Origin of the sequence: Microbacterium sp. STN6 (assembly GCF_026410545.1) — a bacterium.
In the GTDB taxonomy this organism is placed as follows: Bacteria; Actinomycetota; Actinomycetes; order Actinomycetales; family Microbacteriaceae; genus Root112D2.
This window is the reverse complement of record NZ_JAPMIT010000003.1, coordinates 400,071-457,741: the sequence shown is the minus strand read 5'-3', so window position 1 is coordinate 457,741 and position 57,671 is coordinate 400,071. Positions and strand designations below refer to the sequence as shown.

Genomic DNA, 57,671 nt, shown 5'->3' with positions numbered 1-57,671 from the left:
CGCTGCGCGTATCGGCCTTGTCGCCGATGCGGACCGTTGGTCAAAGCTCGCAGCTCGCACCCGCGCGGCTTTCAACGACCATTATGTTGAGGAAGGCCTCGTGAAGTCCGACTGTGCGACCGTGTACGCACTGGCGATCGCGTTCGACCTGCTCGACGAGAACGATCGCGTCGCCGCCGGAGAACGCCTCGCCGAAATCGTCCGGGAGTCAGGATTCCGGGTGACGACCGGCTTTGCCGGAACCCCCTTCGTCACGTGGGCATTGTCCGACACCGGGCACGTCAACGAAGCCTATGCGCTGCTCCTCGAGAAGGAGTGCCCGTCGTGGCTCTACCCCGTCACGATTGGTGCGACCACAGTCTGGGAGCGCTGGGACTCCATGCTCCAAGACGGGAGCATCAATCCGGGAGAGATGACAAGCTTCAACCACTACGCCCTCGGCGCGGTCGCCGACTGGATCTACCAGGTCATCGGCGGCGTCCGCCCGGCCGAACCCGGATACACGCGCGTGCGGATTCAACCAGTACCTGGCCCCGGCCTCGCCTGGGCGGAGACGACGTACGACAGCGGAGCAGGGCGGATCGACGTAGCGTGGCGTCTCGATGAGAACAGGTTCACACTCCGCACCTCGCTTCCGGAGTCGACGCCGGCAGAGATCGCCCTTCCCAACGGCGAGATCATCGAGGTTCTGGGTGGCACGCACGAGTTCACGGTGACTCTGTAAAGGCCGTACCAGCGGCGGCTCGCCCACGGTAAGCGACTCGCGGCCGACATTTGCGCCTCCGAGCTCGCGCGAATCCCGACGATGGGAAAGACCCAAGGCCGTCGGCTCGAGACGTAAGTCCTAGTTATCCCTTGATGGCGCCCGCCGTCATGCCCTCGACAATCTTTCGATTGAAGAAGACGTACATCAGCAGCGGTGGAATCGTGATGAGCAGGATGTTCGTGAACAGGAGGTTCCACGAGGTCTGGAACTGGCTCTGGAAGTTGAACAGCGTGAGCTGCACCGTTGCGTTCTCGGCGCCGGGAAGGAAGTAGAGCGGATTAGCGAAATCGTTGAACACCGCCACCGCTTGGACGACGATCGCGGTCACTATGACACTGCGAAGAAGCGGGAACCCGATTCGGAAGAACAGTCGGATCGGCCCAGCTCCGTCGATGGCAGCGGCCTCGTCGAGTTCTTTGGGGATAGTCGACACGAACGCGCGAAACAGCAGCACGCAGAAGGCCATCCCGTACGCCACTTCGACGAGGGCAAGACCGATGATCGTATTGAAGATGCCGAGGCTCTGCATGACCCACGCCGTGGGAACGATCGCTGGTGGAACGATCAAGCCGGCGAGGATGAGGAAGCTGATCCACGGATTCCAACGCGAAGGCCGACGGGCCAGCACCCAACCGATCATCGCGGCCACGACAACCATGATGCTCACCGAGACCACTGTGAGCACCGCACTGTTCCAGAAGGCGAGGATCAGCATGTAGTCGTTGGCTTGGAAAACTTGCGCGATGTTCTGGAAAAGGACGATGTTCGTCGGCCAGGCGAAATCCAAGCCCGCCGCCTCTGGGGAGGTCTTTAGAGCTTGCACGGCGATGAAGGCGAACGGTACGAGGAAGACAAGAGCGGACGCGATGACAGCGACGATGCCGACGACATGCCGCGATATTGGGCGGAAGTTCACAGGTCGACCTGCTTTCGGTTGAGCCACGAGAACAGCGGGATGATCACGGCGGCGACGAGCACGAACAGCACGACGTTCCCGGCCGTAGACAGGCCGTAGAAGCCAGCAGCGTATTGCTTGTAGATGACGGAGGCGAGTACGTCACTCGAGAACCCGGGCCCGCCGCCCGTCATCGCCCAGATAATTTCGAAGGACCTCAAACCACCGATGAGGGAGAGTATGATTACGGTCGTCGTTGCCGGACTGACCAGCGGCAACGTGATGTATCGGAAGTTCTTCCATCCACTCGCGCCGTCCACGGTTGCGGCCTCGTAGTATTCGCTGGGAATCGAGACCAGGCCGGCCATATAGATGAGGGTGGCGAGTCCGACGCCCTTCCAGATGTCCACCGCAATGATTGAGTACAGGGCGAGGTTCGGGTCAGTCAACCAGCCGGGCCCGGATATCCCAAAGAACGCAAGAACGTGATTGATGGCCCCGTGAGACGGGTTCATCAGCGCCTGAAAAGTGATTCCAACGCCGACGGTGCTGACGAGCACGGGAAAGAAGACGACTGCCCGTAGATAGCTTCGGGCAAGGATATTGGACGTGAGGAGAACCCCCAAGGCAAGCCCGAGAACGACCTTGAAGCCCGACGTCAGGACCCCATAGATCAGCGTGTTGACGAACGCCTTACTGAGTTGCGGGTCGGTGAAAAAGGTCACGAAGTTGTCGAAGCCGATGAATTCGACATTGAAGAAGGACCACCGCGTGAACGCGAAGTAGAACGATGCGAAGGTCGGCGCGATGAACAGAACCGCGTATATCGCCGCGCCCGGCAGTAGGAACCAACGCGGGTACATGCGTTGATTGAAGCCACCGCGTTGGCGATGGCCACCTTCCGGGGCGAGTTCAGTCTGCGGCATAGCAGGGCTGATAGTTGTTGACATTCTGGAATTCTTCCTGGTGAGTCCGAGGGGTCACGAGCCAGAGCCCGTGACCCCTCGGGGGAGGCGGGTGAACTGACGGTTACCAGCCAGGCAGACCCAGTTGCTGCGCCTGCTTCTTCGAGTCGTCGTCGTACGCCTTCGCACCGGCCTCGCCAGATCGGATGCCTGAACCGACCTCCACTGTGATGCTCGCCAGGTTCGGACCCTTCACTGGCGACAGGAACTCAAGCGCGGGCGCAATCTTTCCGGAGTCGAAGTACGGCAACATGTCCGCCACAATCTTCGGCGCATCGCTCGGAAGCGTGCACCCCTTGACGACATATGCACCTGTCACACCGAGAGTCTTCGTGATCGTGTCGCAACCCGCCTTGCTTGCGACGAACGCCATGAAATTCTTCACCTCAGCTGGGTGCTTGGTGTTCTTCGGGGCGTACAGTGCCGAAGGCTCCCATACGGTCATCCCCGCAGAGTTCGCAGAGTCACCGGGGATGCCGAAGAACCCGACGTCCTTCGCGTGCTCAGGGAAGTTCGCCACGATTGTGGCCTCGGCAAAACCGAGCATCGGGTAATTCGCGGCAGTCCCGGTGGCGATCGCCTTCAGCCCGTCATCTAACTTGGCAGAGGCGAAGTCCTTGTTCAGGAACCCCCCATCCTTCAGATCTTGAAGCTTGGTGAAGCTCTGAAGCGCCACCGGATCGTCAGCGAAGTTGACCTTGTTCTCCGTCCACTTCTTCGCCCAGTCAGAGTCGCTGGCGTTGATGTTGTAGAAATCTGCGAGCGTGAGGACCTGCGAGGTCCACGCGTCGCCATAGGTCTGTTCCACCGCGTCATAGCCGGCATCCTTGATCTTCTTAGCGTTGGCAAGGAACTCATCCCATGTCTTCGGGATGTCAAGACCGAGCTTCTTGTAGATCGGGATGTTGTAGAAAATCCCGCCGCCGCCAGCCGACTGCACCGGTACCCCGTACACGCCATCTTTGGACGAGACGGCAGTGACGAAGGTGGGATCAAGATTCTTGACGAAGTCCTCGTCCTTGACGTTCAGCATCGTCTGATCAGGGTTGAGCGCCGCGAGTAGCGAACCGCTGTTATACCAGAACATGTCCGGCATCGCCCCGGTCGCCAGCTTCGTCTTGATGACGTTGTCGATATCAGGCGATCCGCTCGGGCCGGAGGCATCCACCTTGATTGTGACGTTCGGGTTCTTCTCGTGATAAGCCGCAGCGAGGGCCTTCATTGTGTCGGTATTGGCAGCAACGCCCGCGCCAGAGAACCACGTGAGCGTCACCGGACCGGAAGAGTCGTCGCCCCCTCCGCCACCCCCTGCCGAACAGCCGGTGAGTGCAGTTGCGGCGATCATCAACCCGACCACTACGGCCGACCGATATCGACGAGTCGACTTGTACATCCTTACCTCCTTGTAGGGCATAACTCCTGATGCATCCCAAACGAAAACGAGTCAACGATTGGCTTTCAGCAATAGTAGATCCACTGCAGCTGACGGTCAACGATGTCGTGATCCGCGTCATGCAATCGTTATGTGAGCAATGGAGGTCAGAAGGCGCATCTCGCCGCCCTTGGGTGAACGCGCAGTAGCCAGGCCTTGCCGAAGGAAAACCAGTATTCGACGGGCACGGGCTCACTCCGTGACTCTGGACTACATCAGTTCCACCGCACCTTTGCGTTCGAGTGGGCCTACGCCCAGGTAGTCTCAGACGACGCCCCAGCCACCTACCAGGCTTTGGTCCATAGCTACACTCACCACAGACCCCACACCAGCATCGGAGCGGAGGCAAGTCACCCATCCCACGTCTTCACAACGTCAATGGGAAGAACTACTAGCCGCACCGCTTCACGTCGCGGCTGGCCCGTCGCGCTGGCAGCAGAATAGAGGGCATGACAGCGGATGCCGCGGCGAGCACCCCGATCGCGTTGGGCGCCCTGCGGTGAACTCGACCCCCGACGCCGTGCGCGACGTTATCTCGGCCGTCGACCTCGCCGGAGTGCTCACCAACGCGGTGCTCGGCGGCATCGCGGCGCGGGCGGCGCGACTCGACATCGTGGGCTTCGTGATCCTCGCGATCCTCTCGGGGCTCGGTGGCGGCATGATCCGCGACGCGCTGCTGCAGCACGGCGCGGTCGTGGCGCTGACCGACCCCTACTATCTGGTGGTCGCGATCATTGGCGCCGTGATCGCCTTCTTCATTCCGTTCAAGGGAACCTGGCCCAACCGCGCTCTCGTGCTGCTCGACGCGCTCGCGCTCGGCTGCTGGGCGTCGGTCGGCGTGCAGAAGGGCCTCGAGGCGGGGCTCGGCTGGCTGCCGGCAGTGCTGCTCGGCATGGTCACGGCGGTCGGCGGCGGCATGGTGCGCGACGTGCTGCTGCGCAAGATCCCCACGGTGTTCGGCGGCAACACGCTGTACGCCACGAGCGCGTTCGTCGCCTGCATCGTGATGCTGGCGCTGAGTGAACTCGGATTGCCGGCGTTCGGCTCCATCTTCGCCACCCTCGCCGGCGCCGCCCTCTCGCTGCTCGCTCGCCGGTTCGGCTGGGTGCTGCCCACCGAGGTGAAGCTGCCGAAGCCGCGACCGGTCAGCGCCTGGTTCAGCGGCTGGTGGGGCGGCAGGCGGCGGCGCGAGCGGACGCCGCGGCGGTGAGCCGGCTCGATCACAGGGCGTAGATGCGGGCCTCCCACGGGGCCAGCACACCGGCATCCGTGCCCTGTTGCGTGTTGGTCATGAGCACCTCGCCGCCCGACACCCACGGTTCGAGCTCGTCGGCGTCTGCCGTCTGCAACGACCACAGCGTGAGCGGGTCGTTGGAAACGTTGGCGACGACGAGAAGCCGCTGGTCGCCGCGCATGCGGGTGAAGGCATATAACTGCGGATGCTCGGGCTCGAGCAACTCGAAGTGGCCGAGCGCGACGACCTGATTCTCGTGCCGCAGGCGAATCAGCCCCTGGTAGTAGCGGAACACGGACTGGTCGGCCGCGCGGTCGGCGGCGACGTTGAGGTGGCGATAGTTCGGGTTCACCTCGATCCAGGGCTCGCCTGTGGTGAAGCCCGCATGGGCCGAATCGTCCCATTGCACGGGCGTTCGCGCGTTGTCACGGCTGAAGTGGCGCAGGCCCTTCAGCACCTCGTCGCGCGACTTTCCCTGCTTCGTCGCTGCGTTGTAGTAGTTGATGCTCTCGATATCGCGGAAGTCGTCGAGACTGTCGAATGGCATGTTCGTCATGCCGATCTCCTCGCCCTGGTACACGTAGGGCGTGCCCCGGTGCAGGTGCAGCACGGTCGCCCACAGCGTGGCGGACTCGTAGCGATACTCGTCGTCGTTGCCGAAACGCGAGACGAGGCGCGGCTGGTCGTGGTTGTCCAGGTAGAGGCTGTTCCAGCCGACGTCGGCGAGCGCATCCTGCCACCGGGCGAGCGAGCGCTTGAGCTTCGGCAGGTCGAGCGGCAGCACGTCGAACTTGCCGTTGGGACCGTGGTCAAGCGCTACATGCTCGAATTGGAATACCATATCGAGCTCGTGCCGGGCGGGGTCCGTGAACTTGCGCGCCGCCTCCGGGGTGACGCCCGGCATCTCCCCCACCGTGAGCAGCTCGGCGCCGCCGCGGCCGGCGAACACCTGCTCGTTCATCTCGTGGATGAACTCGTGAATGCGCGGCCCGTCGACGTAGTACGCGTGGCCGTCGGGGTGCACGACCCCCGGCTCTGCCGGGGCATCCGGCAAGTCAGTGTGTTTCGAGATGAAGTTGATGACGTCCATGCGAAAGCCGTCGATGCCGCGGTCGAGCCACCAGATCATCATGTCGTAGACGGCCCGGCGCACGTCCGGGTTCTCCCAGTTGAGGTCGGGCTGCTGCCGCGCGAAGAGGTGCAGGTAGTACTCGCCCGTCTCCTCGTCGTACTGCCACGACGACTCGCTGAAGTTCGATGACCAGTTCGTCGGCTCGGCGCCCGGCTCGCCACCGGTCATGCCCTGGCGCGGCGGCCGCCACCAGTACCAGTCGCGCTTGGGATTGTCTTTCGACGAGCGCGACTCGACGAACCACGGATGCGCCGACGACGTGTGGTTGACGACGAGATCCATGACGATACGGATGCCGCGCTCATGCGCCTCGCCGAGCAACTCGTCGAACTCCTCCAGGGTGCCGAAGACCGGGTCGATGCGGCGGTAGTCACTGATGTCGTAGCCGTTGTCGTGCTGGGGCGACATGTACATGGGCGAGATCCAGAGCACGTCGATGCCCAGCTCGGCCAGGTAATCGAGCCTGCGGCGAATGCCGCCGATGTCGCCCATGCCGTCGCCGTCGGAATCCTGGAAGCTGCGCGGGTAGATCTGGTAGACGACTGCGCTGGTCCACCAGGGGGCGGTGCTGTCGTTGTTCGTGCGGTCGGTTTCACTCTCCACGATGCTCCTCTCGAGTGACGTTCTCCACTCTAGGAAGCGGCTCCCATGGGCGCTCGCCTTGTCGCGTCGAGCCGAATCGCGGGTGAATCACACGCGCACCCGCAAACTGCCCCGACTCGTCGGCCCCTCACCCCTTGACGCGTGCCGTTTCGGGGTCATCGTGGAAGCAGACGCCGAGCGAGGAGCCATGACGAGATCGAGCAAAATGAGACACGAGCGCAGCAGCCCCGGGATGCTGGGCGCCGTCGCCCTGGTTGCGGCAGGGCTGGGGGCCGCGGCATCCGCTCTGCTGATGCGCGGCCGACAGCGTCGGGCCGAGCAGGCGCTCAGCATGCAGGCAGTCGCGGAACGCACTCCGCCGCGACCCGTGACCGTCGTGTCGAGCCCGCACCGGCCGGGCGACGGGTAGCCGTTGCGCCGAAGCGGCCACGCACGGGGGCGCTACAGGGCGAAGACCTGCCCCGTGGCATCCAGTCGCTCATGCAGACGCTCCATGCTCACGGCCTGCACCGGCACGGATGCCGCGACGGCCTGCGCCGCCGCGATACCCGCAGCGTGCCCGAGCATCTGGTACTGCGGCTCCATGCGCACCGACGAGAACGCGACGTGCGACGCCGAGAGGCAGACGGGTACGAGCAGGTTGTCGCATTGCTCGGCGCGCGGCGTGAGCGAGCGGTACGGGACGCCGTAGAGAGGCACCTGCACCGAGAGGTAGCCCTCGGTGAAGACCATGCCGATAGGGCGGGGGTGCTCGTAGACCCACCGCCAGGCCCGCTGCACCTCGCGGATATCGAGGTGGTACGAGCCGAGGGCGACGGAATCGCGGGGGTGGCGGCCCTCGATGAGGTCGTGCTCGGTGAGCACGTAGGCGCCCTGCATGCGCCGGCCCTCGCGCACGTAGAGCTGGTGAGGCAGGTGGCCGGTGTCGGCGAACTCGTCGCGCGGCAGGCCGAAGCGCTGCATGGTCTCGCGAATGCGCCGCGGCACGGCGGCGTCGGTGGCGAGAAAGTAGAGAAAGCCGGCCGTATGGCTCAGATGGTGCAGTCGGATTCGCTCGCGTTCGGCCGCGTCCGCGTCGGGGTAGCGCCAGGCCGAGCCGTCGAGCACGCTGAGCGAGAGGGGCCCGAGCGAGTTGCCGTCGCTCTTGCCGCCGGGCAGGTTGGGCTCGAGCCCGAGCATGCGACCGGCCGTGTAGGCGATCTCGTCGTCGCCGTACTGAGCGAGCAGGCGGCGGCCGAGCTCCCAGTAGCCGTCGTCGTAGTCGGCGGGCCGCTCGAACGCGATGCGATCGGGCGCCGTCGTGAGGCACACGCGGTAGCCGTACGACATCACTCCCCCGTCGCCCGCGCCCACCGGCACCATCGGCTCGGGCTTGATCTGCGCGAGCAGCGGCCCCTCGCTCTCGCCGCTCGGGTCGCTGGCGAACGGCGAGATCCAGGCCGGCATCGTGTGGCGGCCCGGCACGAGCTCCTGCCTGCCCGCGAATCGCTCGCCGTGCAGCGCGGTGCTCTCACGCCCCACGGAGTATTCGACGCCCGCCAGCGGCAGCAGGTCCCCCTCGTAGCTCGCGTCGATGAAGACCCCGGCGCTGACACGGAGCCCGGATTCAAAGCCCAGAGAGCGGATGCCGCCTCCGCTCCCCTGCGCCGCGGCCACCCCGGCGCGCTCGCCCAGCCGCACCTCGACCCCGGCCTCCTCGAGCCAGCGCACGAAGATCGCCTCGGCGACGTGGGGCTCCGGCCCGGCGAAGTGCCCCTCGGCGACGCCGTAGTGCTCGGCTACGGCGTGCCGCAGGCGACGGGCGGGCCCGCCGAGGGCGCGCTCGTCGCCGACATCCGTGTACCCAAGTCCGCCGCTCGTCATGCCGCCCACGTGGCGTTCGGGGCCGATGAGCAGAACCTGGGCGCCCTCGCCCGCTGCGGCGACCGCGGCGCACACACCGGCCGAGGTTGCGCCGTAGACGACGACCTCGTAGCGCGCCGTCTCGGTGTGCATGGCGCTCGTCTCGGTGGCTACGGTCGCCATCTCGCTGGGCGCGGCTGTCATGGCGCAATTCTCGCGGAAATGTGGGAACGATTCCAGTCGCGAAATGCGTCACGCCCGCCAAATTCCCCACCAGCTCTGGCTGAGAGGCCAAAAACTGCCCCTAAACCGCTCGATAAGGGCGATTTTTGGCCTCTCACGTCGAGTGGGAGTCGAGACAGCAGGGCGGCAGATCGCGCAGGCGCACGGGGGCGGCGGGCGCAGACCGCTCAGGCGCCGGCGCGAGGGGCGGCGGTCGAGCCGCGGGGCAGCACCTGCGCCTCGAGCACGAGCGTCTGCGGCGGCGCGTCCGGCTCGGCCACGCGTGCCAGCAGACGGTCGATCGCCGCCTCGCCGAGCGCGATCGCGTCCTGCGCGACGGCCGTGATGCCCGGGCTGACCATGCTCATCCACTGAGAATCGTCGAACGACACGATGCTCACGTCGTCGGGAATGCGCAGGCCCAGATCACTCGCCGCGCGCCACACGCCCTCGGCAAGCAGGTTGTTCGCAGCGAAAATGGCGGTCGGATGCTCGCGGCGCGCCAGCACGTCAATGGCGGCCCGTCGGGCCTCCGCCGCCTCCCACCCAGCCGAGATGACGAGCGACGGGTTCGGCTCGATGCCGGCGTCTTTGAGGGCGCGGCGGAAGCCCTCGACGCGGTCGCTTCCCGTCGTCCAGTTCGTCTCGTCGATGAACAGCGCGATGCGCTGGTGGCCCAGCGAAATGAGGTGGTCGGTCATGCGCCTGGCCACGTCGATGTTGTCGACAAGCACCGCGTCGCAACGCCCCGCCGAGAACTGCCGGTCGACCTCGACCACGGGAATGCGCTGGCCGATCAGGTAGTCGGTCACGCTCGCTGACAGAGGCGTCACGATCACGCCCGCCACCCGCGTGGCGACGAACGCGCGGGCGGCGCTGAGCTCGGCCTCGGTCGAGCCCTGGTCGTCGACGAGCATCATGGTGTAGCGGTTGGCGCGGGCGCGCCCGGCGATGCCGGCGGCGAGGTCGGCGTAGAACGTGTTGCGCAGGTCCGAGACGAGAACGCCGATCGAGCGGCTGTCCTGCGTGCGAAGGCTGCGTGCCATGGCGTGCGGCACATAACGCAGTTCCTCGGATGCGGCGAGCACGCGAGCGCGCACGCCGGCCGCAACGTAACCCTCGCCACTGAGCGCCCTCGACGTGGTGGACTGCGAGACGCCGGCCAGCCGCGCGACGTCTTTGAGCGTGGCGCGTCGTTGCCGCTCCGCCCGTGGCGCCCCTTCGTTCACGCTTCTTCCTTCTCCTACGCTGCCTCGTCGACGGCGGCCGAGCGGTCGCCCTCGGCCGACCGACAGTGCGAGTCAACCCTAGTGGCTGACTGCGATCGCGACGGTTTCGTCTCGCTAACGAATGAGGCAGAGCCTTGCAACTACTCCCAGAGTAGGCTTATAGTCACCGGTATGTGGTAACGATGCCACACTGTGACCTTCTGGTCTTTTCTCGAGAGGGGCGGCAATGACGACGACCGATTCACTCGGCACTGCAGCCGAAAGGTGCCGAACATGAGCGTGGCGACCGGGGCCCCACCCGCAACGGGGGCGGCAGACGGCGGCGAACGCAAGATTCGCAAGGCCAAGAAGTACAACCGGCGCGAGGCCATCGCGGGCTATCTCTTCATCAGCCCCTGGATCCTCGGCTTCCTCATCTTCACCGCGGGCGCCATGATCTACAGCCTCGTGATCTCGTTCAGCTATTACAACCTCGCCACCAACAGCGCGGTTCCGGCGGGAATGGACAACTACCAGCGGCTGTTCAGCGACCCGAAGGTCGCCATGTCGCTCGGCAACACCCTTTTCTATGCGGTTCTCGCGGTTCCGCTCGAGATCATCTTCGCGCTGTTCCTCGCGATGGTTCTCTCCAAGCTCGGGCGTGGGGCGGGCATCTTCCGCACCATCTACTATCTGCCGAAGATGACGCCGTCGGTGGCCACAGCATCCATCTTCCTTCTGCTGTTGAACGGCAACACCGGCGCGATCAACGCGTTCCTGAAGCTGTTCGGTATCGAGGGGCCCCAGTGGCTGGTCGACCCGAACTGGGTCAAGCCGTCGATCGTGCTCATGACCCTGTGGGGCGTGAGCGGCACCATGGTCATCTTCCTGGCGGCGCTGAAGAACGTGCCGCGCGACCTCTACGAGGTGTCGTCGATCGACGGGGCGGGGCCCATCCGCCAGTTCTTCAAGATCACGGTGCCCATGATCTCGGGCGCCATCTTCTTCAACGTGATCGTGCTGACGATCGCCGCGCTGCAGGTGTTCGACCAGGCGTACCTGCTCTTCTGGCGAGATCAAACGAACGCGTCACCTGACTCGTCGCTGTTCTACGGCGTGTACCTGTTCCAGCAGGCGTTCCGGCAGTTCGACTTCGGATTCGCCGCGGCGATGGCCTGGCTGCTGTTCGTGATCATTCTCATCATCACGATGATCCAGGTGAAGTTCAGCAACCGCTTCGTCTACTACGAGGGAGACAACTGATGACCGCGACACAGTCTCCGGCCATGACAGCGGTGGCCTCGGGCGATCTCGGAGGCGTCGACACGAAGCGCTCGGCGCGCAACGGTCGCGGCCGCTGGTACCGGCCCCGCTCCGTCATCGGCAAGGTCGTGCAGTGGATCATTCTGCTCGCCTTCACCTGCATGTTCCTCTACCCGTTCGTGTGGCTGCTCGCAGCGAGCCTGAAGCCGCGCGGGCAGGTGTTCGACAACTCTCTGTGGCCGAAGACGTTCCAGCCGCAGAACTATGTCGCGGTGTGGGACCAGCTGCCCCTGCTGCACTGGATCTTCAACAGCATCATCATCGCGGTGCTCGCGGCCGGCCTCGTGGCAATCTCGAGTTCGGTGGTGGCGTTCGGGTTCTCGTACTTCAAGTTCCCGGGGCGCGGGCTGCTGTTCGGCATCGTGCTGGCGACCATGATGCTGCCCGGCGCGGTGACCATGGTGCCGCAGTACCTCATCTGGAAGCAGACGGGGCTGCTCGGCACCTGGGCTCCCCTGTTCGGTATGAACCTGTTCGGCTCAGCGTTCTACATCTTCCTGCAACGGCAGTTCTTCCTCGGGCTGCCGCGTGAACTGTTCGAGGCCGCGCGCCTCGACGGCGCCAACTACTGGCGGCTCTTCACGAAGATCGCGATGCCGCTGTCGATCCCCTCGTTCGTCATCGTGTTCATCTTCGAGTTCCAAGCCAGCTGGAACAACTTCCAGGGCGCCCTGATCTACCTGAACGGCGGCCACCTCGACACCTTCACCGTGCCCCTCGGTATCTCGTACGCCATGACAGCGTTCAGCCCGACCAACGGCGGCCACGGCGACTACCAGTACGTGATGGTGGCGGCACTGATCGTGACGCTCCCCATGCTCATACTGTTCGCCTTCGGGCAGCGGTACTTCATCGAGGGAGTCGCGACCCAGGGGCGCAAGGGGTAGGGCGCCGCGGGGGCGCATGGCGTGGCCTCGGCGGGCGTCGCGGGGGCGCATGGCGTCGCTTCGGCTGGCGCTCCTTCGGCTGGCATCGCTTCGGCTGGCGACCCCGTTTCTGGCTGGCCCCGCCCGCAGCTCGGTTGAGCGGCTCGGACTTCATCAACCCTCGTCCGGGCCGCTTTTCCGTGCGTGCTGGCCGCCTTTCCGTGCGTGCTGGCCGCCTTTCCGTGCGATTCGCGCATCACGAGCGGATGCGCATCCGCTTCTCGTGCGCACCTGCATCTCTCCTGCGGCCAGCGCGGCCTCGCGCGCGACGGGTGGCCGTAAATGTCACGCCCTGACGAGGAGGCTCCTGCTCTGCGACGTCCGACAGCGCAAAGACCGTCGCCAGGGCTCGACTCCCCCGACGTTTACTGGCATCTCGGAATCGGGCCTCGTGCCGACACCGCAGAAGCCGTCGGATGTGCGACGCCGGCGCTCACTTCTGGCATATGGGGCAGGTCACCCGCCGCTCGAAGCAACCCCGCGCTTATAGCACTCCGCCCTCGAGGTGGGGCGAATCGCGACTGTTGGCCTGGGACAGCCGCAATATGGCCCGACCCTCGAGGATGTGCGAACGCACGCGGCGAGGAACCGCTCACGTGACGGGGCACATCGCGGGTTGAGCGCCGACAAACCCGCAATTTGGCCCGACCCTCCCACACACCCACACACCCACACACACACACACGCACACACCCACACACACGCGCGCGCACACACCCACACGCGCACACACCCACACACAGGCGCTCGCCCACAAGCGCTCACGCACCGGCGCCCACAGGCGCTCGCGCACCGGCGCCCACAGGCGCTCGCGCACCGGCGCTCGCGCACCGGCGCCCACACACGCCCGCCGCACACGACGAAGGGCGGCCTCCCGAAGGAGGCCGCCCCGTGCGGTCGGACCGCTCTGTTACTTGCCGCGCGACGCCTGCTGGTAGGCGCGCATCGCGGATGACTGGGCATCCTTGAGCGCGGCCTCAGGCGACTTGGAGCCGAGCATCACCGAGGTGATGGCGTTGGTCAGCTCCGTCTGGATCTGCTGGCCGGCCGGCGAGGTGCCGATCGACTTTCCGTGCGAGACAACGTCGTAGTACGTCGCGATGACCTTGTCGAACCCGGCGTTACCCGTGGACTTGACGTACGTGTCGCGAATGAACTTGTCTGCCTCGGGCGAGCCTGTGAAGAGGCCGGTGTTGATGCCGCCCTTCGACGCCAGCGTGTCGGCACGGGCCTTGCCCGCGGCCTTCCACGCGCCCAAGTTCGTCAGGTTGATGGCCCAGGCGCACGCGGCGTCCTTGTTCTTGGCACCGACCGGGATGACGAACGAGGTTCCGCTCGAGACCGTGAACGGCTGGCCCTCGGAGTTGTAGAACGGCATGCCCGAGATGTCGAGCTTGTCGGCGTTGGCACCGCTCATCAGTACGTTCGGGTACCACTGGGCGTTCACCTGCGCGCCGACCTGATTCTTCACGTACTGATTGTTGTCTCCGAACGTGTCGAACGCGTCGGTGAAGCTCTTGTCCTTCGCGTAGCCACCCTGAGCGTCGTAGATCTTCTTCAGAACTTCGAGGCCCTTCTGGTTCTTCGGGTCATCAAGGGTGGGCTTGCCATCCTTGCTGATGATCTGGCCGCCGTAGCCGAGGATCCACAGGCCCGGCTGCCCGGTCGACACCGGGTCGAAGCCCATCGTCGTCGGCGTGCCGCCGCTCTCCTTGTACATCTTCTTGACGGCCTCGACGAGCTGGTCGGGCTTGGACGTGTTGAGGTCCTCATCCTTCACCCCTGCCGCCTTCATGACGGTCTCGTTGAGAATGATCGCAGGCGGCTGGAAGAACTGCGGTACCCCGTACATGTGGCCGTCGTACGTCATGTCGTCGACCACCGACTGGTAGTACGCCGATGATGGCTTGACGTTGTGCACCGAGAAGCACTGGTCGAGCGGCATGATGAGCCCCTGCGCCGCGTACGTCGCGACGAAGTTCGCGCTCATCTGCACGACGTCTGGCGTGTTGCCGCTGGCGACGCGCGTCGTGAACTTCTGCGCGTCGAACGGAGTCTGGTCACCCTTGATGGTGACGCCCTTCAGCTGCTTGGCCGCGTAGTCAAGGCGCGACGTGCCGACGTCGTCGGCGTTGTCGAAGCCCCAGTAGTTGAGAGTGCCGGACGCCTTCTTGGTGAACTGGTTCTTCGAGTTCGAGTCACCGTTGCCGCCGCCGCCTGAGCTGCAGCCGGCGAGGAGTGCCACGGATGCCGTCAGCGCAAGCGCCGCGAGCACCGTCTGCCTCTTCTTCATCTGTTATCCCTTCATTGGAATCGCGTAGGAGCGCCGTCGCCACCCACGTCGAGATTCGGATGCCGTGCCGCAAAACATGGAATCCTTCCCACATCGAAAAGTAGCCTAGGCGCCGCTCCTCCACAAGGGGAGATTGGCGGAACGTAGGCAATTCGTTATCTTCCCCTCCCCCGCCCTCGGCTTTGACCCCGCGACTCGGCTAAGGTTTGTGTGGCAACGATGCCATAAACCGAAAGGCGTTCTGTGTCCAGCATCCGCCGAATCCTGCTTCTCGGCCACACCCACCACGACGTCGGCTACACGAACAGCCCGCGAATCATCGACCCGATGCACGCTGCGATCGTCGGCCACGTGCTCGATCTGTGCGACCGGCACGCGAGCGACGGGCCAGACGACTTTCGCTGGACCTTCGAGGTCGCACGCCCCGTTCTGCGCTTCATGCGCGAGGCAGCGCAGCGCCCAGACGGCGAGCGCGACATCGAGCGCATGCGGCGACGCGTGGCCGAGGGCCGCATCAGCGTGACCGGCGGCTACCTCAACATGACGCAGCTGCCGTCACAGGGGGAGTTCGACGCCGCACGAGAGCAACTCGACGAATTGCGGATGCGCGGCATCCGCGTGCGTACGGAACAACACGGCGACGTCAACGGCATTGCCTGGGGCGAGGTCGACGGCATGCTGCGCGGCGGCATCGACCGGCTCGTCATGGCGCTGAACCCGGACCACGGGCGCGCGCCACTCGAGCAGCCGAGCGCGTTCTGGTGGGAAGGCCCCGCGGGCGGCCGCGTGTTCACGCTGCTGTCGACGCACTACGGGTACGGCGAGGAGTGGGGGATCGTCGACGGCGACGTGGAGCTGGCGGAGCGGCGCATCGGCGAGTTCATCGCGCGGCTCGGCGAGCGCGAAGACTGGCCGTTCGACACGGCGATCGTGCACGCGGGCAACGACAACCGGTGGCCGACGGCGCTGTTCACCGAGGTGGTGCGGCACTGGAATGCGCGGCACCCCGAGGTGCAGATGCGCACGGCAACGATCGACGACGCGCTCGATGTGCTGCAGGCGCAGGTGGGCAACCAGCCGCCGGATGATCCGCAGCTGCCCGTGCTGCGCGGCGAGTGGAGCGACTGGTGGGCGCACGGGCACGGCTCGACCGCCTTCGAGGTCGGCGTGTACCGGCAGGCGCGATCGTTCGCGCGGGCGGCGCAGTCGACGCTGGCGCTCGCGCTGTTGGCGGGCGGCGGTGCGGATGGCGGCGAGACCACCGTGCCGCTCGCCACCGTGCCGCTCGCCACCGTGCTCGGCTACCGACGCGGGCCCGTGCGCCTGCGCGGCGAGCAAGAGATCGTGCGCGACCTCGACGCGGTCGACGAGCAGTTGCTGCTCTTCGGCGAGCACACGTGGGGATCATGGGAGACGTACTCGAAGCCGCACTCGGTGTTCAGTCACTCGCACCGCAACGCGAAGATGGGGTTCGCGTATGCGGCGTATGACCTGGCGCGGGATCTGGCGATAGAAGGGGTGTTTCGGGTTGGGGGGTTTCGAGACGCGCTTCGCGCTCCTCAACCCGCAGCAGACGCGCAAACCGCTACTCGAGCGGCCGCAGCAGACGCGCAAACCGCTACTCGAGCGGCCGCAGCAGACGCGGTCGTGCTCGTCAACACGAGCGAGCGCGAGCGCACCGAACCCGTCGAGTTCGAGGTGGGCGGCGTGCGCCGGGCGAGCGTGGTCGCGACCGTACCGGCCTTCTCGGTGGTGAGCGTGCCGGTGCCGGGGCCATCCGCTGGGCCGAAGCCGGGGCGCGTGATCGAGACCGAGACCTATCGCGCCGAGGTCGACCCGGCCGCCGGGGGAGTCGTCTCGCTCGTCGACAAGCGCACCGGTCGCGAGCTCATCGACGGCGCAGCGGGCCACGGGCTCGGCGCGCTGGTGGCCGAGAGCGTTCCGCCGGGCAGCGACCACGCCATGCTGCACAACCCGAAGAACTTCAACCCGCAGCATCCGGGGCCGGAATTCGTGCGCGAGACGGCTCGCGGAGCCGACGAACCGCAGGTCACCGCCACGGATGCCGGGCTGCGCGTCACCTGGTCGTCGGCAGTGGGCCGCGCCTCCGCCACGACCACGCTGAGCCTGTACGACGGAAGCGACCTCATCGACCTGGTCGTGCGGCTGGTGAAGCCGGCGACCTTCGAGCCGGAGAGCCTGTTCGTGGCGTTCCCGTTCGCGGTGGAGCAGCCGCGGTTTCTGCTCGAGACCGCGGGGGCGGTATACGAAGCGGATGCGGAGCAGCTGCCCGACACGAGCAAAGACTGGTACTCGATTCAGCATGCGGTCGGGGTGAACGGGGGAACGCGCGCGGCGGAACACGGGGTTGCGAGACGTGCCTTCGGCACTCCTCAACCCACATCAGGGGGAATTCTGTGGGGTGCCATCGAGGCGCCGCTTGTGCAGCTCGGTGGGTTCCACACGGGCCAGTGGGCGGAGCGGCTCGAGGTGCGCGGCGGGCATGTGAACAGCTGGGTGATGAACAACCTGCACTTCACGAACTTCCAGGCGTCGCAGGGTGGAACCGGGCTGTACCACTACCGGTTCAGGCCGACCGCGGGGCCGGTGCGCCGCCAGGATGTGCGCGTCTTCGGGCGCGACCTGCTCGAGCCGGTGCTGGCGCGCGTGATGGAGGGGCGTGTTGCAGACGAGCGCAGAGCGGATGCTGCGGGCGCACCGAACGGAAGTGGCGAGCCCGGCGGGCTGCGCGAGCAGGCAGACGAGCTGCGCGAGCTGGCAGCCGGGGTGCGCGAGCCGGGGGCCGGGCTTCACGAGCCGGCGGCCGGGCTTCGCGAGCCGGCGGCCGGGCTGCTGAGTGTCGAACCGACCGGGTCGGTGCTCGCCGAATTGCGCCCTGGCCCCGACGGGGCAGTGCGCGTTCGCCTGCGCAACATCACCGGAGAGCAGGTGGATGCGGTGGTGAATTGGCAGCATCGGGCCCAATCGGTCTCACTCCCACCATATGGAGTCGGCGATGCGACACTGACGGCGCAGGCGGCGCGGAAGCGCTGAGCGGCGGAGCCTTGGCCGGAAGCGCTGAGTCGACGCGTGAGCGGAGCGCGTTCAGCGGAGTGCGCTGAACGTGAGAGAACTCAGCGAGAGTGGGTGTTCGCGACGAACGAGGGTGTCAGAACAGGCGATCTCGTCGCGAATGCCCACTCTCGGCGCGGCGGGCACAGCGCGGCGGGTTTCGAGACGTGCCTGCGGCACTCCTCAACCAGCAAGACGGCGGGTTTCGAGACGTGCCTGCGGCACTCCTCAACCAGCAAGGCGGCGGGTTTCGAGACGTGCCTGCGGCACTCCTCAACCAGCAAGGCGGCGGGTTTCGAGACGTGCCTGCGGCACTCCTCAACCCACGTTGCGGGCGAGAGTCTGCTCGCAGGCGAGCAGGAGGACGCCGACGCTCCAGGCGTGCGAGAGGGTGAGCAGCATCCCCTTCGGCTGAAAGCATTCGGTCTGGTAGAAGCGCTCCGAGACCATACCGCGGTAGGCGTTGAAGTCGCCGTCGTCGCGGGCGATGAACTGGCGGAAGCACTCCAGAGTCTCGTTGGCGCGCTCGGCATAGTGCGGGTCGCCGGTGGCGCGAGCCAACTCGTGCAGCTCGTCGGTGCACACCAGGCCGTACGCGTGCAGGTGTTGGTTCGACGGCGACGCCTGGTCGGCTCCCCGCGACCGGAAGTCGTACGTGCCGAGCAGCGTCGTCGGCTCGAAGCTCACGTTGTACGTGTAGCGGAACGTCAGCATCCAGTCGGCGGCGCGGCGCGCGAGGTCGAGCCAGGCGGCGTCGCCCGTGGCCCGGTGCAGCGCCATGTACGCCATGATCGCCGCGTAGCCGTCTTCCGAGGTGGGCGCGAGGTCAACGTCTTCCGGCGCGCCGTGAATGAACTCCTGCTCGACGAAGCGCACGTAGTAGCGGCCCGCGGCAAGCGCGGCGGGCAGGTAGCGCTCGTCACGGTCGCCCGCCTCGACCAGCGCCGGGATCCACATGAGCCCGGCCGCACCCTGCCACGAGAGCACCTCGCCGGTCTCCGCATGGTGGATCGAACCGAGATTGCCGTCGGCGCGCTGGCGGGCGACCACGGTATCGAGATTCGAGCGGATGGCGCGCTCCCACGCAGCATCCGCTCTGGCAGGCGCCTGTGACGCCTCGAGCGCCGCCGCCCGCACCAGGAACAGCGTCGCCTCGCCGAGGGTGCGCGAGTGCAGGCCGCGCTTGATCTCGGTCCAGCTCTGGCTCCAGCCGGAGTCGCGGTACCAGACGCCCCAGAACGTGCCGGAGGGGGAGAGGGTGGCGGTGATGAAGTCGATGACGCGGCGGGCGGCGGTGACCTCCGCATCCGCGCCGACACGCAGGCCGTGCTGCAGCAGCGCGTACGCCCAGGGGATGCCGCTGACCCAGCCGACGTGCATGGCCTGGCGGTCGACGTTCTTGCCGTCGCGGCCGCTGACGCCGCGGTCGAAGCCGACAGTCTCGAGCAGCACGCCGGGGTCGGGGTCGTAGTGCCAGCGCAGCAGGCCCTCGGCGGCGAGGTCGGCGGCGTGCGGCACGTCGACCCACGGGTTGAGCGGGGCGCTGGCGGCCGACTCGGCGTGCAGCGTGCGCAGGATCGGCGCGTAGGCGTGGCGGTCGGGGGCCAGGTCGAAGACGCGCAGGGTGAGCTCAACGGCGTCGCCGGGGGAGAAGAGGTGGGTGGCGACATCCGCTTGGCGGGCTCGCTCGTCGCCGTAGTAGGTGACGGGCGCCTCGCGGTACGGAAACGTGAGGTGGGCGGTGGCTGTGCCGTCGGCGGGCGCGGTCTCGGTGGCGGGCGCGGTCTCGGCGGCGGGCGCGCGGGCGCTCTCGTGCGCGAGGCCGACGCCCGTGATGCCGAGCGGGCTGCTCTCGGCGGCGGCGAGCGCGAGGCCGCCGCGACCGGGGCCCGCCCAAACGAACACGGCCGGCGTGGCGGCGCGATCGGCGCGGAACTCCCACGACGAACTCACGAGCGCCGCGGCCGCCTCGGCACCGAAGGCCCCGATCTCGAACCGCGGGAACCGTCGCGTGTTCGCCGCCGGACGATTCTCGCCGTAGAACAGCCCGGGGATCAGCCACCACGGGTCATCAGAGGCGAGCGACGCAGATACGCGGATGCCGGCCGCCAGCGGCCGGGCGCCCACGTACCGCACGCGCACGACGACGCGCGTGCCCGGCTCGGCCGGCGTCGACGACAGCTCGATGCGGAAGTCGGGGTGGTCGGCGTGCGGCGTGCCGTTCGCGTCAATGACCGCGACGGCGAGGGCGGGCTCGGGCGGGAGGGCGCCTGCAGCGTTCGCGCCTGCAGCGTTCGCGCCTGCCGCACCCGCCTCGGCCCCGCCCGCCCCGCTCACTTCTCGCCCAGCACCCACTCGATCAGGTCCACCTCGACGACGGGCAGCGCCGGGTCCTTCGGCACCCGGAACGTGCGGATCTGGCTGGGCCCGAACGACTCCTCGAGCACGCGGTCCACCACGGGAAGCTCGATGCGGGTGGAGGCGGCCTCGCCCCGGGTCTCCACCGCACGCACGATCAGGTCGGCCGAGCCGGTGCCCGCGGCATCCGTGGGGTCTTCGCTGCCCTTGAGGGCCGTGATCATGACCGCGTCGCCGCCGTCTGAGGCGAACGAGTGGGATGGGGGCAGGGTGCCGGGGTGCGAGGGTTCCTGCATCGCGCGCACGGGCGAGCCGAGCAGTGCGGCGCGGCGCGTGGGGTCGGCGGTGCGCCAGTCGCCGGCGTGCGGCACCAGTTCGTAGCTGAAGCGCTGGATGCCCTGGTCCTGGTAGCTGTAGACGCCGTCGGCGTCGAGCAGGCGCGGGTCGTGCCACGAGTAGACGGGGCTGCGCACGGCGGTGACGCCGACGCTGGGCTGCGCGGCGCTGCCCTCGCTGGCGCCGCCCGGCGAACTCGGCGACACGTCGTACGCGTGCTTGTTCGTCGTCACGACCGTGAGTCCGGCGGGCGCGCCGTCGACCGTTCCCGTGAGGTCGACCCACGACTGCGCCGGCTCCTCGGCGCCATCGACCGGCCGCGCCAGATGCCCGAACGGCACCTCGTACGTGGCGCTCGGCGTCTCGAGCACCGTCGGGAACCGCAGCTTCAGCAGGTGTGCGTGCTCGCGCCAGTCGAGCGTCACGTTCACGCGCAGCACCCGGCTGTCGTGGTCGAGCACGAACTCCTCCGTCAGAGCGGATGCGCCCCACGCCCGCTCTACACGCACCCGCGCGCGAAGGGGCCCCGTCTCGCGCACCACGATCCTGCCGAGCGTCATGCTCGCGCCGGGCCACGCGTACGACACCACACGGTGGCCCCACGTGTCGGTCGGGTCGTCGCAGACCTGCGTGTGGCTCGCGCCGTCGACGCAGGCCATCACGTCGACGCCGGTCTGCTTGTCGAGGTACGAGCTGATCCAGCCGGTGGCGGCATCGAGCTCGATGCGAACGAGGTCGTTCTCGAGCACATGCGCGGCGTCGCCCGTCGAGGCGGCGCGCACCTGCAGCGCGGTCGGCTCGGGCAACGGCATCGCGCCGGGCTTGATGCGGAACAGGCGGTACCCGAGCGCGGGCACGTCGGCGCGGAAGACGACCGCGCCCCGACTCTGGTCGTCGGTGGTCGCGGTCGACTGGGTGCGCTGGTAGACGACCATCCGCCCCTCGTCGTCGACGACGTGCACGCCCGCGCGCTGGCCGCCGTACTGCATCTCGACGTCGGTCGAGACAGGCCAGGGATGCGGGTTGAAGACGACGACGGGCTGGGTGCCCTCGTCGAACGGCACGTCGATCTGCCGGGCGAGCACGTTGTGCGCGCGCACGATGATGCGCTTGGCGATGGAGATCGCCTCGCCGAGCTGGTCGCGCGCGTCGTCATACGACGGCTCGATGGCCGAACCGGGCAGCACGTCGTGGAACTGGTTGAACAGCACCTGCTTCCAGGCGGTCGCGAGCTCGTCGCGCGGGTAGGCGATGTCGTCGTGCACCGCCGTGATCGCGGCCCAGCGCTCGGCGGAGAGAACCGCGTGCTGCGCGCGCTTCTGCCACGCCTTGATGCCCGAGTGCGCGGAGTAGCAGCCCGCGGCATGATGCTGCAGGTCGTCGGTGCGCACGGGCAGGCTCGCGAGCGCGGCGTCACCGCGAGCGAGCACCTCGTCGAAGTAGGTGCGGGGAGAGGACATCGTCATCCTTCCGAAGGATCCCATGCGGTCGTAGCGGTGGATCGACTCGATGTTGGCCTTGGTCGGGCCGCCGCCGTGGTTGCCCACGCCGTAGAAGACCATCACGTCGCCGAGGCCGCGGTCGAGCGCGGCGAGCGACTTCTCGGTCTGGCCCTCGACCGAACCGGCCGGGCTGCCGTACTCGAACGGGATGCGATAGGCGAGCACGCGGCTGCCGTCGGGCGCCTGCCACCAGAAGAGGCTCGAGCCGAAGTCGCTCTCGTGCGGGCCGGGGCGCAGGAACATGTAGCTGTCGAGACCCTGCCCGCGCAGGATCTGCGGCAGCATCACGTTGTGGCCGAACGGGTCGACGTTCATGCCGACGGTGGCGGGCGCGCCGAAGCGCGACGCGAGGTAGCGCTGCCCGTACAGGCCCTGGCGCACGAAGCTCTCGCCCATGGGCATGTTGCAGTCGGGCTCAACCCACCAGCCGCCCGCGTTGACCCAGCGACCCTCGGCGACGCGGCGCTTGATGCGTTCGAACAGTGCGGGGTCGCTCTCTTCGACCCAGCTGAGCAGCACCATCTGGTCGCACGTGAAGATGAAGTCGTCGTACTCGTCCATGCGGTCGCACGCCGAGGCGAAGGTGGCGCGGGCCTCCTGGTAGCCCTCCTGCCACGGCCAGAGCCACACCGGGTCGATGTGCGCGTTGCCGATCATGTGGATCGTGCGGTCGGGCGTGGCCTGCGGGCGCCGCGTGTGGTCGAGGCCGGCGGGCTGTGGGCCCGCGGGGGCGTTGGCGATCGGGGCGTTGGCAGGTGCGGGGCGGGGCTCGGCGCGGTCGCGCGCCGCATCCGCTCTCTTCGTGCCGGCGCGGTCGTCGTCGGCGGCGCTCATACGTACTCCTTGTCGTCGGCGGCCCACGCGTCAACGTACTCCGAGATGAGGTGCAGCATGAGCGTGTGCACCTCCTGAATACGGGGGGTGACGCTCGACGGCGAAAGCAGCACGTGGTCGGCGAACGGGAGCGCCGCACCGCCGTCGCCCCCACCGAACAGCACGGTGGTCGCGCCGTTCTCGCGCGCCCGGCGCAGCGCCGAGACCACGTTGGCGGAGTTGCCGCTCGTCGTGAACGCGGCGACCACGTCGCCGGGCCTCGCGAGCGCCTCGACCTGACGGCTGAAGACGTCGTCGTACGAGTAGTCATTGGCGATGCACGTCATGGTGGTGGGGTCGGTGCTGAGGGTCACGGCGGGCAGTGGCCGCCGGTCGCGCTTGTAGTGGCCGATGATCTCGCCCGTGAAGTGCTGGGCGTCGGCCGCGCTGCCCCCGTTGCCGAAGGTGTAGAGAATGTGGCCGGCGGCGAAGGCCTCGCACAGCCTCTCGGCCACCGAGCGGATGCCGGGCAGCAGCGCCTCGGCGCTCCTGCCCGCGTTCACGTGCGCGTCGAGTTGGTCGTGCATCCAGTCGGTCATGAGGAGGCCTCCGTGTCTGCTCAGGGTTCGGGTGGTGCGCGGTGCTGCCGGGCAGCTCTCAGGCGTGCGTGGGTTTCAGACGTGCATTGGTTTCAGGCGTGCGTGGGTTCTCGGCTTGCCGCGCCGGCGAGGACCTTCAGGTGGTCGAATGCGACTGCTCCCGCGCCGACGACGCAGACCTCGTCGCCCAGGGCGGCCAGTTCGATGTGGGCAGCATGCGCGGCGGGAGGCATCGCATCCGCTGCCACTCGGGCGCGAATCGGGTCGATGAGGGCCGCGCCCGAGCGCGTGACGCCGCCGCCGAGCACCACAACATTGGGCTCGAAGACGTTCACGAGGTCGGTGATGGCGACGGCGAGCACGTCGACGGTTTCGTCCCAGAGCTCGCGGGCGAGGGCGTCGCCGGCGAGCGCGGCGGCCACGACATCCTCGGCACGCACCTCGGGCAGCGCCGACAGAGCGGATGCCGCCCCGCGCTCGGCCACGGCCTCGCGCGCGCGGTCCGCGATGGAGCTTCCCGACGCGTACCCCTCGAGGCACCCGCGCCGTCCGCACAGGCAGACGCGCCCGCCCGTGCGCACCATGACGTGGCCGAACTCGCCGCCATTGCCCGCCGCGCCGCGGTGCAGCCGGCCGTCGACGACAGCGCCGCCGCCGATACCGGTGGAGATGGTGAGGTAGACGAGCGTGCCAGCGCCGCGGCCGGCGCCGTAGCGGAACTCGCCGAGCGCGCCCGCTGTGGCATCGTTCTCAAGCGCGGCCGGAACTCCGAACTCGTCGCGGGCAAGCTGCACGATCGGCACATCCACCCAGCCGGGCAGGTGCAGTGGCCCGGTGAGCACACCGTTGGCGGCGTCGAGGGGGCCGCCGCATGAGATGCCGACGGCCGAGACGTCGGCGTATCCGCTCGCCGCAATCGCACGATGGCCCATGTCGAAAAGGCGCGAAATGACGGCGTTTGGGCCCTCCAGCTTGCGCGTGGGCTCGACGATGAGCCCATGGGTGCGCCCGTCTTCCGTCACGACGGCAACGGCGAGCTTGGTGCCGCCGATGTCAAGCGAGAGCACGGGTCTGAGACCGTCTGCCATCTGTTCTTCTCCGGATGTCGGGCCCGAGGTCCGCGTGTGTGGAATCGTTCCCACACATACTACGGCCGGGTGCGAGGCGGTGCAAGCGGGCCACCCGCGGCGGCCGGTGCACGATACAGTGCCCCACCTGCGCCTTTGCAGGAACTATTGGGCGACACGCCGCCCGCACCGCCGCCCCTGGCGGCGTGTCGGCCGAAAGTTCCTGTGCAATGACAGCGGTCGAGGGGCGGGTGGCCGTTGGGTGGCGGAAAGCGTCGGACGGGCGGGCGGCGCGGTCAGAGGGCGTGGGCGACGGCGCGGTCAGAAGGCGCCGCGCGGTCAGAAGGAGCGGGCGACGGCGCGGTCGGAAGGCGGGCCGCGCGTCAGAGCACGTCGGCGACGGCGTCGGCCTGCTGGCCGAAGCGGTGGCCGGCGACGGTGATGTCCGCGGCCAGGCGCTGGCGCTTGGCGCGGATGGCCGGGAGGGTCACGTCGAACGCGGCCCGCGCCGACGCGCCGGCGGGGATGCGGAGGCGGAGCTCGCGGTCGACAACGCCCCAGCCGGCTGGCAGCACGAGAGAGACCTGCGCATCCGCTTCGAGGGGGAACGGGTTCATCACGACGACCTCGTAGCGCACCGTCTCGCCTGCCGAGAAACGCGAGTAGAAGGGTTCGATCAGCGCCAGGTTGCCGTCGGCCGGCGGCTCGAAGCCGTCGAGCGCGCCATCGGCCGCAACGCCATCGGCCGAATCCACCGCGCCGGCACCGCTCCACCCCGCGGCGCCATCAACCGGCCCTCCACTCGGCAGCAGCGCCTCGTGCAGCGCGGCGTTCTCGTCGCCCTCCTCGGCAAGCATGTGCAGGTACGCGTCGTCGACCCAACGCCCGCCCCAGTGGCCCGTCACCATGAGGCCAGGCGCGATGCGCGTGTACAGCTCGGCACTCTCCTGGAAGTCCCCGCGCCGGTACCGGTTTCGATACTGGTAGTTCAGAATTTCACGACGGATGCCCGGCTCGCCCACGCCCGCCTGCTGGTCCCCGGTCGCCAGCACCCTGATGCCGTCCACCTCGAACTCGAAGCCCACCGCATACAGCGTGTGGCCCGGCAGGTCGTGCGTGGTGATCTCGTAGCCACGCCAATCCACCGTGCCGCCGAGCGGCAGCACGCGGTCGGCCGCGATCGCATCGAACCACTGGCACGGCAGGTCGGTGCGCATGGGGTCGGCCATGATGGGCGCCACGTTCTCGGGCAGCCACACCTCGGTGCCCTCCACCTCGCGCAGCAGGTTCATGCCGGCCACGTGATCGTCGTGGTAGTGGGTGCCGAGCACGACGTCAACGGCGGTGACCCCGAAATCGCGCTTCAGCGCGGGCAGCGAGGCCAGCCACGGACGCCGGCCGGCACGATCGGTGCCGGCGGGCCATCCGGTGGTCATGTCGTAGCCGTAGTCGATGAACAGCGCGTGCCCGTCGCCCGACAGCAGCACGTAGCTGCAGGCGTTGGCCGAGCGGTTGAGCAGCAGGTGCTCGGTGATGCGCACGAAGGGCTTCTGCAGGCGGTCCCAGAGATCCCAGGGTTCGGTGCGGCGCGAGTCGACGTACTGCTGCATGTTCTCGGCCAGCTGCGTGAGCGCGCTCTCGGGCCGCCTCATGGGCTCGCCGTGCGAGGGCAGCAGCACGTCGGGCCGTTCGGCGCGCAGCAGGTAGGCGCTCAGCACGACCATGGCCGGGCCCTCGTTCTCGGTGTACGACCACTGCGTGGCCGCGAGCGAGACCACCTTGCCCGGCGCGTAGATGAGGTCGCCACTGAAGGCGAGGCGGCCGTCGGCGCGGTCGACGAGGTACGTGACCGAGCCCATGGTGTGGCCCGGCGTGGGAATGGTCGCCACCCGGATGTCGCCGAACGCGTGCGTGCGATACTCCGGCGCGAGGCCCGAAACCGGCACCGGCTCGAGCAGCGAGAAGCGATCCTGGCGCAGGTTGTAGTCGTTGTAGAGGGTGCGCGCGTGCCACATCTCGTCGACCCGGGCGAAGAGATCCTGCTCGACGGGCGGCACGATGATGGGGATGCCGGCGGCCACCGCGCGGGCGAGCCCCTGCCCCTGGTCGCGGTGGTGGTGGGTCATCAGCACCGCGTCGAGGCCGTCGAGCCCGAGCTCGTCGAGGTGGTCGAGCACGGCGCCGGAGCCGAAGTCGATGGCGATGCCGCGACGGCCGGCGAGGTCGGTGCCGGCGTCGGCGTCGGTGTCGGCGCCGCCTTCGCCCGCGATCACGTACACATTGCACGTGTCGCGCACGCGCCAGACGCCCGCCGCCACCTCGTCGATCGTGCTCACGGCCGTGTCAGTCGCCCTTCGGTGTCACAGCGCCCGCGGCAGCGAGGCCGGCGCGGTAGTCGCGCCATCCGGCTGCGATCGACGCGAGGTCGTCGTCGGTGATGCTCTCACCACTGTTGTCGATCGAGTCGACGTAGTAAAGGGCCGGCACGCCGAGCGCCGTCTGCGCCTTGGCGTACGCGAGCCACTGGTCGCGGTCGGGCATGGGCCACTGGTCTGTGTCGATCGGATGCTCGGGCATCGCCGCCGCCGCCACCGCGTGCCGGAAGCGCAACTGCTCGACCACCGAGACCCGCGCGCCGGTGGCGTCGAACTCGAGCACGTCGTTCAGGCGGATCATGTCGGCGACACCGCCGAACGACGGGTGCACCGTGTGGGTCACGACGACCGAGTCGGGCTTCGCCGCCGTGGCAGCCTCGTGGATGGCGGCCACCAGCGCATACAGCCCCGCGAGGCCCCACACGCCGTTCGATTCCGCGTGGCCGTCACCGTGGGCGAGAAGAGACGCGCCCGAGGGCGCGCGCTGCGTGAAGTCGAGCTTGAAACCGTCGGCGTCGAGGCCGTGAGGCGAGAGCATGAAGGCCACCTGGTCGCGCAGCGCGCTGAGGTAGCCGGGGTTGCTCGGGTCGACCGAGACGGGAGTACCGGCCGCGTCGCGCACGCACAGCTCGGGCGGAAGCCCGGCGGGATCCCACGCCTTGAACCAGAGCAGCACCTTCTGGCCGGCCGCGTGCTTCTGGGCGATCCAGCCCTTCAGGTCGGGCCACTTCTCGGTGTCGACGGTGTTCGTGCCGTACTCGGCCTGCCAGCGGTCGTCGATCACGATGGTGCCGGGGCGCAGCTCGTGCGCGTCGAGCCGGGCGAGCCAGCGGTCGTAGAGCTCCTGCCGGGCGAGGTCCGGCGCGCCGCCCGCGCCTGCGGGCATGACGAACCCGTGCTCCGCCTCCTCGGCGTCGACGGCGTGGCCCGTGCGCGTGAGCATGGCGGCGTGCGCGCATTGCGCGCCCCAACCGCAGAAGAGAGGCTCGTGCGCCCAGGGGGCAACCGGCTTGGGTTGGGGCACCCATCCGCTGGCCTGAAGGTCGTTACGGTAGTGCTCGATCGCCTCGAGGGGCGAGCCGGCCGGCTTCAGCACCACCTCGGGCGAGCGCCAGGCGCCGGTCACCTCGGTGTGGCCCTCGTAGGCGAGGCGTAGCAGGAACCCGCCGTCGAGGGCGTCGTAGCGCGCGGTCGTGAAGCCGAGCTGCTGCACGGGGCCGACGATGCCGGCGCCGAGCCATTCGCCGGCAGGCATGCTCGTGGGGTCGGCGACCGCGTGCCTGCCGAACGCGAAGCACAGTGGCGGGGGCGAGAAGATGCCGTGCAGGCGGCCGGGCTCCGCGTCGCCGACCACGCCGATCTGCGCGGGCACGGCCGAGGGCCGCACGACACTCACCGGGTTGGTGGGGGTCGGCACGAAGAGCGAGGCGAAGCCGATGCCCGAGCGGAACTGCCCGGCCGCGCCCGAGGGCAGCACGGCCCGACCGCCGAGCAGGGTGACGTCGCCGATGCGGCCGCGGCCCGTGACGACGACCGAGGCGCGAACCTCGTGCCGGGTGCACACGAGCGTGACGGTGCGCGACTGCCAGGCGCTCGAGGCCGAGCTGAAGACGACCTGCACGTGGTCGCTCTTCTCGAACACCTCGACGGCCTGCGGCGCGGTTGACTCATCTGGCGCGTCGATGCGGTCGACGTTCGCCACAAGGCTCAGCTCTGACCACATGTAGCCGTCGGGAGTGAACAGAAGCGCCCGCGGTCGGTCGCGCTGCACGACCAGGGTGTAGTCGATGGCGCCGATGACGAATTCGGCCTCGTCGCTCGTGACGACGGGGGGAGGAATGGTGACTCTCATAGATCCTCAAGGTCGGTGGGGGAGCCGATGACCCGAACGGTGTCGCCGTCGCGCAGCTCGATGCGGAATTCGGGTGTGTCGCCGAACGAGGCCTCGAGGCGTGCGAGGGCGTCGGCCGCCGACCACGTGAACTCGATGCGGCCCGCAGCCAGCACACGGTACCGGAATTCGCCGTCGAATGCCGCGTGGCGCGCGCGAATGCCGATCAGGCCGAGCAGCGCACGAGCCGCGGGCGCCTGGAGGGCGGCCTTCGCCTCGTCGCTCGAGTACACGTGCCGGTTGACGTCGCGGCCCATTCCCGTGCGGGCGAACAGCTCGGTGTCGTCGAGACCGGCGAGCAGCCCCACGTAGTAGATCTGCGGATGGCCGGGCAGCCACAGCTGCACGGCTCTCAGCAGCAGGTATGCGGTCGTCTCGCCGCCGAGCACGCTGAAGAACGTGGCGTTGATCTGGTGCGGCATGGCGGCCCACGCGGGCACGACGGAGGCGAGCGCGGAGTGCCCGGCGGTGGCGGCTGCCGCGCGGTCGAAGATCGCCGCCATCTGCTCACTCGTGAGCAGCCCGGGCTTCTCGCCCGAGGGCCCGGCGTCGATCACGCCGATGCCGTCGTGCGTGTCGAGCACTGTGACGGCGTTCGCGGGCCGGATCTCGAGCCAGCGCTCCAGCGGCGCCGTGTCGCCGGTGTAGAGCGCGTGCAGCAGCAGGGGCGGCAGCGCGAAGTCGTAGACGAGGTCGACGAGCGGGGCGATCGCGAGCTGCTGGCTGTAGTGGGCGTGCACCTCGACGAGCACGCGCAGGCCCTCGTCGTGCGCCATCGCCGCGATCTCGCGCACGAAGGCCAGGGTCGCCTCGGTCATGAAGCTGTCGCTGCCCGCCGTCTTGACGGCGTAACCGATGGCATCGAGCCGCACCGTCGTCACGCCCCCGTCGGCGAGAGTGCGCAGGATGCGCCGCAAGTACGCCTGCGCAGCGGGATCCGCCACGTCGAGGTCGACCTGGCTCGGCATGAACGTGGTCCAGACGAGGTGCCGGGAGCCGTCGGCGGCCTGGTAGGCCGTGAACGGCAGGCCCGGACGCGGGCGATAGAACGCCGTGATCTGCGCCTCGGATGCGCCATCGGGGAACACCGTGTCGAACGTGAGGAACATGCCGTCGAACGCGGAGTCATCGCCGCGCGCCAGCCAGTCGACGAACTCGGCGCTCGACGCCGAGACGTGGTTGACGATGAGGTCGGCCGTCACCTCGCGGTCTGCGGCGAGCGCCCGCACGTCACCCCAGTCGCCGAGGCGGGGGTCGACCGTGCCGTGGTCGACGGGGTCGAAGCCCGCGTCGGCGCCGTCGAACGGTACGAAGAACGGCAGAATGTGCACGCCGTCGAACAGCCGAAGCGGACCGTCCAGCAGATCGCGCAGGGCCGCCAAGTCGCCGCCGAGGCGATTGGCGTAGGTGAGGAGCTCGACGCCGCGCGTGCTCACGACCCTGCCTCGCTGCCGGATGCGGCCTCGCCGACGGATGTCGCGTGCGCGACCTCGAGCAAGGCCCGCATGCCGCCCGCTGGCGACGTGAGCACGGGAACGCCGAGGTCGGCGTCGCCGACGGCGCGCGCCATGGAGGCCTGGGCGAGCACGATGACGTCGGCGTTCGCAGCCGCGTCGGTGACCGCCTCGCGGATGAGCCGGTCGTGCTCCTCGGGCCGGCCGGCGTCGCGGGCGGCGATGGCGCCGGCGACCACGTGCGCGTCGACGCTCACGTCGGCACCGGCCGCGGCGACCTCGGCGGCGATGAGCCGGCCGGTCGGGCCGAGCGTCGCGTCGAGCGTGGCAAGCACCACGATCGAAGCCGCTTGAGGAGCGTTTACGGGTTGAGGAGAACGCGAAGCGTTCGTCTCGAAACCCCCGCGCACTGCGGGTTGAGGAGAACGCGAAGCGTTCGTCTCGAAACCCCGTACCTCGGCTGGGTTTCGAGACGCGGCCTGCGGCCGCTCCTCAACCCGCGACTGGGCAAGGCGCACGGCCTCGCGCGCCATCGGGCGGTCGACGCGCAGCACCGGCACCGGGATTGCGGCAGCGGCCTCGTCCACAGCGTCGCCGATCGAGGAGCACGTGACGAGAATGGCGCGGCAGCCGGCATCCGCGAGAAGGCGCAGGTCCCGCGTGACCTGGGCGCGCACCGCGTCGGTCACGCCGGTCTCGATCGCGGTCTCGAGCAGCCACGCGTCGGCGAGGTGCACCGGTTCGAGGTTCGGGTCGAGCGTGGCGAGGTCGGCGTGGAACACGCCCGCGAGGGACGGCACGGTGTGCAGCAGGCCGACGCGGATGCGCGCGCTCATGCGTCGCCCCACGGTCGCGCCTCGCGGTCGACGACCTCGGCAAGCCGCTGCAGGCGCGGAACCGAGATCTCGGCCAGGCGGCTGCGCACATCCTCGCTGCCGACCACGTCGCTCCAGAGCGCGCGTCCCGCCAGGAACCCGCTCGCGCCGGCCCGGCACGCGGCCTCGACGGCGGGCAGGAAGGCGTTGCGATCGACGCCCTGCGACAGCACGACCCACGGCCCGGTGATGGCCTTGTTCAGCTCAAGGCTCGCGGCGTACTGCTGCCCCGGCGTGCCGGTGCCCGAGAGCGGCACCTGCGTCTTGTACAGGCTCGCGCCCAGCGGCGACAGCTCGCGGGCCGCCTCGCGCACGGCCGCATCCTGATTCCAGCTGCCGTCGGCGAGTTCACGCTCGGTCGCGCGCACGACGGGCTCGAGCACGCTCAGAACGCCGCGCTGGCGCGCGAGGTCGATGAACGCCTTGGTGAGTTCCACGCGCTGCTGGCGCTTCTCGTCGCGGCGCCAGATGACGAGCAGCTTGATGGCGGCGACACCGGCGAGGTCGAACCCCTCGGCGGCAACGACCTCGTCGAGGTCGGTCTCCTCGACCGGCCCCCCGTCGGCCTGCGTGAGCGCGTCGGCGGCGAGAATGAGGCCCGTCGACGGCGGCGTGAGGCCCGCGTCGCGCACGCGCTCGAAGCCGTAGTGCCGGTCGATGAGGAAGCCCGAGGCGAGCGGGCCGAGCAGCTCGGCGACGTCGAGCTTGAAGCGCGTGAGCACCTCGTCGGCGGGCCTGCCGGCGCCCGCGGCGTCGTACATGGCCCGAAGGCTCTCGCGCTGGTCCATTGCGACCATGGCCAGGGCGCCGGACTCGCGGGCGATCGCGTCGAGGGTGGGTGTTTCGGGTGTCATTTCTCTCCTTGTGTCTGCGCCTGTCGGCTGCGCTCGGTCTGCGCCGTCGCGGCGGCGACGAAGTCGGTGTACGCGTTGTCATACGCGGGGTTCGTGTACTGCTGCTGGCGGATGAGCGGCAGCTGCGCCGCCGCCTCGCACAGCCCCGCGCGCACGGCGGCGAGCAGAGCGGCCCCCGACGCGACCGGCTCGCTCACGGTCACGCGGGCAAGCGCGGCGGGCAGCAGCGCGGTCTTGGCCTTCCACCAGGCGGCGTTCGTGCCGCCTGGGCCGCCGAGGCTCACGATGTGCTCGCCGCGCTCGGCACTGGCGACGGCGCTCTGCGCGGCATCCATCCAGCGCAGCTGCAGCGCGAGCGCCTCGACGGTCAGGCGCACGAATTCACCCGCATCCTCTGGCTCGGGTGCCTCAGCGCCGTCGCGGCCGACGACGGCGAAGCGCGCCTCGGGGTCGGGCCGGGGCGACTGCCGGCCCCGCGGGTAAGGCAGCACGAGCCGTTCGCCGGGCTCCGACGGCAGGCGGTCGGCCGAGCGCAGCGCGTCGTCGCGGCTCACCCCCGGCATCCGCGTCTCGAACAGCCAGTCGACGAGCGCACCCGCCATGGGATTGCCCGCGAGCAGCGTCTCGTGCTCGCCGTCGACGGCGCGGGCGAGACTCATGCCGGCCGCGCGTGCCTCGCCGCGGTGTGCAGGCTGCCCCAGCACGCGGATGAGCGCCTCCGCCGTTCCCACCGAGTTCGCCACGCCGCCCGGCACGCGCACCCCCGCCGCCCAGGCGCCGACCGCGTGGTCGTGCCCGGCGATCGTCACGGGAACGCCCGCCGGCAGCCCAGTCGCGGCGGCGGCCCCCGCGGTGACGACGCCCAGCGGCTCGCCCGGCGCGAGAATCTCGGGAAGCTGCTCGTGGCTCACGCCGACGGCCGCGAGCAGGTCGACGTCGAAACCCGAGGCGAGCGGATGCCCCCCGCCGGGCAGCCGGTAGGCCATCGTGCGGGCGGCCAGCGTGTGATCCGTGGCGAGCCGCCCGGTCAGCACGAGCCCGACGAGGTCGCACATGCCGGCCCAGCGCGCACGCGCATGCCACCGGGCGTCGCCGCTTGCGGCGAGCCCGCGCCACATGGCCAGAGGTGCCTTCTGCACGACCGGCACCCCGGTCGCCTCGTAGAGCGCCTCGGCGCCGAGCTCGCGGGCGAGCGCCTGCGCACCCTTCGCGCCGCCGACCCGGTTCCAGCGCAGCAGCGGGCCGACCGGCGTGCCGTCGGGCTCTAGTAGGGCGCCCGTCTCGGCCATGGAGGCGATGCCCACGGCGGCCACGGGCGAGGCGGCGCGGGATGCGGCCGCGGAGACGAGGGTCATGACGACCGAGACCAGCTCACCGGCATCCGCTGGTGTGGGCAGGGCGTGCGTGGAGCGCTCGCGCACGGGGAGGCGCGACGCGGGGTCGTCGTCGAGCTCGAGCACCGTCACCTTGGTGTTCGAGGTTCCGATGTCGATGCCGAGGGCCGAGATCACCCCTCTAGTTTGTTCGCTTCTGAACATTCAAGTCAAGATTGTGCGTTTCTTGACAAACGTTCGGCGCAGGAGATTGGATTGACACGTGCGTTACACGGAGGCACCCGCCCGCCGAGACGAGCTTCTACGCCGTCTGGGCGCCGAGGGCTACGTGTCGTCCGCGGGCCTGGCCGCCGAGTTCGAGGTCTCCGAGATGACGATCCGCCGCGATCTGCGTCAGCTCGCCACCGAGGGGCTCGCCAGGCGCGTGCCTGGCGGCGCCAGCCTTCCGGGCGCCGATGGCGTGGGCGTTCCGTTCGAGGAGCGCGATCGGTCGGGCGGCGTCGAGAAGCGCCTCATTGCCGCCGCCTGCCTGCCGCTGCTCGACGGCGCCGTCACGGTGGGCCTCGACGCCGGCACGACCGTGGCGCCGCTCGCCCGCCTGCTCGCGCCCGGCACGCGCGTCGTCACGCACTCGGCCCCCGTCATCTCCGCGTGCACTCAGCGCGACGACGTCGACCTGGTGGCCGTCGGCGGCGAATACCAGCCCACGACGCGCAGCTTCGCCGGCAGCCTCGCCCGGCACAGCCTCGAGGCGCTCTCGCTCGACATCGCCGTGCTCTCGGCGACCGCCCTCGACCGCTCTGGCCTGCTGTGCGCGAACACGCTCGACGCCGAGGTGAAGCAGGCCATGGCGGCATCGGCCCGCATGTGCATTCTGCTGGCCGACGCGAGCAAGCTGGGCGCTCGCGCGCCCATCCGCTTCGGTGCCCTCGACCTCGTCGACGTTCTCGTCACCGACGACCGCGCCGAGCCGCACGACCTCGCACTGCTTCGTGGCGCGGGCCTGCACGTGATCGTGGCCGAGACCGGCGCGGCCGACGCCGTCGTCGCGCTTCCGCAGCCCTGATTCCTCCCGCTCTCTTCACCCGAAACGACACAAGGAGACCGACGTGTCCCGCGCTCACACCGATGCGCACCACCCTCCCCCTGCCCGGCGGCACGACGCGCCGCCCGTGAACTCGATCCCGCGGTTCCTGCTCTGGCAGGCCTCGCGGCAGCCGCGCACGCTCGCCGGCGGCGTCGCGTTCGGCGTCATCTGGATGCTGTGCCAGGCCGTCTGGCCCTACCTGCTCGGGCGCGCCATCGACGAGGGCATCGGCGGCGGGGCCGGGCCCCTCGCTCTCTGGTGCGCGGCGCTCGTGGCGATCGCGCTGGTGCAGGCGGCATCCGGCATGATGCGACACCGGATGGCCGTGAGCAACTGGCTCCGCTCCTCGCTCGGCATCTCACGCCTCATCGGCCACCACTCGGCGGAGACCGGGCCCGCGATCACGGCGACGACCGCGACGGGTGAGATCGTCGCGACCGTGTCGAGCGACGCGCTGCGCCTCGGCGAGATGTTTGACGTGACGGCGCGGCTCGCGGGCGGCGTGGTCGCCTACATCGTGGTCGCGATCATCATGATCAGCTCGTCGCTGCCGCTCGGCCTCGTCGTGGCGATCGGCGTGCCCGCGGTCGCCGGCGTGCTGGCGCTGCTCATCAAGCCGCTGCAGCGCAGGCAGGCCGAGTGGCGCAAGCAGTCGGGGCTTCTCACCACGCTCGGCGCGGACACCGTGGTCGGCCTGCGCATTCTGCGCGGCATCGGCGGCGAAGACGAATTCGTCGAGCGCTACGCGAAACAGTCGCAGAACGTGCGAACGGCCGGCATCGAGGTGGCGCGCACCCAGTCGTGGATGAGCGGGCTGCAACTGTTCCTTCCCGGCATCTTCCTGGTCTTCATCGTCTGGTACGGCGCCCGCCTTGCGGTCGCCGGCTCCATCACCCCCGGCGAGCTCGCGGCGTTCTACGGGTACGCGACGTTCCTCGTGCTGCCACTGCGCACCGGCGTCGAGGCGGCGCAGACCCTCACCCGCGGGCTGGTCGCAGCCGAGCGCGTGCTCGCCGTGCTTCGCACCAGGCCCGCGGCGCAGGACCGCCCGGTGACCGAGGCCCCGCCGCCCGTCGGATCCACGCTGGTCGATGTGGCATCCGGCCTCACGGTGGAACCCGGGGTCATGACGGCCATCGTCGACCCCGACCCGGACGACGCGGCGGCCGTTGCCACGCGCCTCGGCCGCTTCGATGACGCCGTGCTGCGCGAGTCGCCGGTGCTGTGGGGCGGCATCGACCACACGGCCGTGCCGGTCGACGAGGTGCGCCGGCGCATCGTGGTGAACGACCAGAGCCCGCACCTGTTCGGCGGCAGCCTGCTTGAGGGCCTCGACATTCTGCCGATCCGCGACCCCGAGCTCGACTTCACGAACACGGGCCGCATGCGCCGCGTCTCGGCCGCGCTCGAGACGGCCGCCGCCATGGAGACAGTCGAGGCACTGCCCGACGGCGTGAACGAGACGGTGCCCGAGCGCGGCCGCTCGTTCTCCGGCGGGCAGCGACAGCGTCTTGGCCTCGCCCGCGCCCTGCTCACGGAGGCCGAGATCCTCGTGCTCATCGAGCCGACGAGCGCGGTCGACTCGCACACCGAGGCGCTCATCGCCCACCGCCTGCATGAGGCGCGCAGCGGCCGCACCACCGTCGTCGTCTCGGCGAGCCCGCTCATGCTCGAGACCGTCGACCGGGTCGCGGTCATGCGTGAGGGCCACGTGATCGGCGAGGGCAGGCACGACGAGCTGCTGCACCGAGATGACGAGGTCGGCCGGTTCTATCGATCGGTCGTCTCGCGCACCATCAACCCCGCCGAGCCGCGCGAGGGCGCCGACCTCGACGCCGCGTGGACGGGCTCCATCGACGCGCTCTGGTCGAGGACGCATCCGATTGCGATCCAGACGCCCGCGCCTGCCGAGAGTAAGGGCAAGAAGGCAGGCAAGTCAGGCAAATCAGGCAAGAAGAAGCGCAAGGGCGCGCGGAAGGGAGGCGACAATGCTGCTTCCGATCGCTAGCACGCGCACCGTTCGCACGACCGCGGCCCGGCTAATCCGCGAGCATCGCGGTGGCCTCGCACTCGTGCTCGTACTGCACGGCCTCGCCGCCGTGGGCGGGCTCGCCGGCCCCTGGCTCATCGGCATCGTCATCGACGGCGTCACGACCGGCGGCCTCAGCATGACGGCCATCAACGTGATCGCGCTCGTGCTGCTCGCGGCCATCACGGCCCAGTCGCTGCTCACGCGCTACGCGCAGAAGCAGTCGATGACGCTCGGGGAATGGGTGTTCGCCGAACTGCGCGCGCAGTTCATGGCGACCGTGGCCCGCCTGCCGCTCTCCACCGTCGAGTCGGCGGGAACCGGAGACCTGCTCTCGCGCACCACGAACGACGTGGAGTCGGTCGCGCAGACGGTGCGGTTCGGCGTGCCCCGCATCCTCGTTGCCTCGATCACCGCCGTGTTGACCATCGTGGCGGCGTTCCTCGTGAACCCGGCCGTGGCCGTGGCCATGTTCATCGGCACGCCGCTGCTGGTGTTCTCGACGCGCTGGTACCTGCGCCGTTCCGGGCCGGGCTACCAGCGGCAGCTGGCGTCGTACGCGCAGCTGGGCGGCATCATCAACGAGACTGTCGAGGGCGTGCGCACGATCGAGGCCCTCAGCCTCGCGTCGGCACAGCGCCGCAAGATCGACGCCGCGCTCGGCGAGCGCCGCGCCTCCGAGCGCTACACGCTGGGCCTGCGCTCGTGGTGGTTCCCGGCGACCGACATCTCGTTCCTCTTCCCGGTGGTCGCCGTGCTCGCGTGGGGGGCCTGGCTCGCCTCAAGCGGCACGGCTTCCATCGGGCAGGTCGCGGCGGTGGCGCTCTACGCCATGCAGCTCGTGAGCCCGGTCGACGAGCTGATCCGCTGGATGGACGAGATCCAGGTCGGTGTGACCGCGCTCTCGCGCATCATCGGCGTCGGCGATGTTCCGCCCGACCGCACGCCCACCGGCGAGCAGCCCGCCGACGAGCACGTGCTCGCCGACGACGTGCGCTTCTCGTATCGCTCCGGAACGGAAGTGCTGCACGGCGTCACGCTCGACCTGGCGGTGGGCGAGCGTCTCGCGATCGTCGGGCCGTCAGGCTCGGGCAAGTCCACCCTCGCGCGCCTCATCACGGGCATCAACGAGCCGACCAGCGGCGCCGTCACCGTCGGCGGCGTGCGGCTCGTCGACCTTCCGCTCGAGGAGCTGCGCCGGCACGTCGCGCTCGTCACGCAGGAGCACCACGTCTTCGTCGGCACGATCGGCGAGAACCTGCGACTGGCGGCGCCGGGCGCATCCGTCTACCAATTAGAGCGCGCGCTTCGGGTCGTCGACGCGTGGGAGTGGGTGCGCAGAATGCCGCACGGCCTCGACACGGGCGTCGGCTCGGGCGGCGTCGTGCTGACGCCGGCGCAGGCGCAGCAGATCGCCCTGGCCCGGCTCGTGCTGCTCGACCCGCACACCCTCGTGCTCGACGAGGCGACCTCGCTGCTCGACCCGACGGCCGCGCGCGACCTCGAGCGGGCCATGTCGCGCGTGCTCGAGGGCCGCACCGTGATCGCGATCGCGCACCGGCTGCACACGGCCCACGATGCCGACCGCATCGCCGTGGTCGGCGACGGGCAGATTCAGGAACTGGGCAGTCACGACGAGCTCGTGGCGGCCGGCGGCCAATACGCCGCCTTGTGGAACTCATGGCATGGGAGCGAAGAATGAGCACAGCACAGACACCGTCCACAGCGCTGAACTGGCGCGGCCTCGTCGAAGGCTTCTACGGCGCACCGTGGAGCACCGAGGAGCGCCGGGAGTTCTTCCGATTCGCCGAGCGCGTGGGCCTCAACCGCTACGTGTACGCGCCGAAGGACGACGTGTACCACCGCGAGCGCTGGCACGAGCCGTACCCCGCGAAGGAGCTTGCGGCCATCGGAGAATTGGTGACGGATGCCGCGGCACACGGCGTGACGTTCGTGTACACGATCGCGCCGGCTCTCTCGATCGTGTTCTCGTCGGATTCCGAGCATGCGGCGCTGGCCGCCAAGGCGGAGCAGCTCTACAGCGTGGGCGTGCGCTCGTTCGCGCTGCTGTTCGACGACGTGCCCACCGACCTGGTCAACCCCGACGATCTCGCCCGGTTCGGCGACGGCGAGGCCGGTGCCGGACTCGCCCACGGCGACGCCTGCGCCCGCTTTCAGGAGGACTTCCTGACGCCGCACGGCATCACCGAGCCCGTCATCGTGTGCCCCACCGACTACGCGGGCACCGCGCCCTCGGCGTACCGCGATGCGCTCGCCCGGTCGTTGCCGGCCGACGCGCTCGTGTTCTGGACCGGGCCCGACATCGTGGTCGGCGAGATCACGCGCGAGGACATCGACGACGCGGCCGCCAGCTACGGGCGCGACCTGCTGCTCTGGGACAACTTTCCCGTCAATGACTTCGACCGCTCCCGGCTGTTCCTCGGGCCGCTGACCGGCCGCACCCGCGACGTCGCGGGCTCCCGGCTGCTCGGCATCGCCGCCAACCCCATGGTCGAGTCCGCCCCGTCGTACTTCGCGCTCGCGTCGATCGCCGAGTGGGCGGCCGACCCCGCCTCCTACGATGCGGATGCCGCGGCCGCCCGCGCGCTCACCACGGTCGCCGGCCCCGCGGCCCACGCGCTGGCACCGCTCGTGGCGGTGTGCAGCGCCTGGCCGCCATCCGCGCCGCAGAGCCCCCGATTCACCCAGCTGATCGCGGCAGCGCTGGCCGGCGGTGAGCCGGAGCTGGCCGAGCTCGAGAGCGCGTTCGCCGCGTTGTCGGCGGCGAACGCGGATGCCGCGCCCGCGCCCCTGCGCGATGGCCTCGCGCCGTGGCTTCGGGCCGCGCGGGATGTGGCGGCCGCGGGCGTTCGCGCGTGCGCACTGCTGCGGCTCGTGCGTCGGGATGAGCTCGGCGACGCCGAGCTGGCCGACGAGCGGGAGCTGCTGCGCGAGAAGTGGCGGGCGGCCGAGGCGCACTATGCCAACGTGCTGCGTTCGACCGCGTTCGACTTCGTGGTGGCCGTTCTCGCCTCGGCGGGCGGCGACGAGGTGATCGGGGCCGAGGCGATCGCCGCCGTCACGGTGCTGACCGGGCCGAACCCGGCGCCGGGCGACCGCGAGCTCGCCGAGCATCTGACCGCGACGGGCCACGAGGTGACGCTCGCGACCGAGCTGAGCGGCTCACCGGACCTGGTGATCGTGACGCGGGGTGCCAGCGAGCAGGCGGCGGTCGCCGCGGCATCCGCTGCTGTGCCGCTGCTTGCCTGGGGGCACCTGGTCGCGCTGGGCCTCGCGTCGCAGTCGCAGGTGCCGTTGCAGGTCGAGGCGATCGACATCGTGGATGCGTCGCACCCGCTTGCGGCCGGGCTCGACGGGCGCGTGGACGTGTACCGCGGGCCGAGCAAGGTGACGTGGGGTCAGCCGGGGCAGGATGCGGTCGTCGTGGCGCGCGTGCCCGACGAGGGCAAGCGCACACTCGACGAGGGCAAGCCGGCGATCGCGTACTACGACACGGGTGCCCGGCTGGTGTCGGGTTCGCCGGCGCCGGCGCCCCGCATCGCGTTCTTCCTCGGGGCGGACGGGTTCGCGCCGTGGCTGGTCACGCCCGCCGCGCGTGCGCTGACGGATGCCGCCGTCTCGCTCCTGCTCGCCCCCGACGCGGTGCGGGCGCCCGCCCCCGCCCTCGTCGACTAGCCGGTCGAGTAGCGCAAAGCGCGTATCGAGATCCCTCGGCTCGCCGCCCCTGCACCTCATCAGGAGGAATCGGCCGACACGCCGCCCAACCTCGCCTCCCAGCGGCGCGCCGCGCGATTCCTCCTGAATTAGCGCAGGCCTGAGACCGGGTCCTCGCCTGGGCCCAGGGCCTTGCCCTGGCCCACGTCCTCGCCCACGCCTGCGTCCACCCCCAGCTCCACCGCCACCGCCACCGCGCTCAGGTTGAACCCGTCGAGCGTCAGGCGCGCGGCGACCACCTCGGCGCTCGCGCGAACGGCGAGCGTGCGCTCCTCGCCGGGCAGGAGCGGCCGCGGGTCGCCCTCGGCGACGAGCCACCCCCCAGCGTCGGCCGGTCGCGCGTCGTGCAGCCCGAGCCCCACGATTGCCGGCCCCGCGACATGACGGATGCGCACCAGCGCCGCCCGCTCGCCGTCGTGCGAGCGGCCCGCGTCGTGCGAGCGGCCCGCGTCGTGCGAGCGGCCCGCCACAGCCTCGGCCTTAGCCTCAGCGTCTGCCTCAGCCTCAGCCTCAGCGTCGGCCTCAGCCTCCACCTCCACCTCGACCTGCGCCGGTTCGAGGTCGAACAGGTCGCCCAGGTCATTGCCGTGCGTGGCGAGCGTGAGTTCGCGGTCGATGAGGGTGCCCGTGGGGGAGCGCCACTCGGCCTCCCAGAGGAAGAGAGTGCTCTCGTGACCGAGTCGCGCACCGTGACCGAGCCGCGCCCCGTCATCGAGCCGCGCCCCGTCATCGAGCCGCGCCCCGTCATCGAGCCGCGCCCCGTCATCGAGTCGGGCCGATTCGTCGGTCGCATCGCCTGAGACCAGCACTTTGGCCCGATTCGGCGGGGGTGGCGGCGTGGGGCGCGCAACATCGGGCCGCGCCACCGCCGGGGGCTGCACCGCGAGGCGTGCCGCCGGGACTGGCCACGAAACCTCCTCGTCGACGACGGCGTGGGTTTCACCGAGCACGGTGCCGCCCAGCGAGAGGGCCCGCAGCGTCACTGTCGAGCCACGCGGCATCCGCTGCTCTGACCACACCCACGCCTCGGCGTGCGGTGGCAGCCCGCCCCATGCCGCGCGCTCGACCCGCACCGTCACCCGCTGCGGCGCGAACGCCCGGCGCACCCCGTGGAACGCCGGCTTCGCCTCGCCGCGGTAGTCGATGGCGCTCGTGCACCACGCGTTCGGGTAGCTCTCGTGCAGCTGCCACGGCAGCACCATGCTGCAGCGCGGGGAGCGGCGGCGGTCGGCCTCCACGGCGTATTGGAGCCCGGTCTGCTGCAGGAACTGGCTGGCCCGCAGCATCCGCTCGAGGCAATCGACACGGCCGCCGAACGACGCCCGCACGAGCTCGGCGTTGTTCCACCACTCGCCCAGGTGCCGGTAGAGCGGGTTGCTGCGGTCGGCGGGCCACTGCTGCTCGGGCGCGATAAGGGCGTCGAGCGAGCGGCGGTTCGTCATGCCCTCGACCCCGAACTCGGTGTGCGCGAGCGAGGTGCCGGCGTTGTAGAGCGTGTAGTGCGCCGTGAGGCCCTGGTGCTCCCACGGGCCGTGCACGTCGTGCTGGCCGAGGGGGTTCGCGCGGATGCGGTCCAGCCGGTTGTGGAACTCGGGCCCGGTCGGCGAGGTGGGCAGCCAGGCGCGCTCCGGGTCGAGCCGGCGCACGGCGTCGTGCAGCGCGGCCAGCACCGGCGAGCGCCCGTCGTCGAGCGGCACGCCGCCCTCGTCGAGCTCGTTGCCGCCGCCCCACAGCGCGAGGCTCGGGTGATGCACGCGCGTCGGGATGATCGCCTCGGCCTCGCTCACCATCATGCGCACGAACGCGTCGTCGGTGGCCGGCGCGCTCTGCATACCCGAGGAGGACTGGCTGAATTCCTGCCACACGAGCAGCCCCGCCTCGTCGCAGGCGTCGTAGAAGTCGTCGGTCTCGACGAGCCCGCCGCCCCAGACGCGCAGCAGGCAGGCTCCGCTGTCTGCCGCCATCGCCACCAGATGACGGATGCGCCCCGCCTCGATCTCCCCATACAGCGCGTCGGCGGGCGCCCAGTTCCAGCCCAGCAGCGGCACGGTCACCCCGTTGACGACAGCGGTGTACGGCAACGCTCCCGCCGGCGCGTCGTCGGCGTGCCGCCACTCGATGCGGCGAAACCCGACGCGTGCCGTGCGGGCCCCGGAGCGCGAAGCGCGTCTCGCAGCCCCCGCCCCACGCTCGCTCCCGCGGGCCCCGGAGCGCGAAGCGCGTCTCGCAACTCCCGCCGCGTGCTCGCTCCCGCCCTCCTCCGCCCACACGCGCACCTCATACATCGCCTGCGGGCCGAACCCGTTCGGCCACCACAGCGCGGGGTGCGGCACGACGAGGCTCGCGTGCGCGGGGCCTGGCTCCGCCCGCACCTGCTCGGCGGCGATGACGGTGCCGTCTCGGCTCACCTCGACGCGCAGGTGCACTGCAGCGGCCGCGTGCACGGTGAGCTCAACGTCGATGCGGCCGGCAGCGGCATCCGCTCTCGGGACCCCATCTTTGCTCGCAGGACCCGAAACGACGGGTCCCGCGAGGCCGTTTGCTCTCCCGCGAGGCTCCTCGAGGCGGCTGCGCACGACCAGGCCGCTCAGCTGCACCGCACCGATCACGAGCCGCACGCCCTTCCAGATGCCCTGATGGCGCAGCCGCGGGCAGAAGTCCCAGCCGTAGCCCATGCGCGGCGCGTGCACGCGGACCCGCTCGGTGCGGCCGACCTGCGGCTCGGACTCGGGGGCCGGCTGCACGACGAGGGCGAGCACGTGGCGGCCGGGCGCGGCGGCACCGGCAGCCGCACCCGCGGCGGCACCGGCATCCGTACCCCCGAGCACAATGCGCCCGGCCCGGTACAGACCCTCGACCCGGCCAACCTCCGCCCCGTCCCAGAACACGATCGCGCCGGGGTCGACGCCATCGAGCTCGAGCACAACCGCCGCATCCCCGTGTTCGGGCACCTCGACTGCCCGCCGGTAGACCCAGCTGCGCTCGGCCACCCACTCAGACGCGCGGCTGTTCATGCCGACATACGGGTCGGGCACCTGGCCCGCCCGATGCAGGTCGGCAATGACCGCTCCCGGCACGCGCGCCGGCCACCAGCCCGGGGCCACGGATGCCGCAGCCGACGCCTCCGCAACGTTATTCCCGGCCTCCGGCAACGGCGCTCCCACGTACCAGCGCCAGGTCTCGCCGAGCGCCTCCCGCACGCTCCACCCGTCGCCGGTCAGATCGATCGTCGTCATGCCGGCGCCCTTTCTGGTAACGATTCCAGACGAACAGCCGAGAGTAGTAGCGACTGCTGGGAAGCAGAAGATAGCATGTGGCGGTCCGCCAATATGGCAACGATTCCATATAGACCGTTCCCCAGGCAAGGAGGCCCTTCAGGCCATGTCCCATCCACTCGGAGTCGCCGTTCTCGGTTTCTGGCACGTGCACGCCGCCGATTACGCCAAATCCATCGAACGCCACCCCGACACCCGCCTCGTCGCGGTCTGGGACGACGACGAGCAGCGCGGCAGAGCGGGCGCCAAGCAATTCAGCACCGACTTCGAGGCCGACCTCGACGCGCTTCTCGCCCGCGACGATGTCGACGCCGTGACCGTCACGACGGCGACCACCGCCCACCGCGACATCATGGTGAAGGCGGCGCGCGCCGGCAAGCACATCTTCACCGAGAAGCTGCTCGCCCCCACCGTCGAGGAGTGCAACGAGATCATCGACGAGGTCGCCCGCGCCGGTGTCGCGCTCGTCGTCTCCCTGCCGCGCCTGTATGAGGCGGCAACGCAGACGATCATGCGCATCCTCGCCGATGGCTCTCTCGGCGACCTCACCTACACGCGTGTGCGCCTCGCCCACGACGGCTGGGTGCACGGCTGGCTGCCCGAGCGCTTCGGCGAGCCGTCCGAGGCGATCGGCGGCGCGCTCACCGACCTCGGCTGCCACGCCGTCTACCTGACCCGGCTGTTCCACGGCGAGGCGCCCACGAGCATCCTCGCCAGCTACGCCAGCGTCACGGGCCGCGCCGTCGAGGACAACGCCACCGTCACGGCGCAGTTCCCCGGCGGCGGCCTCGGCGTCTTCGAGGCCAGCCTCGTGACCACGCCCGGCGCGTACACGCTCGAACTGCGCGGCACCGAGGGCAGCCTCATGTTCGGATTCGGCAGCGAGAAGCTGCTGGCCAAGGGGTCGGCTTTCGACCCCGAGGCCTGGAGCGAGGTAACGCTAGCGGATGCCGCTCCCGACGCCTTCTCGCAGTGGGTCACCGCGATCCACGACGGCTCCAGCACCGACGAGAACGTGGCCGCCGCAGTCGAGCTCACCCGCCTCGTCGTCGCCTCCAACGCGTCGGCCGCGTCCGGCCGCGCCATCTCCCCGGACACTGCGGGTTGAGGAGCGCCGCAGGCGCGTCTCGAAACCCCTCGGACGAGGGTTGAGGAGCGCCGCAGGCGCGTCTCGAAACCCATCCCCCGCCACACCCCCACCTCGAAAGGCACACCCCATGACCACCCCCACACCCGCTCCCGTCCGCATCGGACTCATCGGCGCAGGCGGCATCGCCGGCGCCCACGTGGCCGGCTACCGCCGCAACCCCGACATCGTCACCTTCGCCGCCGTCGCCGACCCTGTGGTCGAGAACGCGCACCGCCGCGGCGACGAGTTCGGCGCGGAGGTCTACGCCGACTACACCACCATGCTCGCCGAGGCCGAGATCGACGCCGTCGACATCTGCCTGCCGCACCACCTGCACAAGGATGCGATCGTCGCCGCCGCGCGCGCCGGCAAGCACATTCTGTGCGAGAAGCCGCTGTGCCTGAGCGTCGAGGAGGCCGACGAGGTCGCCGCGGCGGTCGAGGCCGCCGGGGTCACGCTCATGTGCGCGCACAACCAACTGTTCCTGCCGGCCGTGGCCAAGGCGAAGCAGCTCATCGACGACGGCGTGCTCGGGCACGTGTACGAGGTGCGCACGACCGACAGCTTCTTCAACGACTTCGATCCGTCGACCATGGGATGGCGCGCGCACGCCTCCACGAGCGGCGGCGGCGAGCTCATCGACACCGGCTACCACCCCACGTACCTGCTCATGCACCTTGCGGGCGGCGTGCCGGTCGAGGTCACCTCGATGCTCAGCACACACCGCCTCGCGTTCATGGAGGGTGAGGATTCGGCTCAGGTTCTCGTGCGCTTCGACAACGGTGTGGTCGGCCACATCGTGACGAGCTGGGCGTACCAGGCTGCCGACAGCACCGAGCGCTTCTCGGTCGTCGGCGAGAAGGGGTCGCTGACCAGCGACGGCACGACGCTCAGCTACCGCCTGCGCGGATCGGATGAGGCCGAGATCCTCGAGTTCGAGCCTGTGCATGAGTTCGCGGCCGAGATCGGCCACTTCGCGCAGTGTCTCATCGACGGCACCCGTCCGCTGAACACCGAGCGCGAGGGCATCGATGTGCTCGGCATCATCCTCGCTGCCTACGAGTCCGCCGCGAACAAGACGATCGCGCCCGTGCGGCACGGAGGAGCGAGCGTGGAAGCGGTCGCGGCATCCGTCATCGAGACCGTCGAGGCGACCCAGGCACTCCCGCAGGGCGCCTGACCTGTCCGACGCGGGTTGAGGAGCCGCGCCCGACACTGACGCGGGTTGAGGAGCCGCGCCCGACACTGACGCGGGTTGAGGAGCCGCGCAGCGGCGTCTCGAAACCCACGCCCGGGCGGACCCACTACCGCTCGCCCGTCACGTCCCACACGTGGTGCACGGCTTCGTGCGCGAGGTAGGCGCCGAGCGAGTCGACGGTGAAGCGCGCGCCGTCTCCGCGACGACCGGTTCGCGTCAGCGCGGCATCCGGAACCTCACCCAGCAGCGTCGCGAGCGTCTGCGCCGCCTGGGTGAGCTCCGCCGCGACTATCGCCGGTCGCTGCTCGTTGTAGCGCTCGGCGACAGCGGCCGCATCCTGGTCCCAGTTCGCGAACTGCGGGTCGTCTTCGGCAAGCATCAGCGCGAACCGCTCCGCGAACACCCGGCAGACGTCGCGCATGTGCGCCCCATACTCGAGCGGCGACCACGTCGCGTCATCAGGGCGGATGCGCTCGCCGTCGCCACTCAGCACCTCAGCCCAGCGGCTCGCGGTTTCGCCGAGCAGCGCCGGCAGCGCGCGGAACGACACCGCTGCCGGGTCGAACCCGCACCCAGGGCACGGGCGCTCAAGAACCCAGGTCCAGTCCTTCGTGTCCGGCGTGATCGGCATGCCTCAGATTCTACGAGGCAGGGCACGCACTACGACGCCGGCGCCGCCTCCTGGCAGACGGCGAGCTGCTGCATGGCCGCCGCCGCCTGATCCTTCGACCATGGCAGCGCGATCATCGGCCGCCCGGAAGAGGCGGATGCGCCCTTCGAGCCGCCCTTCGAACCCGCGCCATCGCCGGCATCCTTCGACGCCTCTGCCTTTGAGCCGATCGACGCGAGCTGCATGGCCGCCTGAGTCGCGAACGCGGCACCCGAGCGCGAGTTGTTGAGCATGATCACGACCGTCAGCCCGGACTTCGGGTCGCTCAGCATGGCCGTGATGAACCCCGGGATCTCGCCAGAGTGCCCCACCAGCGGCCCATCGGTCTCGACCCCGAGCCCGTAGCCCTGCCACCCCGCCGTGCCGTCGCCCATCGACACCGTGTTCAGCTGTGCCTTATGCGATGAGGCAGAAACCAGCGACCCCGTGGCGAGCGCCCGGGCGAACACCTTCAGGTCGCCCAGCGTCGAGATCACCCCGCCGGCCGTCCACGCCATGGTGTTCGAGAGCCGCGTCTCGTCGAGCGGCTTATCGCACACGGGCGCCCCGGTGTCATCGAGCGTGGCGGCGTAACCGTGCGGGTGCGTGCCGGGGAACAACATCGGGTTGCTCTCTGGAAAACTCGACGACGTCATGTCGAGCTTGCCGAACACGTACTTCTGGTACATCTCGGTCCATGAGCTGCCCGTGACCTTCTTCAGCGCCATTCCCAGCAGAATGAAACCGGCATCCGTGTCGGCGAAGCCCTCCCCGGGCGGGCCCGAGCGGTCCTCCGCAAGACCGTCCGAGAGCAGTTCGAGCTGCGGCCACGGCCGGGTCGGGTTGTTCACGAACTGCGACCCGATATCGTGCGTGTAGTCGCCGAGCCCCGACGTGTTCTGGCACAGCTGGCCGAGCGTGATGCCGCCGATCCCCACCGTGTCGGGCAGGTACCGGCTCACTGGGTCGTCAAGCTTCACCCGGCCCTCGTCCACGAGCTCGAGCAGCACCGTGCAGGTCATGCTGCGGGTGATGTCGCCGATGCGGAACGTCATGCTGGTGTTCATCGGCTGCCCGCCGGTTCGCGCGGTCGTGCCCTTCGCGGCCTCCCACGTGCCCGACCACGGCGCCCAGACGCCCGCAATTCCTCCGGTCGCGCCCGAGAGGTCGATCGCCTGCTTGAGCGTCTCGTCGAGCTGGTCGCTCGTCGCCTTCGGCAGCGAGACCGCCGCCTCGGCCGAATCATCCGCGTCGGGGTCGGCCGTGCCGGTGCATGCGGCCATCGTCAGCGCGAGCAGGCCGGCGGCGGCCACGGCCGTAACCCGGCGCACACCCCACCGCGTCATCCGCATGCCATCCCCCGACGGTCGTCCACTGCCTGCTACGCGATTGTAACCGCCGAAGCTGAGTGGCTAGACGCTCGCTTCTGCCTGCTTTCGGGGGTCATCGCTCGGCGCATTCAGCACACCAGCGGATGCCGCAGCCCCGCCCCGCATGAACCTCTCCACGTCCGGGTCGACCATGATGTCCGCGGGCCGAAGCGGCCGGGTCAGGTACAGCCCGTCGAGCCGGGTGAGGCGGCTGAGCGCCACGTACGTCTGCCCGGGGCTGAACGCCCTCGCGCCCAGGTCGACGATGGCGCGCTCGTAGCTCTTGCCCTGCGACTTGTGGATCGTGACCGCCCAGGCGAGGCGCAGCGGGAACTGGGTGAACTCGGCGACCACGTCTTTCGTGAGCTTCTTGGTCGCCGCGTTCCACGAGTACTTGTACTTCTCCCACACCGCCGGCTCGACCTCGTGAATCTCGCCGTCGACGTCGACGAACACGTTCTGATCGATGCGGGTGACGGTGCCGATCGTGCCGTTCACCCACCTGGCGCCGTCGGGGTTGCCCGAGTCGTTGCGCAGGAACATCACCTGAGCGCCCACCTTCAGCTCGAGCGACTCGTCTGCCGGGTAGGCGCGACCGCCGAACTCGCCAGTGATCTCCGCCTTCGCCGTCAGGGCGCGCCCCGGCAGCATCGCCAGGCGCTTGGCGTTGATGCGGTTGACGGTGTCGTTACGCGTGGCGAGCGTGATGGTGCCGTCATCCGGAGCCGGTCGCGCGCCGATGCCATTCAGGCGGTCGGCGATCTCCCTGGTGACCATGCCGTGCCGAACCGCGTTCAGCATGAACTTGAACTCGTCGTCGCTCTGCCGGTGGATCTGCCCCAGCTCGAAGATGCGAAGGGATGCCTCGCTCCACACCCTGGCGTCGAAGAACCACATCGAGCGGTATGTGTCTTCGAAGTACGCGCGCTCGTCGCCGTCGCCGGGCACCGGCGCCAGCTGGTACGGGTCGCCGAACAGCACGAGCTGCACTCCGCCGAACGGCTCGGCCGGCCGCTGCCTCGCCTGCCGCAGCGAGCGGTCGATGGCGTCGATGAGGTCGGCGTTCACCATGGAGACCTCGTCGATCACGAGCGTGTCGATGGTGTTCAACAGCTTGCGCAGCTCGGCCGACTGCTCGATATCGTGGTCGGCGATCACGCCGATCGGCAGCCGGAACAGCGAGTGGATCGTCTGCCCGCCCACGTTCAGCGCCGCGACCCCCGTGGGTGCGCTGATCACGAGTTGCTTCTCGGTGTGCCACGCCAGGTGCGTCAGCAGCGTCGACTTGCCGGTGCCGGCGCGCCCGGTCACGAACACGTGCTGGCGGGTGTTCTCGATCGCGTCGAAAACGGCCGCCTGCTCCGGCGTGAGGGTGAGCTTCGACACGGTGCGCTTTCGTCTAGGGGGCCCCTCAAGGGTACCGCCGCCCTGCGCCGAGCGCGGCGGCTCTCCACAGGCCGCGCCCGCCACCTAGGATGTCGTCATGCCCGCCCAGACCACCCCGTTCACCCGCGCGGTCATCGGCTGGTCGATCCTGGCGGCGCTGCTCATCGCCGCGCTCCTGGCCACCATCGGCGCCCTGCGCCAGACGACCTACAGCCCCGCCGGCCTGGTGCGTGCGTACCTTTCAGCCCTGAACGATCAGGATGCCCGCGCAGCGCTCGCGCTGCCCGGGGTGCCCATCTCGAAGGCCGAGCTCACCGCCGTCGGCACCCACGGCTCCCCGTCCCACGAGCTGCTGCGCGGGGACATCCTGCCGCGCATCGACGACATCACGGTGATGGGCGACACCGCAGGCGAACACGGCCGACACCGCGTGAGCGTCGCGTACACCCTCGACGGAACCCCCGCCCGCTCCACCTTCACGCTCGAACGAACCGGGTCGATTGCCGGCGTCCTCCCCACCTGGCGGTTCGCGACGAGCCCGATCACTGTCGCGCGCATCACCGTCGAGCACGCGTCAACGTTCAGCATCGGCGGGCATCGGCTGGACCTGCGCGCGGCGACGCGCGCGGCATCCGCTTCGTTCACCGGCTCGGCCGACTACCTCGTCTTCACGCCTGGCCTGCTGCGACTCTCGCACGACTCCGCGCTGCTCACCTCGCGCACGGAGACCACCGTGGTCAGTCGGCCGGACTCGCTCGCGAAGGCGACGGTCACGGCGCGGCCCACCGACGCCTTCACCGAGCGCGTGCAGACGCAGCTCGACGACTACCTCGACTCCTGCGTCACGCAGCCCGTGCTGCAGCCGACCGGATGCCCCATGGGCGCCGAGATCGACGACCGGGTGGTGGGGGCGCCGGCCTGGAGCATGGTCGCATACCCGACGGTGCACCTGACTGCGGGCGACGACGCGTGGGTCATGCCGAGCACCGAGGCGACCGCGCATCTCACGGTGAAGGTGCAGTCGATCTTCGACGGTTCGATGTCAACGCGCGACACCGACGAGCCGTTCACCGTCTCGCTCACGAGGGTCACCATCGCGCCGGACGGCTCGCTCGCCATCACCGTCGGCGGCTGAGCAGAGGCGCGCCCGGCCGCGCGCGCTCAGTCGCGTTCGGCGAGGCGAGCCAGCTGCGCGTTGTACTCGTTGAGTTCGGCGTCGCCTGTGCGGTCGGCGTTGCGGTCGCGGCGGCGGCTCTCCTTCTCGTCGCTCCTCGCCCACTGCAGCGCCACCGCGATGGCGAGCGCGAGCGTGGGGATCTCACCGATGCTCCACGCGATGCCGCCCGCCGTCTGCTGGTCGCCCATGGGGGTCTGGCCCCACGTTCGCCCCATCGCCCCGTACCAGTCGGCGAGGAACAGCCCGGTCGAGTTCATGATCACGATGCCGAAGAACGCGTGGAACCCCATGGTCGCCAGCAGCAGCACGAGCCGAAGCGGGTACGGCGCCCGGTACGGCACAGGGTCGATGCCGATGAGTGACTGCACGAACAAGTAACCGGTGATGATGAAGTGGATGATCATCCACTCATGCCCGATGTGGTCGGTCGTCGCCCAGCTGAAGATCGGGCTGAAGTAGAAGACCCAGAGGGATCCGACGAACAGCACCGCCGCGACGATGGGGTTCGCCAGGACCGCCGCCACCTTCGAATGCACGGCCCAGAGGATCCACTCGCGCGGGCCGCGCGAGTCATCCGTTCGCTTGTGTATCGCGCGCGCCGCGAGCGTGACGGGGGCGCCCGGCACCAGCAGCACCGGGATCATCATGGTGAGCACCATGTGCGCCGTCATGTGGGCCGAGAAGAGGTACTTCTCGTACACGTTGATGCCGCCGTTGGTCACGTAGAGCAGCAGGAGCATGCCCGCCACCCACGACACGGTGCGCAGCACGGGCCAGCGGTCGCCGCGCCGGTGCAGCCGCCACACGCCGGCGAGGTAGAAGAAGGTGCCGAACGCGCAGGCAAGCAGCCAGAGCAGGTCGACGTTGAACGAGGTGAGATAGCGCAGTGCGGTGACCGGCGGCGGTAGCGGGTCCCCCGTGAGAATCTCGGCCGGAGTCGGCGCCTTGCCGAGCACCTCGGCGACAGGGGTGGCGGTGCGCGCCAGGGCCGCGGCCGCCCCTGAGGCGATGCCCATGAACGCGAGCTCGGCGGTCACGAGCCACCAGAACACGCGCCGGTCGCCGCCCGAGCGCAGCCGCTCGATGAGCCAGCGCCGCTGCAGCACGCCGAACAGGCCGAGCGCCACGAGGGCCGCCGCCTTCACGAGCACGAGAATGCCGTAAGGGGTCAGCAGGTTCGCGAGCGTACCGATGCGCAACTCGGCGCTCATATAGCCGGATGCTGCCACAACGACGAAACAGACGATCGCCAGCGTCGAGTACCGCTCGATCACCGTGACGAGCCGGGCGCCGGTCAGCGTGCGGTGCACGATCACGACCGTGAGCAGGCCGCCCAGCCACACGGCCGCGAACACGAGGTGCAGCCCGAGCGCCGTGACGGCCTGATCGTGCCCCGACGTGCCGGCCGCGTGCCCCTGCTGCGCCATCGGGAGCAGCGTGACGAGGGCGAAGATCGTGACGAACGCGAGGATGCTCTTGTTGCGCACGGCGAAGCAGAGCACGGTGACGGTCGCGGCCATGAGGGTTGTCCACAGCCAGGCCTGGCCGAGCGAGATGCTCGTGATGAACGAGCTGAGCCCGTCGCTGAACTCGCGACTGTCAGAGACCGGAATACCGGTCACGCTCAGGTAGGTGAGAAAGCCGGTCACCGCGCTGGCGACCGTCATCACCCCAGCGGATGCCGCGGCGACATCCAGCGCCGCCGATTGCTCCTTCTCGCGGTCGCTCAGACCGAAGCACACCAGCACGAGAGAGCCGATCATGCCCGCTGCGCCGAGGTTCACGATGAGCTTGGCCGCTGGGAGCCCCCAGCGCACGCCGGCGCCCGGGTCGTTGAGCAGCGGCGCGGCGGCGGCACCCCCGAACTGCAGGGCGGCGATGAGTGCGGCGAACGCGACGACGACGAGCACCGCAGGGGCGGTGACGCGAAGGGCCCTGTTCACGAGCCAAGCCTACGGTGCGCACCTGAAAGCCGGCCCGCGCGCCTCACTCCCCGCCCTCAGCCGGCCTCCCGTCCCCGCCCTCAGCCAGCCTCCCTCCCCCTCGGCCGGCCTCCCGTCCCGCCCTCAGCCAGCCTCCCGTCCCTGCCCTTAGCCGGCCTCCCGTCCCTGCCCTCGCGCTGGCTGAGTAATGCGCCCACTATCGGCGCCTGCGCTTAATCAGGAGGAACCGCGCGACATGCCGTCGCAGCAGCGAGACACGCCGCATCGGGCGCAATTCCTCCTGATCAAGTGCATGCATGCGCGAGTAATACCCCCATGCACAACGCGGGGGCACCGACCGAAGTCGATGCCCCCGCGTACGGAAGTGCTGAGACTACTTGACGGCAGCCTTGAGCTTCGAGCCGGCGGTCAGCTTGACGCGGTGACCGGCAGCGATCTGGATCTCGGCGCCCGTCTGCGGGTTGCGGCCCGTGCGCGCGGCGGTCTCGGTGCGCTCGGCAGCGAGCCAGCCCGGGATCGTGACCTTGCCACCCTTGGCAACGGTGTCTGCGATCGTGGCGAAGAACGCGTCGATCACGCCACCGACGGCAGCCTGGCTCTGACCTGACGACGCCGCAACGGCAGCAACGAGCTCGGTCTTGTTCAGCGACTTTTCAGCCATTGAGTGTCCTCCTCGGACCATCTGCTGTTCTTCACAGCGGTTATCTGGAAACGGCCCCGACCATGAAGGCCACGACGTTTGGTCACTTCGACCGCCTTGAATGTATCAGAAACCCCCGATATCTCGCGGATTTCCGGGCCTCTCGGCGCGCTTTGCCCCGGTGTGTCGCCCCGCGACGAACAAAAACGACGGTGATAGTGGCCGGAGGGCGCCGAATGGCGCCCTCATCCGCCCCTTTTGATCGATATGTCCGTCGTTTTCGTTCGGGTCGGTCGGTCAGGGGCGGTCCGTTTAGACCTCACTCACCTCGTGGAGGGGCGGGCGCCGCTCGCCTGGCGCGGTTCCCAGCATCGTCGGCCGGCTCAACGGGATGGCCGCGACGAGCGCCGCGGCAGCGGGTATGAGCAGAAAGATCAGAGGAGCGGTCCAGCCGCCGCCGGAGTCGCGCAGAATGCCGAAGAGCAGCGGACCGAAGACGCCGAGGGTGTAACCCACCCCATTGACGAACCCGCTCAGCTGTGCAGACTCGTCATGCGACCGGGTGCGCGTGTTGATCAACGTCATCGCGATCGGATACAGCACCCGCCCCATCGACACGAGTGTCACCCAGAGCCACGGCATCGCACGGGGGGCGAAGACGAAGCCCAGGAGCCCGGCAACAACGCACAGGACCCCGATCACGATGGGAAGCGCCGCGCTGCTCAGCCGAGCGACGATCCTTGGCACGATGAGCGACGTGGGGAACCCGACCGCCGCGTAAAGGGCGAGCAGCGCTCCCGCTGCCACGGGCGTGACGTGAGAGGCATCCATGAGCAGGGAGGGAAGCCACGCGAACATGGCGTACATGGTCATCGATGACGAGGCGAAGACCACAAGGATGGCCCAGGCCGTTGTGGAGCGCCAGAGGGCGAGCCGTTCACCCCGTGCCGCGCGCACGCGCGCATCCTCTGGCCGTCGTCTGAAAGTGCCCGCCTTCACCATGACGATGATCCAAGGGATCACCGCGATCGCGGCGCACAGCCCCCACAGGGCCAGCGACAGCCGCCACCCTGAGCTCGAGGAGTTGGCGATGGGCACGGCGACGAGTGGAGGAACGAACGCGCTGATGCTGAGCGCTGCCACATAGAACGAGGTCACCGAGCCGATCCGATCGGGAAAATAGCGCTTCACGAGCGGGGGGAGGAGCGCGTTGCCCCATCCGGTGCCTGCGAACGCGAGGATACTGCCCGAGAGAAAGCCGGTGAAGTCATCGGCGCCAGCTCGCACAAGATGCCCGGCGACCATGGCCAGGATCGCGACGAGGGTCATGCCCTCGACGCCCACCAGCCTGATACCGAACGGCACCATCAACCCGCACACGGCAAAGCAGATCGGCGGAAGCATCCCGATTATGCCCAGCCTGACGCTGTCAATGCTGATATCGGAGTTGATCTCGATCACGATGGGAGAGACCGCCGCAATCGCACTTCGCAGGCTGAGGGCGACGAGCACGATGCCGACGAGCGCAAGAAGCCTGCCCCGCAGCGGATTCTGCGCCAGCGCTTTCGACCCGCTCTCGGCGCGCGTCGTCATCTAGCGCGCCGAGAACGAGGGCGGCGCGGAGGACTTGCGGACGACCAAGGTGACGGGAATGGTTCGATTGGCGGTTTGCTCCCCGTCGATGCGCGCGCGCAACGAATCGACCGCCGCCCTCGCGAGCGCACCGATATCCATGCGAGCCGTGGTCAGCGGCATCGGCGGGCGGGCGGCCGAGGGAATGTCGTTGTAGCCCACGATGGAGAGCTCGCCCGGAAGATCCAGCCCCCGTGTTTGTGCTGCAGCGACGACACCGAACGCCATCTCATCGTTGACCGCGAAGATCGCCGTCGGAGGGTTGGCCGAGCTGAGCCACTTGGTCGCGATGTCGTACCCGTCCTGCCACCGGAACATCGACTTGTGCACGAGATCCGGCTCAACGCTCACGCCGGCGTCGCGATGCGCATCCATAAAACCCTGCCTGCGTCCGACGGCGGTGCTCGCATGATCGGGGCCCGCGATGATTCCGATGCGCCGGTGACCGAGCTCGAGCAGGTGCTGAGTCACCAGGTACCCGCCCGCCCGATCGTCGCTGACCACGCAGGAATGATCCGTGCCGTTGTGTCGCAGAGCGAGAACGTATGGCACATCCCTTTGCGCGAGTTGAGCGGGATACTCACCATTGACACGCGTGCTCGTCAGAATCAGGCCGTCGACGCGCCGGCCCAGAAGTGCGTTTGCGGCGTGCTGCTCTGCTACGGGATCGTCCCCTGTCACGGCGACGAGCGCCACGATGTCCTGGGATGTGCACGCGCGTACGACGGATTCGTAGAAGACGGCCTGGAGGTTGTCACTGAGGCGCGGCACCAGGACACCGATGGTGCCGGTGCGTCGGGTGCGAAGGCTGGCCGCGTAACGATCTGGCTGGAAATCGACGGAATCCGCAATGGCGCGGATGCGTTGCGCGGTCGGGCTCTGATAGAACGTCGTTCCGGGCCTGAGCGCGCGCGACACAGTGGACTTGTGAACGCCCGCCAGTTCGGCAAGCTTGTCCATGGTGACGCGCCGCCCAACGGCACCCTCGCTCGGTTCGTTCACTGTATCCGCCTGCCTCGCCTTCTTCGTCACGCGACGGGCAGCCTTACGCCGGATCCGAGACAGGCAGCCGCAGCCGACTGATCGCGTTGCCGCTCAGCACCGCCTGTTCGTGCTCCGTCGTCATGCCGCATTCGCGTACCGCGCGCAAAGCGTCGGCAATATACGATCTTCCACCTCTGCTGTCGAACGGCATGTCACTGCCGAAGAAGACGCGCTCGCTGCCAAAGAAGTCTGCCGCGAGGCCGATGGCCCGTGGCCCCCCGCTCAGAGCAGTGTCGCACGAGAATCGCCTTAGATACTCCACGGGCGGCCGCGGCAGGGACTCGACAAGGCCTTCGTACTCTGCGCCGTCGGTGCGGGAGCCGAGCTGCCTCAGCCCGTGCTCGATGCGAGACGCAAAGAACGGAATCATGCCTCCCGCATGATGAGTGATCAGTGTGGCGTCAGGGTGTCGTTCGAACAACCCGCTCAACGCCAGACGCATCATCGCAACCGAGGTCGCGTACGGCCACCCGAGGATCTGCCAGGCCTCGAAGCGCGAGACGCTCTCGTTCGAGTAATCGGCTGCCGTGATCTCGCGCAGCGGGTGCATGAAGACCGCAAGCCCCCGTGAGAAGACCTCTTCGAGAATCGGCAGCACACTGGCGTCATCGAGGGGCACGCCGTCGACATCGGTGAAGACCTCGACTCCGACCAGCCCCAGCGCTTCGACACGATCCAACTCGGCAACGGCGCCATCCGGTGACGTGAGTGGAAGGCATCCGAATGCGCCGACGAAGCGATCAGGGTGCGCGTCAACGAGCTCCCGCATCTCCTCGTTGAGCAGGCGACATGCTTTCGCCGCGGCGTCTCGAGCCACCACTCGCTCGATCGGGGGATTGGCTAGCGTGAGCACCTGCCGGTAATCCTCGTCGCTGAACTCATCCATCGCGCGAAACCGCGCGTCGAGATCCCACAGCTCAGGCACGCCGCGGATGCGCTTCTGCAGGAAGAAGCCATCAGCCGCGGCATCGACAACCGCGGCCCGGTGTCGGGGAGGCAGTATGTGTGCCGCAACGTCAATCAGCATTCAGTACCTCGGTTTCTGGCTCGCAGCTCGAGCACATCGGCGCAGGCGGCTGGTCATTCGGTGAGGAGAGAGCGAACGCGCGCGGTCGTCGCCTGAAATTCTGGCGCTCCCATCGTTGCGATGTAGTCCCGGTCTCGCGGGAGCGGCACGTCGATGTCTGCGATCACGGTTCCCGGGCGAGAACTCATGACCACGACTCGCTCACCGAGGTACACCGCTTCTGAGATGGAGTGCGTGACCAGCAGCACCGACGTGCCCGTCTCACGCCACACACGATGGAGTTCGACGTTCATCCGCTCCCTGCTCAGCGCGTCGAGAGCCCCGAATGGCTCGTCCATCAGCAGTACCGGAGGCTCGTGAAGGAGTGCACGGCACAACGAGACCCTCTGCTGCATGCCGCCGGAAAGTTCGTGCGGCAGCGACTTCTCGAAGCCCTTGAGCCCCACCATTTCAATGAGCGCGTCGGCCTTCCGAGAGGCGTCAGCGCGCGCCATTCCCCGCATTTCCGCCTGCAAAAGAATGTTGTCCTTGACCCCACGCCAATCAAGCAGCGCGGCCTTCTGGAACACGTAGCCGATGTCGGTCCGGGGCCCGACGACGCGTGTACCGGAGACGGTGACGGTGCCCGATGTCGGTTTGATCAGCCCGCCCACAGATTTGAGCACGGTCGACTTTCCACACCCGGATGGACCTACCAGGCAGACGAACTGGCCCGGCTCTACGCGAAGGCTGAAGTCTCGCACGGCTTCAACAGAGGCGCGCTTCGTCGTGAAGAGAAAATTGACGTCATCGAGCCTGATCGCGTCGCCCTGCACCATTCGTGTCTCCGAGTCCCCGGCCCTGATAGCCGTCGCGCTGGTCATGCCCCGGCCTTCTTCTGGAAGGTATTGTCCCAGTACTCGTCGGGGCTGCCGGCCTTCTCGATCGCGCCGTTCTCCACAAGAAGCTTCAGTGTCGTCTTCCACTGTTCTTCTGTGTT

41 protein-coding genes (2 of these 41 cut by a window edge) are annotated in these 57,671 nt (G+C 69.1%); 13 read left to right on the top strand and 28 right to left on the bottom strand.

Features of this window, described 5'->3' with window-relative positions; genetic code table 11:
* Positions 1-724, top strand: the 3' end of a protein-coding gene (locus OSC27_RS11265) for an alpha-L-rhamnosidase (RefSeq protein ID WP_267181740.1). 1,526 nt of this gene lie to the left of the window's left edge; 724 of the gene's 2,250 nt are visible here — the last part of the coding sequence; its start codon lies off the left edge, out of view; its stop codon occupies positions 722-724.
* A 124-nt stretch (positions 725-848) separates the two neighbouring features.
* Here OSC27_RS11265 and OSC27_RS11260 read toward each other — a convergent pair whose 3' ends face one another.
* The 3 genes from OSC27_RS11260 to OSC27_RS11250 form a co-directional block, all read right to left on the bottom strand.
* Positions 849-1,682: a carbohydrate ABC transporter permease gene (locus tag OSC27_RS11260; RefSeq protein ID WP_267181543.1), complete on the bottom strand. Its 834-nt coding sequence runs from the start codon at positions 1,680-1,682 to the stop codon at positions 849-851.
* Entirely contained in the window at positions 1,679-2,611 is a 933-nt protein-coding gene (locus OSC27_RS11255) for a carbohydrate ABC transporter permease (RefSeq protein ID WP_416348849.1), read from the bottom strand. Before OSC27_RS11255 ends, OSC27_RS11260 begins: the two co-directional genes overlap by 4 nt.
* Positions 2,612-2,690: 79 nt before the next feature.
* Positions 2,691-4,019 (bottom strand): ABC transporter substrate-binding protein, encoded by a 1,329-nt coding sequence (locus OSC27_RS11250; RefSeq protein ID WP_267181542.1) that lies wholly within the window; start codon positions 4,017-4,019, stop codon positions 2,691-2,693.
* A 538-nt stretch (positions 4,020-4,557) separates the two neighbouring features.
* On the opposite strand from OSC27_RS11250, the gene OSC27_RS11245 reads away from it, so the two are divergent.
* Positions 4,558-5,268, top strand: a complete 711-nt coding sequence (locus OSC27_RS11245; protein ID WP_267181541.1) for a trimeric intracellular cation channel family protein — start codon at positions 4,558-4,560, stop codon at positions 5,266-5,268.
* Between the two features lie 10 nt (positions 5,269-5,278).
* On the opposite strand, the gene OSC27_RS11240 is transcribed toward OSC27_RS11245, so the two are convergent.
* On the bottom strand, positions 5,279-7,027 hold the full coding sequence (locus OSC27_RS11240; RefSeq protein ID WP_416348848.1) for a glycoside hydrolase family 13 protein: 1,749 nt from the start codon (positions 7,025-7,027) through the stop codon (positions 5,279-5,281).
* Positions 7,028-7,214: 187 nt separating this feature from the next.
* Between OSC27_RS11240 and OSC27_RS11235 the strand changes: the two genes are divergently transcribed.
* Positions 7,215-7,436: a hypothetical protein gene (locus OSC27_RS11235; RefSeq protein ID WP_267181540.1), complete on the top strand. Its 222-nt coding sequence runs from the start codon at positions 7,215-7,217 to the stop codon at positions 7,434-7,436.
* 32 nt (positions 7,437-7,468) lie between these two features.
* On the opposite strand, the gene OSC27_RS11230 is transcribed toward OSC27_RS11235, so the two are convergent.
* Positions 7,469-9,073, bottom strand: coding sequence for an FAD-dependent oxidoreductase (locus OSC27_RS11230; RefSeq protein WP_267181539.1), 1,605 nt, complete (start codon positions 9,071-9,073; stop codon positions 7,469-7,471).
* A gap of 206 nt (positions 9,074-9,279) precedes the next feature.
* Positions 9,280-10,320: a LacI family DNA-binding transcriptional regulator gene (locus OSC27_RS11225; protein WP_267181538.1), complete on the bottom strand. Its 1,041-nt coding sequence runs from the start codon at positions 10,318-10,320 to the stop codon at positions 9,280-9,282.
* A 273-nt stretch (positions 10,321-10,593) separates the two neighbouring features.
* Between OSC27_RS11225 and OSC27_RS11220 the strand changes: the two genes are divergently transcribed.
* Together OSC27_RS11220 and OSC27_RS11215 are read left to right on the top strand one after the other, a co-directional pair.
* Positions 10,594-11,562, top strand: a complete 969-nt coding sequence (locus tag OSC27_RS11220; protein ID WP_267181537.1) for a carbohydrate ABC transporter permease — start codon at positions 10,594-10,596, stop codon at positions 11,560-11,562.
* Positions 11,562-12,509, top strand: coding sequence for a carbohydrate ABC transporter permease (locus tag OSC27_RS11215; protein WP_416348847.1), 948 nt, complete (start codon positions 11,562-11,564; stop codon positions 12,507-12,509). Before OSC27_RS11220 ends, OSC27_RS11215 begins: the two co-directional genes overlap by 1 nt.
* 949 nt (positions 12,510-13,458) lie before the next feature.
* On the opposite strand, the gene OSC27_RS11210 is transcribed toward OSC27_RS11215, so the two are convergent.
* Positions 13,459-14,841: an ABC transporter substrate-binding protein gene (locus OSC27_RS11210; RefSeq protein ID WP_267181536.1), complete on the bottom strand. Its 1,383-nt coding sequence runs from the start codon at positions 14,839-14,841 to the stop codon at positions 13,459-13,461.
* Positions 14,842-15,084: 243 nt separating this feature from the next.
* Here OSC27_RS11210 and OSC27_RS11205 point away from each other — a divergent pair, with 243 nt between their 5' ends.
* Entirely contained in the window at positions 15,085-17,895 is a 2,811-nt protein-coding gene (locus OSC27_RS11205; RefSeq protein WP_267181535.1) for a hypothetical protein, read from the top strand.
* Positions 17,896-18,231: 336 nt separating this feature from the next.
* On the opposite strand, the gene OSC27_RS11200 is transcribed toward OSC27_RS11205, so the two are convergent.
* The 10 genes from OSC27_RS11200 to OSC27_RS11155 form a co-directional block, all read right to left on the bottom strand.
* A complete protein-coding gene (locus tag OSC27_RS11200; protein ID WP_267181534.1) occupies positions 18,232-20,250 on the bottom strand; it encodes a hypothetical protein in 2,019 nt (672 codons plus the stop codon).
* Positions 20,247-22,943, bottom strand: coding sequence for an alpha-mannosidase (locus tag OSC27_RS11195; RefSeq protein WP_267181533.1), 2,697 nt, complete (start codon positions 22,941-22,943; stop codon positions 20,247-20,249). Before OSC27_RS11195 ends, OSC27_RS11200 begins: the two co-directional genes overlap by 4 nt.
* Positions 22,940-23,521 carry a D-sedoheptulose-7-phosphate isomerase gene (locus OSC27_RS11190; protein WP_267181532.1) on the bottom strand — a complete coding sequence of 194 codons (582 nt, stop codon included), beginning with the start codon at positions 23,519-23,521 and terminating at the stop codon, positions 22,940-22,942. The genes OSC27_RS11195 and OSC27_RS11190 overlap by 4 nt, the downstream gene beginning before the upstream one ends.
* A 92-nt stretch (positions 23,522-23,613) precedes the next feature.
* Entirely contained in the window at positions 23,614-24,609 is a 996-nt protein-coding gene (locus tag OSC27_RS11185; RefSeq protein ID WP_267181531.1) for an ROK family protein, read from the bottom strand.
* Between the two features lie 362 nt (positions 24,610-24,971).
* Positions 24,972-26,924 carry an MBL fold metallo-hydrolase gene (locus OSC27_RS11180; RefSeq protein WP_267181530.1) on the bottom strand — a complete coding sequence of 651 codons (1,953 nt, stop codon included), beginning with the start codon at positions 26,922-26,924 and terminating at the stop codon, positions 24,972-24,974.
* Between the two features lie 7 nt (positions 26,925-26,931).
* Positions 26,932-28,815 (bottom strand): hypothetical protein, encoded by a 1,884-nt coding sequence (locus tag OSC27_RS11175; protein ID WP_267181529.1) that lies wholly within the window; start codon positions 28,813-28,815, stop codon positions 26,932-26,934.
* Entirely contained in the window at positions 28,812-30,290 is a 1,479-nt protein-coding gene (gene gtfA / locus OSC27_RS11170) for a sucrose phosphorylase (protein ID WP_267181528.1), read from the bottom strand. The genes OSC27_RS11175 and gtfA overlap by 4 nt, the downstream gene beginning before the upstream one ends.
* Positions 30,287-31,144, bottom strand: coding sequence for a hypothetical protein (locus OSC27_RS11165; RefSeq protein WP_267181527.1), 858 nt, complete (start codon positions 31,142-31,144; stop codon positions 30,287-30,289). The genes gtfA and OSC27_RS11165 overlap by 4 nt, the downstream gene beginning before the upstream one ends.
* Positions 31,141-32,037 (bottom strand): hypothetical protein, encoded by an 897-nt coding sequence (locus OSC27_RS11160; RefSeq protein ID WP_267181526.1) that lies wholly within the window; start codon positions 32,035-32,037, stop codon positions 31,141-31,143. The genes OSC27_RS11165 and OSC27_RS11160 overlap by 4 nt, the downstream gene beginning before the upstream one ends.
* Positions 32,034-33,548: an FGGY-family carbohydrate kinase gene (locus tag OSC27_RS11155; protein ID WP_267181525.1), complete on the bottom strand. Its 1,515-nt coding sequence runs from the start codon at positions 33,546-33,548 to the stop codon at positions 32,034-32,036. Before OSC27_RS11155 ends, OSC27_RS11160 begins: the two co-directional genes overlap by 4 nt.
* An 85-nt stretch (positions 33,549-33,633) precedes the next feature.
* Here OSC27_RS11155 and OSC27_RS11150 point away from each other — a divergent pair, with 85 nt between their 5' ends.
* Genes OSC27_RS11150 through OSC27_RS11135 form a run of 4 tightly spaced genes read left to right on the top strand, consistent with a single transcriptional unit; the run spans position 33,634 to position 40,183 of the window.
* Positions 33,634-34,437, top strand: coding sequence for a DeoR/GlpR family DNA-binding transcription regulator (locus OSC27_RS11150; RefSeq protein ID WP_267181524.1), 804 nt, complete (start codon positions 33,634-33,636; stop codon positions 34,435-34,437).
* Between the two features lie 43 nt (positions 34,438-34,480).
* A complete protein-coding gene (locus OSC27_RS11145) occupies positions 34,481-36,466 on the top strand; it encodes an ABC transporter ATP-binding protein (RefSeq protein ID WP_267181523.1) in 1,986 nt (661 codons plus the stop codon).
* Entirely contained in the window at positions 36,447-38,189 is a 1,743-nt protein-coding gene (locus OSC27_RS11140) for an ABC transporter ATP-binding protein (protein ID WP_267181522.1), read from the top strand. The genes OSC27_RS11145 and OSC27_RS11140 overlap by 20 nt, the downstream gene beginning before the upstream one ends.
* The gene (locus OSC27_RS11135; RefSeq protein WP_267181521.1) at positions 38,186-40,183 is read left to right on the top strand and encodes a protein O-GlcNAcase; all 1,998 of its coding nucleotides are present in this window, start codon (positions 38,186-38,188) and stop codon (positions 40,181-40,183) included. Before OSC27_RS11140 ends, OSC27_RS11135 begins: the two co-directional genes overlap by 4 nt.
* Before the next feature lie 128 nt (positions 40,184-40,311).
* Here the strand turns inward: OSC27_RS11135 and OSC27_RS11130 are convergent, their stop codons facing one another.
* On the bottom strand, positions 40,312-43,458 hold the full coding sequence (locus OSC27_RS11130) for a glycosyl hydrolase 2 galactose-binding domain-containing protein (protein WP_267181520.1): 3,147 nt from the start codon (positions 43,456-43,458) through the stop codon (positions 40,312-40,314).
* A gap of 145 nt (positions 43,459-43,603) precedes the next feature.
* On the opposite strand from OSC27_RS11130, the gene OSC27_RS11125 reads away from it, so the two are divergent.
* Entirely contained in the window at positions 43,604-44,605 is a 1,002-nt protein-coding gene (locus OSC27_RS11125) for a Gfo/Idh/MocA family protein (protein WP_267181519.1), read from the top strand.
* Positions 44,606-44,714: 109 nt separating this feature from the next.
* On the top strand, positions 44,715-45,806 hold the full coding sequence (locus tag OSC27_RS11120) for a Gfo/Idh/MocA family protein (protein WP_267181518.1): 1,092 nt from the start codon (positions 44,715-44,717) through the stop codon (positions 45,804-45,806).
* A 124-nt stretch (positions 45,807-45,930) separates the two neighbouring features.
* On the opposite strand, the gene OSC27_RS11115 is transcribed toward OSC27_RS11120, so the two are convergent.
* The 3 genes from OSC27_RS11115 to OSC27_RS11105 form a co-directional block, all read right to left on the bottom strand.
* Positions 45,931-46,455 carry a DinB family protein gene (locus OSC27_RS11115; protein ID WP_267181517.1) on the bottom strand — a complete coding sequence of 175 codons (525 nt, stop codon included), beginning with the start codon at positions 46,453-46,455 and terminating at the stop codon, positions 45,931-45,933.
* Positions 46,456-46,484: 29 nt separating this feature from the next.
* Entirely contained in the window at positions 46,485-47,819 is a 1,335-nt protein-coding gene (locus OSC27_RS11110) for a serine hydrolase domain-containing protein (protein ID WP_267181516.1), read from the bottom strand.
* 66 nt (positions 47,820-47,885) lie between these two features.
* On the bottom strand, positions 47,886-49,229 hold the full coding sequence (locus tag OSC27_RS11105; protein ID WP_267181515.1) for an ATP-dependent DNA helicase: 1,344 nt from the start codon (positions 49,227-49,229) through the stop codon (positions 47,886-47,888).
* Between the two features lie 97 nt (positions 49,230-49,326).
* Here OSC27_RS11105 and OSC27_RS11100 point away from each other — a divergent pair, with 97 nt between their 5' ends.
* Positions 49,327-50,364, top strand: coding sequence for a hypothetical protein (locus OSC27_RS11100; RefSeq protein ID WP_267181514.1), 1,038 nt, complete (start codon positions 49,327-49,329; stop codon positions 50,362-50,364).
* Between the two features lie 26 nt (positions 50,365-50,390).
* Here the strand turns inward: OSC27_RS11100 and OSC27_RS11095 are convergent, their stop codons facing one another.
* The 7 genes from OSC27_RS11095 to OSC27_RS11065 all read right to left on the bottom strand — a co-directional run.
* Positions 50,391-52,349, bottom strand: coding sequence for a cytochrome c oxidase assembly protein (locus OSC27_RS11095; protein WP_267181513.1), 1,959 nt, complete (start codon positions 52,347-52,349; stop codon positions 50,391-50,393).
* Between the two features lie 373 nt (positions 52,350-52,722).
* On the bottom strand, positions 52,723-53,010 hold the full coding sequence (locus OSC27_RS11090) for an HU family DNA-binding protein (protein WP_267181512.1): 288 nt from the start codon (positions 53,008-53,010) through the stop codon (positions 52,723-52,725).
* Between the two features lie 291 nt (positions 53,011-53,301).
* The gene (locus OSC27_RS11085; RefSeq protein ID WP_267181511.1) at positions 53,302-54,582 is read right to left on the bottom strand and encodes a CynX/NimT family MFS transporter; all 1,281 of its coding nucleotides are present in this window, start codon (positions 54,580-54,582) and stop codon (positions 53,302-53,304) included.
* On the bottom strand, positions 54,583-55,653 hold the full coding sequence (locus OSC27_RS11080; protein ID WP_267181510.1) for a LacI family DNA-binding transcriptional regulator: 1,071 nt from the start codon (positions 55,651-55,653) through the stop codon (positions 54,583-54,585).
* A 13-nt stretch (positions 55,654-55,666) separates the two neighbouring features.
* Positions 55,667-56,692: an amidohydrolase family protein gene (locus OSC27_RS11075; RefSeq protein WP_267181509.1), complete on the bottom strand. Its 1,026-nt coding sequence runs from the start codon at positions 56,690-56,692 to the stop codon at positions 55,667-55,669.
* 53 nt (positions 56,693-56,745) lie between these two features.
* Complete coding sequence (locus OSC27_RS11070; RefSeq protein ID WP_267181508.1) at positions 56,746-57,555, bottom strand: ABC transporter ATP-binding protein; 810 nt, start codon at positions 57,553-57,555, stop codon at positions 56,746-56,748.
* Positions 57,552-57,671: the 3' portion of an ABC transporter substrate-binding protein gene (locus OSC27_RS11065; protein WP_267181507.1), read on the bottom strand. The gene runs 927 nt beyond the window's last position; only the last 120 of its 1,047 coding nucleotides appear in the window; its start codon lies beyond the right edge, outside the window; it ends in the stop codon at positions 57,552-57,554. Before OSC27_RS11065 ends, OSC27_RS11070 begins: the two co-directional genes overlap by 4 nt.

Bases quoted from the DNA above. Each gene is read 5' to 3' on its own strand.
- OSC27_RS11255 (WP_416348849.1), bottom strand. From the start codon at position 2,611: ATGTCAACAACTATCAGCCCTGCTATGCCGCAGACTGAACTCGCCCCG.
- OSC27_RS11250 (WP_267181542.1), bottom strand. From the start codon at position 4,019: ATGTACAAGTCGACTCGTCGATATCGGTCGGCCGTAGTGGTCGGGTTG.
- OSC27_RS11235 (WP_267181540.1), top strand. From the start codon at position 7,215: ATGACGAGATCGAGCAAAATGAGACACGAGCGCAGCAGCCCCGGGATG.
- OSC27_RS11230 (WP_267181539.1), bottom strand. From the start codon at position 9,073: ATGACAGCCGCGCCCAGCGAGATGGCGACCGTAGCCACCGAGACGAGC.
- OSC27_RS11220 (WP_267181537.1), top strand. From the start codon at position 10,594: ATGAGCGTGGCGACCGGGGCCCCACCCGCAACGGGGGCGGCAGACGGC.
- OSC27_RS11215 (WP_416348847.1), top strand. From the start codon at position 11,562: ATGACCGCGACACAGTCTCCGGCCATGACAGCGGTGGCCTCGGGCGAT.
- OSC27_RS11210 (WP_267181536.1), bottom strand. From the start codon at position 14,841: ATGAAGAAGAGGCAGACGGTGCTCGCGGCGCTTGCGCTGACGGCATCC.
- OSC27_RS11195 (WP_267181533.1), bottom strand. From the start codon at position 22,943: ATGAGCGCCGCCGACGACGACCGCGCCGGCACGAAGAGAGCGGATGCG.
- OSC27_RS11190 (WP_267181532.1), bottom strand. From the start codon at position 23,521: ATGACCGACTGGATGCACGACCAACTCGACGCGCACGTGAACGCGGGC.
- OSC27_RS11185 (WP_267181531.1), bottom strand. From the start codon at position 24,609: ATGGCAGACGGTCTCAGACCCGTGCTCTCGCTTGACATCGGCGGCACC.
- OSC27_RS11175 (WP_267181529.1), bottom strand. From the start codon at position 28,815: ATGAGAGTCACCATTCCTCCCCCCGTCGTCACGAGCGACGAGGCCGAA.
- OSC27_RS11165 (WP_267181527.1), bottom strand. From the start codon at position 31,144: ATGAGCGCGCGCATCCGCGTCGGCCTGCTGCACACCGTGCCGTCCCTC.
- OSC27_RS11160 (WP_267181526.1), bottom strand. From the start codon at position 32,037: ATGACACCCGAAACACCCACCCTCGACGCGATCGCCCGCGAGTCCGGC.
- OSC27_RS11140 (WP_267181522.1), top strand. From the start codon at position 36,447: ATGCTGCTTCCGATCGCTAGCACGCGCACCGTTCGCACGACCGCGGCC.
- OSC27_RS11135 (WP_267181521.1), top strand. From the start codon at position 38,186: ATGAGCACAGCACAGACACCGTCCACAGCGCTGAACTGGCGCGGCCTC.
- OSC27_RS11130 (WP_267181520.1), bottom strand. From the start codon at position 43,458: ATGACGACGATCGATCTGACCGGCGACGGGTGGAGCGTGCGGGAGGCG.
- OSC27_RS11125 (WP_267181519.1), top strand. From the start codon at position 43,604: ATGTCCCATCCACTCGGAGTCGCCGTTCTCGGTTTCTGGCACGTGCAC.
- OSC27_RS11120 (WP_267181518.1), top strand. From the start codon at position 44,715: ATGACCACCCCCACACCCGCTCCCGTCCGCATCGGACTCATCGGCGCA.
- OSC27_RS11115 (WP_267181517.1), bottom strand. From the start codon at position 46,455: ATGCCGATCACGCCGGACACGAAGGACTGGACCTGGGTTCTTGAGCGC.
- OSC27_RS11110 (WP_267181516.1), bottom strand. From the start codon at position 47,819: ATGACGCGGTGGGGTGTGCGCCGGGTTACGGCCGTGGCCGCCGCCGGC.
- OSC27_RS11100 (WP_267181514.1), top strand. From the start codon at position 49,327: ATGCCCGCCCAGACCACCCCGTTCACCCGCGCGGTCATCGGCTGGTCG.
- OSC27_RS11090 (WP_267181512.1), bottom strand. From the start codon at position 53,010: ATGGCTGAAAAGTCGCTGAACAAGACCGAGCTCGTTGCTGCCGTTGCG.
- OSC27_RS11085 (WP_267181511.1), bottom strand. From the start codon at position 54,582: ATGACGACGCGCGCCGAGAGCGGGTCGAAAGCGCTGGCGCAGAATCCG.
- OSC27_RS11075 (WP_267181509.1), bottom strand. From the start codon at position 56,692: ATGCTGATTGACGTTGCGGCACACATACTGCCTCCCCGACACCGGGCC.
- OSC27_RS11070 (WP_267181508.1), bottom strand. From the start codon at position 57,555: ATGACCAGCGCGACGGCTATCAGGGCCGGGGACTCGGAGACACGAATG.